The sequence below is a fragment of the Kitasatospora sp. NPDC096140 genome, assembly GCF_040303045.1.
Classification (GTDB): Bacteria; Actinomycetota; Actinomycetes; order Streptomycetales; family Streptomycetaceae; genus Kitasatospora.
The window spans coordinates 1-56,547 of sequence record NZ_JBEOUW010000026.1 but is presented as its reverse complement, the minus strand read 5'-3'; the positions used below and the strand labels follow the sequence as shown (position 1 = coordinate 56,547).

The 56,547-nt window shown below is 73.3% G+C and carries 53 protein-coding genes (1 of these 53 only partly in view); 34 read left to right on the top strand and 19 right to left on the bottom strand.

The features are described from left to right. A protein-coding gene (locus tag ABT048_RS25495) for an MFS transporter (RefSeq protein ID WP_350523807.1) crosses the window boundary here: on the top strand, positions 1-1,441 show its 3' portion. Its footprint begins 11 nt before the window's first position; the window shows 1,441 of its 1,452 coding nt (coding positions 12-1,452); its start codon lies off the left edge, out of view; its stop codon occupies positions 1,439-1,441. 66 nt (positions 1,442-1,507) lie between these two features. On the opposite strand, the gene ABT048_RS25490 is transcribed toward ABT048_RS25495, so the two are convergent. From ABT048_RS25490 to ABT048_RS25475, 4 genes are all read right to left on the bottom strand, one after another. Then, positions 1,508-3,880 (bottom strand): immune inhibitor A domain-containing protein, encoded by a 2,373-nt coding sequence (locus ABT048_RS25490; RefSeq protein ID WP_350523806.1) that lies wholly within the window; start codon positions 3,878-3,880, stop codon positions 1,508-1,510. Between the two features lie 165 nt (positions 3,881-4,045). Then, positions 4,046-4,423: a YrdB family protein gene (locus ABT048_RS25485; protein WP_350523805.1), complete on the bottom strand. Its 378-nt coding sequence runs from the start codon at positions 4,421-4,423 to the stop codon at positions 4,046-4,048. Between the two features lie 289 nt (positions 4,424-4,712). After that, positions 4,713-5,090: a YrdB family protein gene (locus ABT048_RS25480; RefSeq protein ID WP_350523804.1), complete on the bottom strand. Its 378-nt coding sequence runs from the start codon at positions 5,088-5,090 to the stop codon at positions 4,713-4,715. 104 nt (positions 5,091-5,194) lie between these two features. Beyond that, complete coding sequence (locus ABT048_RS25475) at positions 5,195-7,273, bottom strand: S9 family peptidase (protein WP_350523803.1); 2,079 nt, start codon at positions 7,271-7,273, stop codon at positions 5,195-5,197. Between the two features lie 97 nt (positions 7,274-7,370). Between ABT048_RS25475 and ABT048_RS25470 the strand changes: the two genes are divergently transcribed. Then, a complete protein-coding gene (locus tag ABT048_RS25470; RefSeq protein ID WP_350523802.1) occupies positions 7,371-8,543 on the top strand; it encodes an aminotransferase class V-fold PLP-dependent enzyme in 1,173 nt (390 codons plus the stop codon). Positions 8,544-8,612: 69 nt separating this feature from the next. Here ABT048_RS25470 and ABT048_RS25465 read toward each other — a convergent pair whose 3' ends face one another. Both ABT048_RS25465 and ABT048_RS25460 read right to left on the bottom strand, forming a co-directional pair. Then, positions 8,613-8,987 (bottom strand): ArsR/SmtB family transcription factor, encoded by a 375-nt coding sequence (locus tag ABT048_RS25465; RefSeq protein ID WP_350523801.1) that lies wholly within the window; start codon positions 8,985-8,987, stop codon positions 8,613-8,615. Positions 8,988-9,018: 31 nt separating this feature from the next. Then, positions 9,019-9,393, bottom strand: a complete 375-nt coding sequence (locus ABT048_RS25460; protein ID WP_350523800.1) for a hypothetical protein — start codon at positions 9,391-9,393, stop codon at positions 9,019-9,021. A 310-nt stretch (positions 9,394-9,703) separates the two neighbouring features. Here ABT048_RS25460 and ABT048_RS25455 point away from each other — a divergent pair, with 310 nt between their 5' ends. Continuing rightward, a complete protein-coding gene (locus tag ABT048_RS25455; RefSeq protein WP_350523880.1) occupies positions 9,704-12,559 on the top strand; it encodes a DEAD/DEAH box helicase in 2,856 nt (951 codons plus the stop codon). Positions 12,560-12,799: 240 nt separating this feature from the next. On the opposite strand, the gene ABT048_RS25450 is transcribed toward ABT048_RS25455, so the two are convergent. Further along, positions 12,800-13,150, bottom strand: a complete 351-nt coding sequence (locus tag ABT048_RS25450) for a winged helix-turn-helix domain-containing protein (RefSeq protein ID WP_350523799.1) — start codon at positions 13,148-13,150, stop codon at positions 12,800-12,802. After that, the gene (locus ABT048_RS25445; protein ID WP_350523798.1) at positions 13,147-13,938 is read right to left on the bottom strand and encodes a hypothetical protein; all 792 of its coding nucleotides are present in this window, start codon (positions 13,936-13,938) and stop codon (positions 13,147-13,149) included. Before ABT048_RS25445 ends, ABT048_RS25450 begins: the two co-directional genes overlap by 4 nt. Before the next feature lie 226 nt (positions 13,939-14,164). Here ABT048_RS25445 and ABT048_RS25440 point away from each other — a divergent pair, with 226 nt between their 5' ends. Together ABT048_RS25440 and ABT048_RS25435 are read left to right on the top strand one after the other, a co-directional pair. After that, positions 14,165-15,595: a radical SAM protein gene (locus tag ABT048_RS25440; RefSeq protein ID WP_350523797.1), complete on the top strand. Its 1,431-nt coding sequence runs from the start codon at positions 14,165-14,167 to the stop codon at positions 15,593-15,595. Then, the gene (locus ABT048_RS25435; RefSeq protein WP_350523796.1) at positions 15,592-16,614 is read left to right on the top strand and encodes an aminotransferase class I/II-fold pyridoxal phosphate-dependent enzyme; all 1,023 of its coding nucleotides are present in this window, start codon (positions 15,592-15,594) and stop codon (positions 16,612-16,614) included. Before ABT048_RS25440 ends, ABT048_RS25435 begins: the two co-directional genes overlap by 4 nt. Positions 16,615-16,631: 17 nt before the next feature. Here the strand turns inward: ABT048_RS25435 and ABT048_RS25430 are convergent, their stop codons facing one another. From ABT048_RS25430 to ABT048_RS25420, 3 genes are all read right to left on the bottom strand, one after another. Continuing rightward, positions 16,632-17,534 carry a 5'-3' exonuclease gene (locus ABT048_RS25430; protein ID WP_350523879.1) on the bottom strand — a complete coding sequence of 301 codons (903 nt, stop codon included), beginning with the start codon at positions 17,532-17,534 and terminating at the stop codon, positions 16,632-16,634. A gap of 59 nt (positions 17,535-17,593) precedes the next feature. Then, positions 17,594-18,670, bottom strand: coding sequence for a cation diffusion facilitator family transporter (locus tag ABT048_RS25425; protein WP_350523795.1), 1,077 nt, complete (start codon positions 18,668-18,670; stop codon positions 17,594-17,596). 194 nt (positions 18,671-18,864) lie between these two features. After that, positions 18,865-19,653 carry a gamma-glutamyl-gamma-aminobutyrate hydrolase family protein gene (locus ABT048_RS25420; protein WP_350523794.1) on the bottom strand — a complete coding sequence of 263 codons (789 nt, stop codon included), beginning with the start codon at positions 19,651-19,653 and terminating at the stop codon, positions 18,865-18,867. A 174-nt stretch (positions 19,654-19,827) separates the two neighbouring features. Here ABT048_RS25420 and ABT048_RS25415 point away from each other — a divergent pair, with 174 nt between their 5' ends. The 3 genes from ABT048_RS25415 (at position 19,828) to ABT048_RS25405 (ending at position 23,634) form a co-directional block, all read left to right on the top strand. Further along, entirely contained in the window at positions 19,828-21,363 is a 1,536-nt protein-coding gene (locus tag ABT048_RS25415; protein WP_350523793.1) for a glutamine synthetase family protein, read from the top strand. A gap of 81 nt (positions 21,364-21,444) precedes the next feature. Continuing rightward, positions 21,445-22,245, top strand: coding sequence for a 3-oxoacyl-ACP reductase (locus ABT048_RS25410; RefSeq protein ID WP_350523792.1), 801 nt, complete (start codon positions 21,445-21,447; stop codon positions 22,243-22,245). Positions 22,246-22,356: 111 nt separating this feature from the next. Next, the gene (locus ABT048_RS25405) at positions 22,357-23,634 is read left to right on the top strand and encodes a DUF2510 domain-containing protein (protein WP_350523791.1); all 1,278 of its coding nucleotides are present in this window, start codon (positions 22,357-22,359) and stop codon (positions 23,632-23,634) included. Positions 23,635-23,760: 126 nt separating this feature from the next. Here ABT048_RS25405 and ABT048_RS25400 read toward each other — a convergent pair whose 3' ends face one another. From ABT048_RS25400 to ABT048_RS25390, 3 genes are all read right to left on the bottom strand, one after another. Further along, positions 23,761-24,678: a lytic polysaccharide monooxygenase auxiliary activity family 9 protein gene (locus ABT048_RS25400; RefSeq protein WP_350523790.1), complete on the bottom strand. Its 918-nt coding sequence runs from the start codon at positions 24,676-24,678 to the stop codon at positions 23,761-23,763. A 245-nt stretch (positions 24,679-24,923) separates the two neighbouring features. Further along, a complete protein-coding gene (locus ABT048_RS25395; protein WP_350523789.1) occupies positions 24,924-25,352 on the bottom strand; it encodes a hypothetical protein in 429 nt (142 codons plus the stop codon). A 59-nt stretch (positions 25,353-25,411) separates the two neighbouring features. Beyond that, entirely contained in the window at positions 25,412-26,629 is a 1,218-nt protein-coding gene (locus ABT048_RS25390) for an alanine racemase (RefSeq protein ID WP_350523788.1), read from the bottom strand. A 91-nt stretch (positions 26,630-26,720) separates the two neighbouring features. On the opposite strand from ABT048_RS25390, the gene ABT048_RS25385 reads away from it, so the two are divergent. Further along, on the top strand, positions 26,721-27,503 hold the full coding sequence (locus tag ABT048_RS25385; protein ID WP_350523787.1) for an SseB family protein: 783 nt from the start codon (positions 26,721-26,723) through the stop codon (positions 27,501-27,503). A 54-nt stretch (positions 27,504-27,557) separates the two neighbouring features. Here the strand turns inward: ABT048_RS25385 and ABT048_RS25380 are convergent, their stop codons facing one another. After that, entirely contained in the window at positions 27,558-27,935 is a 378-nt protein-coding gene (locus ABT048_RS25380; protein WP_350523786.1) for a DUF1844 domain-containing protein, read from the bottom strand. Positions 27,936-28,411: 476 nt separating this feature from the next. Between ABT048_RS25380 and infC the strand changes: the two genes are divergently transcribed. From infC to ABT048_RS25320, 12 genes are all read left to right on the top strand, one after another. Then, positions 28,412-29,140 (top strand): translation initiation factor IF-3, encoded by a 729-nt coding sequence (infC, locus tag ABT048_RS25375; protein ID WP_350523878.1) that lies wholly within the window; start codon positions 28,412-28,414, stop codon positions 29,138-29,140. A 143-nt stretch (positions 29,141-29,283) separates the two neighbouring features. After that, entirely contained in the window at positions 29,284-29,478 is a 195-nt protein-coding gene (rpmI, locus tag ABT048_RS25370; RefSeq protein WP_045701618.1) for a 50S ribosomal protein L35, read from the top strand. Between the two features lie 109 nt (positions 29,479-29,587). Continuing rightward, positions 29,588-29,983, top strand: a complete 396-nt coding sequence (gene rplT / locus ABT048_RS25365; RefSeq protein WP_030055649.1) for a 50S ribosomal protein L20 — start codon at positions 29,588-29,590, stop codon at positions 29,981-29,983. Positions 29,984-30,096: 113 nt separating this feature from the next. Further along, on the top strand, positions 30,097-30,963 hold the full coding sequence (locus ABT048_RS25360) for a TrmH family RNA methyltransferase (protein ID WP_350523785.1): 867 nt from the start codon (positions 30,097-30,099) through the stop codon (positions 30,961-30,963). A gap of 165 nt (positions 30,964-31,128) precedes the next feature. Then, entirely contained in the window at positions 31,129-32,232 is a 1,104-nt protein-coding gene (locus ABT048_RS25355; RefSeq protein ID WP_350523784.1) for a sensor histidine kinase, read from the top strand. A 265-nt stretch (positions 32,233-32,497) separates the two neighbouring features. Then, entirely contained in the window at positions 32,498-33,619 is a 1,122-nt protein-coding gene (gene pheS / locus ABT048_RS25350) for a phenylalanine--tRNA ligase subunit alpha (protein ID WP_350523783.1), read from the top strand. Further along, positions 33,619-36,120, top strand: a complete 2,502-nt coding sequence (gene pheT, locus ABT048_RS25345; protein ID WP_350523782.1) for a phenylalanine--tRNA ligase subunit beta — start codon at positions 33,619-33,621, stop codon at positions 36,118-36,120. The genes pheS and pheT overlap by 1 nt, the downstream gene beginning before the upstream one ends. A 156-nt stretch (positions 36,121-36,276) precedes the next feature. Continuing rightward, the gene (locus ABT048_RS25340) at positions 36,277-36,714 is read left to right on the top strand and encodes a GntR family transcriptional regulator (protein WP_350523781.1); all 438 of its coding nucleotides are present in this window, start codon (positions 36,277-36,279) and stop codon (positions 36,712-36,714) included. After that, entirely contained in the window at positions 36,714-37,640 is a 927-nt protein-coding gene (locus ABT048_RS25335) for an ATP-binding cassette domain-containing protein (RefSeq protein ID WP_350523780.1), read from the top strand. The genes ABT048_RS25340 and ABT048_RS25335 overlap by 1 nt, the downstream gene beginning before the upstream one ends. Beyond that, positions 37,637-38,602, top strand: a complete 966-nt coding sequence (locus tag ABT048_RS25330) for an ABC-2 membrane transporter-related protein (protein WP_350523779.1) — start codon at positions 37,637-37,639, stop codon at positions 38,600-38,602. The genes ABT048_RS25335 and ABT048_RS25330 overlap by 4 nt, the downstream gene beginning before the upstream one ends. Before the next feature lie 121 nt (positions 38,603-38,723). Further along, positions 38,724-39,560: a chitosanase gene (locus ABT048_RS25325; RefSeq protein ID WP_350523778.1), complete on the top strand. Its 837-nt coding sequence runs from the start codon at positions 38,724-38,726 to the stop codon at positions 39,558-39,560. Between the two features lie 266 nt (positions 39,561-39,826). Beyond that, complete coding sequence (locus ABT048_RS25320) at positions 39,827-40,918, top strand: sugar ABC transporter substrate-binding protein (protein ID WP_350523777.1); 1,092 nt, start codon at positions 39,827-39,829, stop codon at positions 40,916-40,918. Between the two features lie 91 nt (positions 40,919-41,009). Here the strand turns inward: ABT048_RS25320 and ABT048_RS25315 are convergent, their stop codons facing one another. Beyond that, entirely contained in the window at positions 41,010-41,879 is an 870-nt protein-coding gene (locus tag ABT048_RS25315) for a 3-hydroxybutyryl-CoA dehydrogenase (RefSeq protein ID WP_350523776.1), read from the bottom strand. Positions 41,880-42,193: 314 nt separating this feature from the next. Here ABT048_RS25315 and ABT048_RS25310 point away from each other — a divergent pair, with 314 nt between their 5' ends. Beyond that, complete coding sequence (locus ABT048_RS25310) at positions 42,194-43,012, top strand: SDR family NAD(P)-dependent oxidoreductase (RefSeq protein WP_350523775.1); 819 nt, start codon at positions 42,194-42,196, stop codon at positions 43,010-43,012. A gap of 15 nt (positions 43,013-43,027) precedes the next feature. On the opposite strand, the gene ABT048_RS25305 is transcribed toward ABT048_RS25310, so the two are convergent. Continuing rightward, positions 43,028-43,939, bottom strand: a complete 912-nt coding sequence (locus ABT048_RS25305) for a polysaccharide deacetylase family protein (RefSeq protein ID WP_350523774.1) — start codon at positions 43,937-43,939, stop codon at positions 43,028-43,030. Positions 43,940-44,147: 208 nt separating this feature from the next. Here ABT048_RS25305 and ABT048_RS25300 point away from each other — a divergent pair, with 208 nt between their 5' ends. From ABT048_RS25300 to ABT048_RS25290, 3 genes are all read left to right on the top strand, one after another. Beyond that, on the top strand, positions 44,148-45,032 hold the full coding sequence (locus ABT048_RS25300; protein ID WP_350523773.1) for an SAM-dependent methyltransferase: 885 nt from the start codon (positions 44,148-44,150) through the stop codon (positions 45,030-45,032). Positions 45,033-45,157: 125 nt separating this feature from the next. Then, positions 45,158-45,715, top strand: a complete 558-nt coding sequence (locus ABT048_RS25295) for an HDIG domain-containing metalloprotein (protein ID WP_350523772.1) — start codon at positions 45,158-45,160, stop codon at positions 45,713-45,715. A gap of 37 nt (positions 45,716-45,752) precedes the next feature. After that, a complete protein-coding gene (locus ABT048_RS25290; protein WP_350523771.1) occupies positions 45,753-46,277 on the top strand; it encodes an FBP domain-containing protein in 525 nt (174 codons plus the stop codon). A gap of 36 nt (positions 46,278-46,313) precedes the next feature. Here the strand turns inward: ABT048_RS25290 and ABT048_RS25285 are convergent, their stop codons facing one another. Both ABT048_RS25285 and ABT048_RS25280 read right to left on the bottom strand, forming a co-directional pair. After that, positions 46,314-46,688, bottom strand: coding sequence for an RNA-binding S4 domain-containing protein (locus ABT048_RS25285; RefSeq protein ID WP_350523770.1), 375 nt, complete (start codon positions 46,686-46,688; stop codon positions 46,314-46,316). Between the two features lie 147 nt (positions 46,689-46,835). Continuing rightward, positions 46,836-47,240, bottom strand: coding sequence for a VOC family protein (locus ABT048_RS25280; protein ID WP_350523769.1), 405 nt, complete (start codon positions 47,238-47,240; stop codon positions 46,836-46,838). 96 nt (positions 47,241-47,336) lie between these two features. Between ABT048_RS25280 and ABT048_RS25275 the strand changes: the two genes are divergently transcribed. From ABT048_RS25275 to ABT048_RS25235, 9 genes are all read left to right on the top strand, one after another. Next, positions 47,337-48,548, top strand: a complete 1,212-nt coding sequence (locus tag ABT048_RS25275) for a methyltransferase (RefSeq protein ID WP_402800529.1) — start codon at positions 47,337-47,339, stop codon at positions 48,546-48,548. A 153-nt stretch (positions 48,549-48,701) separates the two neighbouring features. After that, positions 48,702-49,730 (top strand): N-acetyl-gamma-glutamyl-phosphate reductase, encoded by a 1,029-nt coding sequence (gene argC / locus ABT048_RS25270; protein WP_350523768.1) that lies wholly within the window; start codon positions 48,702-48,704, stop codon positions 49,728-49,730. A 14-nt stretch (positions 49,731-49,744) separates the two neighbouring features. Continuing rightward, positions 49,745-50,899: a bifunctional glutamate N-acetyltransferase/amino-acid acetyltransferase ArgJ gene (gene argJ, locus ABT048_RS25265; protein ID WP_350523876.1), complete on the top strand. Its 1,155-nt coding sequence runs from the start codon at positions 49,745-49,747 to the stop codon at positions 50,897-50,899. A 175-nt stretch (positions 50,900-51,074) separates the two neighbouring features. Beyond that, positions 51,075-51,950, top strand: a complete 876-nt coding sequence (gene argB, locus ABT048_RS25260) for an acetylglutamate kinase (RefSeq protein ID WP_350523875.1) — start codon at positions 51,075-51,077, stop codon at positions 51,948-51,950. Then, positions 51,947-53,152 (top strand): acetylornithine transaminase, encoded by a 1,206-nt coding sequence (locus ABT048_RS25255; protein ID WP_350523767.1) that lies wholly within the window; start codon positions 51,947-51,949, stop codon positions 53,150-53,152. The genes argB and ABT048_RS25255 overlap by 4 nt, the downstream gene beginning before the upstream one ends. Before the next feature lie 23 nt (positions 53,153-53,175). After that, entirely contained in the window at positions 53,176-53,724 is a 549-nt protein-coding gene (locus ABT048_RS25250; RefSeq protein ID WP_049652068.1) for an arginine repressor, read from the top strand. Between the two features lie 114 nt (positions 53,725-53,838). After that, positions 53,839-55,263 (top strand): argininosuccinate lyase, encoded by a 1,425-nt coding sequence (gene argH, locus ABT048_RS25245; protein ID WP_350523766.1) that lies wholly within the window; start codon positions 53,839-53,841, stop codon positions 55,261-55,263. Between the two features lie 108 nt (positions 55,264-55,371). Then, positions 55,372-55,629: a winged helix-turn-helix domain-containing protein gene (locus ABT048_RS25240; protein WP_350523765.1), complete on the top strand. Its 258-nt coding sequence runs from the start codon at positions 55,372-55,374 to the stop codon at positions 55,627-55,629. Between the two features lie 210 nt (positions 55,630-55,839). Beyond that, positions 55,840-56,340, top strand: a complete 501-nt coding sequence (locus ABT048_RS25235; RefSeq protein ID WP_350523764.1) for a GNAT family N-acetyltransferase — start codon at positions 55,840-55,842, stop codon at positions 56,338-56,340. Positions 56,341-56,547: the final 207 nt, after the last annotated feature.

Sequence of the window (56,547 nt, the reverse complement as noted above, 5' to 3'; positions counted from 1 at the left end):
CACGACCGTTGCTCAGCTGGACAGTTACCCAGCGGAGTCGCCGTCCGAGGGGACCTCCGGCGGATGGCGCGAACTGTTCTCCCGACGATACGCAGCCCCCGCCTCGATCCTCGCGGGCGGTGTCGCGCTGTACGCGATGAACCTCTACTTCACCGCGGCGCTGATGCCCTCGATCGTGGCCGACATCGGCGGCGGCCGTTACTACGCGTGGGTGGCCACCGGCTTCCTGATGGCCGCCGTCATCGCCTCGATGCTGGTCAGCCGGCTGCTGGACCGGCTGGGCGCCGCCCGGGCGTACGTCCTGGGCTTCCTGGTGTTCGGCGCGGGCGCGGTGCTCAACGCGCTCAGCCCCTCGATGCCGGCGCTGATCCTCGGCCGGGTGGTGCAGGGCCTCGGCGGCGGTCTGGTCGCCGGACTCGGCTACGCCGTGATCCGCAGCGCCCTGCCGGAGCGGCTGTGGACCAGGGCCGCCGGGCTGGTCTCCGCGATGTGGGGCGTCGGCACCCTGGTCGGGCCGTCGCTGGGCGGGCTGTTCGCCCAGCTCGGGGCGTGGCGCGGGGCGTACGTCCTGCTGCTGGTCGCCGCACTGGTGCTGGCCGTGCTGGCCCGCCGGGTGCTGCCCGGCCGCTCCGAGCGGTCCGGGGAGGGGGCGGGGAGCGGCCCGGTGCCGCTGCCCTCGCTGCTGCTGCTCACCCTGGCGGCGGCCGCGTTCAGCGTCAGCTCGACCGTCCCGAGCGGCGGCCCGACGGCGGTCTGCATCCTCGCCGGTCTGGCGCTGCTGGTGGGCTTCGTGGCGGTCGAGCGGCGCGGCGGCGCGGCGACGGTCCTGCCCGGGCAGACCTACCGGGCCGGGAACCCCCTGAAGTGGCTCTACCTGACCGTCGCGGTGCTGTGCGCCGGCGTGGTGGCGGAGAACTTCATCCCGCTGTTCGGCCAGGAGCTGGGCGGCCTCGGCCCGCTGGTGGCCGGTTTCCTCGGCGCCGCGGTGTCGGCGGGCTGGACGACGGCCCAGCTGTTCAGCGTCGGCATCGAGTCGGTGCACGGCCGGGCCCGGGCGATCCGGACCGCCCCGCTGGTGCTGGTCGCCGGTCTGCTGGCCTACGGGCTGCTGCAGACCGGGCACGCCTCCGGCCTGCGGGTGGTGCTGTGGGCGGTGGCGCTGTTCGTCGCCGGCACCGGGATCGGGCTGGCCTTCCCGCACCTGAGCGTGGCCGCGATGCGCAGCAGCAGCGACCCGGCCGAGGGCGGCAAGGCCGCCGCGGCGATCAACACCACCCAGCTGATCGCCTTCTCGGTGACGTCCGCGCTGGCGGGCACCCTGGTCAACCTGGGCGCGGACAGCCCGGTCGACTCGGCCCGGTACATGACCTTCGGGATCGCCGCGATCACCGTGTTCGGCGTGGCCACGGCCGCGCTCACCGCCCGCCGCCCCGGGCGGTGAGGGACGAGGACCGGCCCCGGATCCCCTTCGTCGGGGGGATCCGGGGCCGGCGCGCGTCCGTCCGTCTCAGGAGGCCGGGCCCACCCGGACGGTGGTGATCCGTCCGCCCTGGGACTCCCGGACGACCTCGATCCGCGTGTTGGTGTCCGGCACCTTCACGGTCAGCTGCGGCGTGGCCGGGTCGGCGTACACCCCGCTGTGGTCGTCGAACGCCGGGACGGCCGGCTCGGCCGGGATCCGCACCGCGACCCCGCCCTTGTGCAGGGTGAACGGCGTGGTCGGCTTGAGCGAGAAGGTGGCGTCGAAGGTCTGCGCCCGCCCGTTGACCAGCGTCCCGTCGGCGAAGCGGATCGCCGCCGGGTGGGCGTCGATCGGCAGGATGAGCCCGCCGCCGGGGTGGTCCTTGGTGTTGTTGTCACCGTAGGAGGTGTCCCAGAGCCACAGCAGGACGCCCTCCTGGTAGGGGTAGTTGTCGACCACGTTGGCCTTGCCGGTGACGCCGGTGTAGCCGAAGTTGTACGGGCCGGTCTTCAGGAACGCCCCGTAGCCGGTGTAGCGGCGGTTCTCGGCGAGGTAGGCGCGCGGGTGCTGCTTGACGGCGGTGCGGCCGGTGATGACCGTGAAGCCGCTGACCGTCCAGCCGCCGGTGCCGTTCTCGGCGCCGTCGGAGAACAGCTCGCTGCCGCCGGCGGTGAGCTTCACGGCGTCGACGAGCACGCCGCGGCCGTGGGTGTTGCCGTCCGAGGTGGCGTGGACGCGCAGCCGGACCTGCCGGCCGAGGTAGCCGTCCAGCGGGATGTGCAGCTTCCGGTAGCTGCCCGAACTGCCGCTGAGCCCCGGGGTGTTGGCGCTGGTGTTGCCGATCGGTGCGCCGTCCACGGTGCCGCCGAGGGCGGTCCAGTGCTTGCCCTGGTCGGTGGAGGCCTCGACGGTGAGGAAGTCGTAGTCCTGCTCGGTGTCGTACCAGACCGCCGCGTCGAGGGCGGCCGGTCCGGCGGCGGTGCGCAGGTCGACGTCCCGGGCGAGGGAGTTGTCGAGGTTGTCGCCGGTGTCGCTCCACCACTGCTTGCCGCCCTCGTACGGGTCGGCGAGGTCGGTGCTGGTGGTGCCGTCGGGCAGGTGGACGAGGACGGCCTGCGCCTGGTCGGTGTTGTAGCTGCTCACCCCGAGGGCGTGGCTGGAGCGGGTGGCGGCCTGCGCCTCGTCGTAGTTGAGCCAGCCGAACTGCAGCTTGCTCCAGGCGTCGAGGTCGCCCGGGTAGCCGCCGGTGGTGTTGGGGCCCTTGCCGAGGTAGGAGCCGGAGGACATCAGCGACCAGAAGTTGACGCTGTTGTCGCCGCCCGTGGTGCCGTACAGGTCGGGCAGGCCCAGATTGTGGCCGTACTCGTGGGCGAACAGGCCGACGCCGCTGTTCTCGCCGCCCTGGACGTAGTCGTAGACGTACAGGCCGGTGTCGCCGACGGGAGCGCCGCCGATCCTGTCGCCCTCCGGACCGGTCTGCCCGGTCGCGTCGGGGAAGGCCCAACTGCGGTGCGCCCACAGCGCGTCGGCGCCCTGGGCGCCGCCGCCCCAGGTCTCGTCCACGCCGGCGTGCACCACGATGACGTTGTCGAGGTAGCCGTCGGGCTGGTCGAACTCGCCGTCCTTGTCGTGGTCGTAGCGGTCGTAGACGTCGTACTGGGCGAGCTGGGCCTTGATGTCCGCCACGCTGCGGCCCTTGGCGACCTCGCCGTCGTACCAGGCCTTGACGGCGTCCCGGACGAACTCCTGGGCCTGGGTCCAGGCGCCGGAGCCCTGCGGGCCCTTGTTGCTGCCGTAGCGGGCCTCGTTGTACGGGACGGTGACCCAGTCGCTGACGGTGCCCTCGACGTCGTACCGGCCCGAGGACTGGGTGCGGTAGTAGTTGCGCATTGACACGGAGCCGGGCGTGTCGTCGAAGAACATCTTCTGGTAGTACGCGCGGTCGAAGTCCGGTGACCACAGGGTGTGGTTGTCGTCCTTGCCCGGCTTCGGGATCTGGTCGTGGCGCGGGCCGGGGGTGCCGCCGTAGCGCGGCTGGCCGTTCCACTGGGTCGTGTCGTCGACCTGGTCGCCGAACTGGGCGAGGATCACGAAGACCTTGTCGGTGCGCTGGTGCGCCAGTTGGACGTAGTCGTTGCCGATCCTCACCTTGGCCGGGGCCCGCTTGTCGGCGCTCTTGGCGACGGTGCCCTTGTTGAGCTGCTCAAGGGCCTTGCTGCGGAGCGCCTGGCGCTCGCGTTCCTGCGGGACGAGGGGCGCGGGCGGGGCCTCGGCGCCCTGCGGGGCGGCGTCGGCGGCCGCGGCGGCGGTCACGGTGAGGGGCGGCGGGGGAGCGGCCTGGGCGGGGGTGCCCAGCAGGGTGGCCGCTATCGCGCTCGTGGTGAGCGCGGCAGCGAGGGCCGCGGACAGTCTGCGCAACTGACCGGTCCTTTCCGGGGGATGGGGGTGTTCCGGGTGTCGGTCGGTGAAGCGCAGGTAATATTTCACATGTCACGGGTCACGTGGAAGGGGTCCGGGGCAAGCGGAAGGGGCGCCGCACCCGCAGGTGCGACGCCCCTTCTCCGTACGGCCCGTGCCGCCGGGTCAGCCGTTGCCGAAGTCCAGGGCCAGGCTGAAGACCACCAGCGCGGCGAACACCGCCGCCAGGGTGGTCAGTCCGGTGGCGTGCAGCGCGACGGCCGCCGCGCCCAGGAGCACCAGCTTGAGCACCAGCCGTGCGGCGAGCGGCAGTTCGACCTTCGCCCGGCGCTCGGCCAGGAACACGTCCCAGACCGCGCGGGCCGCGGCCGGCACGCCGAGGCCCAGCAGCAGCCGGAGGCCCAGGCCGTCGCCGGTCCGGAAGCCCCAGTAGCAGAGCGCCGCCAGGCTCGCGAGCTGCACCCCGAAGCCGAGTTCGGTGCCGGCCGTGGCCAGCGACCTGCGCAGTCGGCGCTCCGCCGGGCCGGGTCCGTCGATCGTCATCCGCGCGCTCTCCCCGCCGTGGTGCCCCGACGCGTGCCGCCGAGACCCCTCGACTCCTGCGCCGTCCGGGGGCCGGACGGCCGTCAAGCGGAGTGTTCCAGCCCGGTCGGCCGAACTCAACGGATCGCCCCGCGGCTGCCGGTCCGCTGCCTCCCACCTGCCGGTCCGTCAGCCGGCTTGCCGTCGAAGGCCCTTCTTGCCACGGCCCTTCTTGCCGCAGCCCTTCTTGCCGCAGCCCTTCCCGTCGGGGCCGCTGTCGTCGGGGCCGCTCCCGGCAACGGCCCCGCCGTCAGCGGACGGTGTACTCGACGGCCACGCTGACCACCACCAGCACGCCGTACACCAGTGCCAGGGTGGTCCGCCCGGTGGCGTACAGGGCGGCGGCCGCCGTGCCCAGCGTCACCAGCTTGAGCACGATCTCCGCGCCGACCGGCAGCGGGAACTTCGGCCCGCCCGCGGCCAGGAACAGGCCCCAGACGGTGGCCGCCAGCGCCGGCGCGCCGAGCCCCAGCAGCAGCCGGGTGCCCAGCGTGGAGCCGGTCCTGAACCCCCAGTAGCAGAGCGCCGCCAGCATGGCGAGCTCCAGCCCGAAGGCGATGCCGGCGTTGCCCGCGGTCAGCGGCGTCCACTGCCGCCGACCGACCGGGCCGGGTCTGTCGATCCTCATCCGTGCACTCTCCCCGTTCGCTGCGCCGCCCGGGCGGGGCGGCGGTCACGCGGAGTGTGACAGTCCGGCCCGGGCGGCGCAACGGATCGGCCGGGAGCGCCCGGTCAGCCCAGGGACGCCCGGAGGAAGGCGAGTTCGGCCAGGGTCAGCTGCTCGTTCGTCCCGTCCGGCGTCATGTGGGTGACGCCCGGCAGCGGCAGCACCGCGTGCGCGCGACCGGCCCTGGTGAGCGCCTGGGAGAGCAGCAGGGTGTGCGAGGGGTGGACGTTGTCGTCGGCCAGGCCGTGGATCAGCAGCAGCGGCCTGGTCAGCCCGGGCGCGTCGGTGAGCAGGCAGTCGTCGGCGTAGCCCTCGGGGTTGTCCTGCGGCAGGCCGAGGTAGCGCTCGGTGTACGCGGTGTCGTACTGCCGGAAGTCGGTGGGCGGGGCGCCCGCGCACGCGGCGTGGAAGACGTCCGGGCGGCGCAGCACGGCGAGTGCGGCGAAGTAGCCGCCGTAGGACCAGCCGCGCACGCCGACCCGGCCGAGGTCGAGGTCCGGGTGGTGCGCGGCGAGTGCGCGCAGGGCGTCGACCTGGTCGTCCAGGGCCGCCTGGGAGAAGCGGCGGAAGATCGCCCGGGTGAAGTCCGGGGAGACGAACGGGGTGCCGCGGTTGTCGGTGGTGACCACGGCGAAGCCCTGGTCGGCCCACCACTGGCGGAGCTGCCAGCGGCGCGGCTCGTTGGCCACCGCCTGGTGGCCGGGGCCGCCGTAGACGTCCAGCAGGACGGGCAGCCGGCGGCCGGGCACGTGGTCGCGCGGGTGGACGACGGCGGTCGGCAGGCCGCGTTCGGTGACCCGGGCGAGCCGGGGGCGGACCGGGTACGGCAGCGTGGCGCTCAGGTCGGCGAGCGGCAGCTCGCGGCCGTCGGGCAGGCCGTCGAGCAGGACGCGGCGGCGGATCCCGTCGGCGGAGGCCGAGGTGAGCAGCAGGGTGCCGGCGGCGGCGAGGGCGGAGTGCACGCCGGGGCCGGCGGTGAGGAGTTCGGGTGCGCCGCCGTCCGGGTCGATCAGGTGGACGTACTGGTCGGCGGGGTCGCCCTGGCCGGTCTCGCAGAGCAGTCGGCCGCGCAGCCGTCCGACCACCCGGCGGATCTGCAGACCGGTGGTGTCCAGCGGCTTGCCGTCCAGGGCGAGGCCGCGGGCCTGCGGGGTGTCGTGCACGGTGAGCATCCGGCCGTCGGGCAGCCGGTCGGGGGTGCCGGGGAGGTCGTCCACCCAGAACTCGTCGGTGGTGCGGGAGAGTTCGCGGGTCTCGCCGGTGGCGGGGTCGGCGCCGAGCAGCAGCACGTTCTGCTGCAGGCGGTCGGCGACGGTGAGCAGCACCTCGTGGTCGGAGGCCCAGGAGGCGGCGCAGAGGTAGGGGTGGGCGTCGGCGTCCCAGCGCAGCCGGACCCGCCCGCCGTCGAGGCCGAGGACCCAGAGCTGGACGTCCGCGTTGGGGCCGCCGGCCTGCGGGTAGGCGAAGTCCTCGGGCGCCTCGGCGGGGCGGGCCGGGTCGGCGAAGTGCCGCCGGGGGAGGGCGGATTCGTCCACCCGGGCGGCCAGCAGCGCGCCGCCGTCCGGGCGCCACCAGTGGCCCCGGGCGCGGCCGAGCTCCTCGGCGGCGGCGAACTCGGCGACGCCCCAGCGGGCGCCGTCGGCGGGGGAGAGCGGTTCGAGGCCGGGGGTGACGTACAGCGCGTCGTCGGCGACGTAGGCGACGCGCTGGCCGGTGGCGTCCGGCCGGGGGTCGAACGCGGGCCCGGCGACCGGGAGTTCGTCGCTGGTGCCGTCGGCGGTGTCGGTGCGGAAGAGCCGGCCGTCGAGGGTGAAGACGGCGACCGAGAGGTCGGCGGTGGCCGCGTACGTGCCGATCCCGGCGGCGACCAGCCGGGTGCGCTCGCGCAGCCGGCGCTCGACGACGGGCAGGTCGTCGCGGCGGCCGGTGCGGCCGGGCAGCAGTGCGGCCGGGTCCGCGACCGTGCGCTCCTCGCCGGTGGCGGTGTCCAGCAGGTGGAGGCGGTCGACCGGGTCCTCGGGACCGCTGGAGCGGAGCAGCAGCAGCTGGGTACCGTCCTCGGCGAGCGTGTACGCGCGCGGCGCGCCGAAGGTGAACCGGCCGGTACGGGCACTGAGGGCAAGGAAGGCGTCGGTGATGGTCACGGCCCGATCGTGGTCGCGCGGTGCGTGCCCCGACCAGTAGTCTGTCATGTGAAATGTCACACATCAGTCGCCCGGTGGGCGACCAGGGAGGGACGCCGTGATCGAGGACCTGTGGACCGCCGAACCCCCCGCCCCGCTGCCCGCCGCCGACGGCCTGTTCAGCGTGTCGGCGGGCACGGCGCACCTCAACCACGGCTCGTACGGCGCGGTCCCGGTGCCGGTGCAGCGGGCCCAGGAGGAACTGCGCACGGAGCACGAGCTGGACCCGGACGGCTTCTTCGCCGACCTGCCCGCCCGGATCGGCCGGGCCCGGACGGCGCTCGCGGCCGACCTCGCCACCGACCCGCGGCGCCTCGCCCTGGTCACCAACGTCACCGAGGCCGTGGCGATCGCCCTGGACAGCATCCCCTTCGCCCCCGGCGACCGGATCCTGGTCACCGACCACGGCTACGGCGCCGTCACCGAGGCCGTGGCCCGCAAGGCCGCCGAGACCGGCGCCGAACTCCACGTCGCGGAGCTGCCCCTGGACGCCCCGGACGAGGCGGCCGTCCGCGACGCGGTGCTGGCCGCCGTCGACGGCCGCACCACCGTCGCCGTCCTCGACCAGCTCACCTCGCCCAGCGCCCGCCTGGTGGCCGGCCCGGCGCTGCTCGCCGAACTCCGCGCGCTCGGCGTGGTCACGGTCGTGGACGGCGCCCACGCGCCCGGCATGCTGCCCGCCCCGGCCGACCCGAACGCCGACTTCTGGTTCGGCAACCTGCACAAGTGGGCCTTCGCCCCGCGCGCCACCGGCGTGCTCGCCGTCCGCCCCGAGTGGACGGCGCGGGTGCGCCCGCTGGCCCTCTCCTGGGAGCACGACAAGGGCTTCCCGGGCAGCGTCGAGTGGCGCGGCACCTGCGACTACACGCCCTGGCTCGCCGCCCCGGCCGGCTTCGAGCTGCTGCGCGCGCTCGGCCCGGAGGCGGTGGCCGGCCACAACACCGCGCTCGCCGCGTACGGGCAGCGGGTGCTGGTCGAGCGGGCCGGACTGCGCCCGCTGCCGGCCACCCCCGGGGTGTGGATGCGCACCGTCCGGCTGCCGGTCGGCCGGTGCGAGAGCGAGGCGGCGGCGAAGGCGCTGATGGCCGAGGTGTGGCGGCGGCTCGGCACCCGGATCGCCGTCCGCCCGTGGGACGGCGGCGGGCTGCTGCGGATCAGCGCGCAGCTGTACAACCGGCCGCAGGAGTACGAGCGGCTGGCGGACGGGCTCGCCGCGCTGCTCAAGGGGTAGCGGGCCGGCTCACGGTCGGCTCCGGGCCGGCTCCTGCCCGGCGGGCCGGCTCCTGACCGGCGGACCGGCTCAGTGCCCGGCGGACCGGCTCAGGGGCCGGTCCGCGCCCTCGCCCCCGTCGTCCCCCCGCAACTCCGCGAGCAGCAGGTTCCGGTCGGCGAGCATCCCGGTGAGGATCCGCCGGGCGGTCCGCAGCAGCTCGGCGACCTCCCCGCCGGCCAGCGCGTAGACCACCGTGCTGCCCTCCCGGGTGGCCGTGACGATGCCGGACCGGCGCAGCACCGCGAGTTGTTGGGAGAGGCTGGAGGGTTCGACGTCCAGCTCGGCGAGCAGGGCGCGGACGGGCGTCGGTCCGGCCTGCAGCAGTTCCAGCACCCGGATCCGGACGGGATGGCCGAGCATCCGGAAGAACTCGGCCTTCGCCTGGTAGAGCGCCACCGTCACGAGGCCCCCCTTCCTGGTGTCGGTCCGGGTGTCAGATCTCCAGCGAGACCTCGATCCGCTTGAGCTTGTGGCGGGCCATCGCCAGGTTGGAGCGGCTGCGGTTGAGCGCGAGGAACAGGAAGAGGCCGCGGCCGCTCGGCGTCGTGATCGGCCGGACCATGTGGTACTGGTTGGTCAGGCTGATCAGGATGTCCTCGATCTCGTTGTCGTGCAGGTTGAGCATCTCCATCGCCCGCATCTTGGCGCGGACCACGTCGGTGTTCCCGGCCGCGGCGACGTTGAGGTCCAGCTCCCCGCCGTCGCCGAGGCTGCCGAGCGCCATGCCGCTGCCGTAGTCGACCAGGGCGACGCCGATCGCGCCGTCGATCGACATGGCCTCCTTGAGGGACGTCTCCAGGTTCGCCATCGTCGTTGTCCTCCCGCGTGTTGGTGGCTGTGACGACGAAGGTACGGAGTGTGGACGGCGTTTCACCGCCGATGATCGAAGACGACCGAAGACGGCCGATCCGTGATCACTTGAAGACATTTGCAACTATGGATCTGAGAGAGAACTGATCCCGTGATGATCCCGCGGGCACTCCGGGCGTGCTCCCGGAGCCCGTCCCGTCGTGATCCCGCGGGCGATCGCACCGCGAAAAAACGGTGCTATCGATGTCGGTCCTCCCGGGTAACCTCTCGCTGAGATGCGAGATCACACCAACCACACCCGGACGGCGATGAACACCCCCGATCCAGAGCTCCAGGACGACCGGGAGCTCAGCCCTGCCGAGGCGTACGCGGCCAGCCGTCGCCGGGCCAAGGAGCAGGCCACCGCCCTGCACGGCTTCCAGCAGCTGTACGACTTCCCGCTGGACGAGTTCCAGCTGGAGGCCTGCGAGACGCTGGAGGCCGGCTCGGGCGTCCTGGTCGCCGCCCCGACCGGCTCCGGGAAGACCATCGTCGGCGAGTTCGCCGTGCACCTGGCCCTGGCCGCCGGGCGCAAGTGCTTCTACACCACGCCGATCAAGGCGCTGTCGAACCAGAAGTACGGGGACCTGGTCAAGCGCTACGGCGCCGCCAAGGTCGGCCTGCTCACCGGCGACAACACCGTCAACGGCGACGCCCCCGTGGTGGTCATGACCACCGAGGTGCTGCGCAACATGCTCTACGCGGGCTCCAGCACCCTCGACGGCCTCGGCTACGTCGTGATGGACGAGGTCCACTACCTCGCCGACCGCTTCCGCGGCGCCGTCTGGGAGGAGGTCATCATCCACCTCCCCGAGTCGGTCACCCTCGTCTCGCTCTCCGCGACCGTCTCCAACGCCGAGGAGTTCGGCGACTGGCTGGACACCGTGCGCGGCGGCACCAAGGTGATCGTCTCCGAGACCCGCCCGGTGCCGCTGTGGCAGCACGTGATGGCCGGCAACCGGATGTACGACCTGTTCGCCGACCCCGACCGCGACGGCCGGCCCAAGCACAACCTGAAGAACCCCGGCAAGGCCGTCAACCCGGAGCTGGTCCGGCTGGCCCGCTCCGAGCTCGACCGCAACCCCCGCGACCGCTTCGGGCGCGGCCGCGGCCGCTCGATGCCCAACGGCCGCCCCGGCCGGGTCTGGACGCCGGGCCGGGTGGACGTCATCGACCGGCTCGACGCCGAGGGCCTGCTGCCCGCGATCACCTTCATCTTCAGCCGGGCCGGCTGCGAGGCCGCCGTCCAGCAGTGCCTCAGCTCCGGGCTGCGGCTCAACAAGGACGCCGACCGCGCCCGGGTCCGCGCGATCGTCGAGGAGCGCTGCGCCGACATCCCCGACGAGGACCTGCACGTCCTCGGCTACTTCGAGTGGCTGGACGGGCTGGAGCGCGGCATCGCCGCCCACCACGCCGGGATGCTGCCCCGGTTCAAGGAGGTCGTCGAGGAGCTCTTCGTGAAGGGCCTGGTCAAGGCCGTCTTCGCGACCGAGACCCTGGCGCTCGGCATCAACATGCCCGCCCGCTCGGTGGTCATGGAGAAGCTGGTCAAGTGGAACGGCGAGACCCACGCCGACATCACCCCCGGCGAGTACACCCAGCTCACCGGCCGGGCCGGGCGGCGCGGCATCGACGTCGAGGGCCACGCCGTGGTGCTCTGGCAGCGCGGCCTGGACCCGGAGGCGCTGGCCGGCCTGGCCGGCACCCGCACCTACCCGCTGAAGTCCTCGTTCCGGCCCTCCTACAACATGGCCGTCAACCTGGTCTCCCAGTTCGGCCGGCACCGCTCGCGCGAGCTGCTGGAGACCTCCTTCGCCCAGTTCCAGGCGGACCGCTCGGTCGTCGGCATCGCCCGCCAGGTGCAGCGCAACGAGGAGGGGCTGGAGGGCTACCGCGAGTCCATGACCTGCCACCTCGGCGACTTCGACGAGTACATGGACCTGCGCCGCCGGCTCAAGGACCGCGAGAACGAGCTGGCCCGTGAGGGCAGCAGTCAGCGCCGTGCGGCCGCCGTCGAGTCCATCGAGCAGCTCAAGCCGGGCGACGTCATCCACGTCCCCACCGGCAAGTTCGCCGGCCTCGCCCTGGTCCTCGACCCGGGCCTGCCGCCGGTCGACCGCTCCGGCCGGGGCAGCCGGCGCCACCCCGACTTCCAGGACGGCCCGCGCCCGGTGGTGCTCACCGCCGAGCGCCAGGTCAAGCGGCTCGCCATGATCGACTTCCCGCACCCGGTCGCCGCGATCGAGCGCGTCCGCATCCCCAAGTCCTTCAACCCGCGCAGCCCGCAGTCCCGCCGCGACCTCGCCTCGGCCCTGCGCACCAAGGCCGGCCACCTGGAGCCCGAGCGGTTCCGCCGCGGCCGCGCGGCCGCCGCCGACGACCCGGAGATCACCCGGCTGCGGACCGAGCTGCGCCAGCACCCCGTCCACGGCTGCTCCGACCGCGAGGACCACGCCCGCTGGGCCGAGCGCTACCACCGGCTGCACCGCGACACCGAGTTGCTGGAACGCCGGATGCGCTCGCGCACCCACACCATCGCCCGCACCTTCGACCGGGTCTGCGCCCTGCTCACCGACCTCGGCTACCTGAGCGGCGACACCGTCACCGACGACGGCAAGCGGCTCGGCCGCCTCTACGGCGAACTCGACCTGCTCGCCTCCGAATGCATCCGCGAGGGCGTCTGGAGCGGCCTGGCCGCCGCCGAACTCGCCGCCTGCGCCTCGGCGTTGGTGTACGAGGCCCGCCAGTCCGACGACGCCGTCGCCCCCCGGGTGCCGGAGGGCGCGGCCAAGGAGGCGCTCGGCCAGATGGTCCGGATCTGGGGCCACCTGGACGCCCTGGAGGAGCAGCACCGGATCAACACCGCCGAGGGCGTCGGCCAGCGCGAACCCGACCTGGGCTTCGCCTGGGCCGCCTACCGCTGGGCGCTCGGCCACAGCCTGGACCAGGTGCTGCGCGACGCCGACATGCCGGCCGGCGACTTCGTCCGCTGGACGAAGCAGCTGATCGACGTCCTCGGTCAGATCCAGGACGCCGCCGGCTCGGACGCCGAACTGCGCAAGACCGCCCGCAAGGCCGTCGACGGCCTGCGCCGCGGCATCATCGCCTACTCCTCGGTGAGCTAGCCGGCCGACCGGCCCGAGGGCCCCGCCCGTTCGTCTCCACGAACGAGCGGGGCCCTTCGTACGCCCGGCCCTTCGCGGGCCTGGCCCTTCGCACACCCGGCCCTTCGCGGGCTTGGCCCGCTTGCCCGGCCCGGCCCGTGCGGGCTCCTGCGCGCATGTCCGGCGCCACCCCGCCGTGCCGGGCTCCCGCCGTCGCCGACGGGCGTGAGTGGGAAGTCGGCCGGGCCGACTTCCCCCTCCCTACTCCTGCCGCCCGCTCGCCGCGGCCGCGTCGAGGCGGCGGACGAGTTCGCGCAGGGCCCGGAGTTCGCGGTCGAGCGCCTCGGCGCCGCGCGGGGTCATGGCGACCCAGGTCCGGGGGCGGCGGCCGGCGTAGCCCTTGGTGACGGTGACGAGGCCGGAGTCCTCCAGGACCTTCAGATGGCGGGACAGGTTGCCGTCGGTGGCGCCGAGTTGCTCCTTGAGGAAACCGAAGTCCACCTGGTCGGCCTCGCGGGCGATGGTGAGGATCCCGAGCCGGACCCGTTGGTGGACGGTGTCGTCCAGCGACAGGGTCGGGTGCTGTTCCTCGGTTTCGTCGGCAACGCTCATGGGGTGACCGTACGGGATGCCGCAGTTCGTCGGCGCCCGGCGGTCCACTGCGCCAGGCCTGCGGCCAGCGGGATCGCCGCCAGCAGGAGGGCCTTCAGCTCCGGGCGGTCGGTCCAGCCGTCGGACCGGTCGAGCCACGGCAGCCAGCCGCTCTCCCACGGGGCCGAGAGGTAGGCGCTGAGCAGTGCGGTGTGGAGGAGGCCGGCGCCGGCCACCAGCGGGCTGCGTTCGGCCAGGCCGAGGACGAACAGGCCGACACCGAGGACGTACCAGGGCGAGGCGTAGGTGTTCACCAGGAGGCCGAGGTCGAAGCGCCGGCTGTCGACGAGGACCCGCGCGAGCACCACGGCGGCGGCCAGCGCGCCGACTCCGGCCGTGGCGCCCAGCCAGGTCGTGCGGCGCGGGACGATCCCGCGGGCCTCGCCGCGCCGCCGGTACCAGCGGGCCAGGGCGAACCAGGCCAGCGGGAGCAGTGCGAACCAGACGCCCCAGGCCAGGCAGCGGAGCACCGCCCCGGCGAACTCGTCCTTCTCGCAGGCGGCTCCGGGGGCGTGCGGCACGCACAGGCCGGTCAGTTGGGCGTAGGCGAAGGCCGGATAGGAGGTGATGTCCCGCCCGTTGGCGCCGAAGTTGAAGGCCTGCCCGGCGACCGGTATGGCCGCCAGCGCGAGCAGGCCCAGGCCGAGCAGCGGGACTCCCGCCCCGCTCAGTCGGCTCCTGGCCCTCGCCCGCAGCCCGTTCGTGGCGGCCAGCAACTCGGCCGGGCCGCCCTGCTGCAGTGTGGTCACGCTCCACCCCCTCGGTGCCGTCGGCCCCTCCGACGGCCCGTCAACTTTGCAATGCAAAGTACATTGCGGTCAAGAGTTCACGGGGATGCAGAGCCGGGGCGGCCGCGGGGTCGGTTGCGGCGAACGCGGCGGCCCCTCGTGCGGATCGTCCGGCCGGTGGGGAAGCCGTCCGGGATCATCGGATCGAGCAGCTCGCACGCGAGAGCCGGTCGTGCATGATGACCCGATGAAACGTAGCGACCGGCGCTTCCACGTCATCGTGCTGTCGAACTTCGCCAGGGGCTTCGACAAGTACGCCTTCGCCTACGGCAAGGCGGGCATCCCGGAGAGCACCCATCCCGACCGGTTCCACCTGCTGACCCGTGCGGAGTTGGGCATCGGCGTCGGCAAGGCACGACGCCTGCTGGAGCGGCTGGCCATCCCGGGCGACCGGCTGCTGGTGCTGGAGACCGCGGTGGACCCCGACGAGCTGGTGCCCAACGCGGCGACCGGCCTCGGCATGGAACTGCACGAGGCCCGCATCCTGCTGTCAGCCGTCCACGAACTCGACCACGCGGACAGCCCCAACGGCCCCAACGGCCCCAACGACCCCGCCGACCCGGCCGACCCGGCCACCCCCGCCGACCCGGCCACCGCGAGCGAAGCGGGCGACGGGCTCACGCTGCGCCCGACGACCGTCGAGGACGCGATGGCGGCCTCCCTGCGTCTGCACGGATCGGCAGATCGTCACTACGCCGACCTGAGACCGCGCTCGGTCTCGCTGCTGCCGGTCGCCTCCGCCTGCCAGGCCCGGTGCTCGTTCTGCTTCTCCGCGGCGTCGATCTCCAGTGACCAGGCGCCGGCCCGGGTCCCGTGGGACGCGGTCGCCCACTGGCTGGAGCGCGCCCGTGCGGCGGGCGCCGAGCGTGCGGTGATCACCGGCGGCGGGGAGCCCACGCTCATACCCTTCGACCAGCAGCTGCGGCTGGTGTCCGCCTGCTCGGCGGCCTTCCCGAAGGTCGTCCTGATCACCAACGCGCACACCCTGGCGAAGGGCGGGCACGCCGACCGGGCCGACCGGCTGGCAGCCCTGGGCGCTGCAGGCCTGAGCGTGCTGGCGGTCTCCCGGCACCACCAGGACGACGCCGTCAGCGAGCGGCTGATGGCGCTGCGCACGCCGGTGGGCTCGGTGATCGACACCTGGCGGGTGGAACGCGACCGCTGGCCGTCGCTGCTGACACGGCTCATCTGCGTGCTCCAGCGCGGCGGCGTGGCCGACGCGGCCGGCGTCGCCGACTACCTCTCGTGGGCCGCGGCCCTGGGTGTCGAGGAGGTCTGCTTCAAGGAGCTCTATGTCTCCACCAGCACCGAGTCGCTCTACTTCGACCGCGCCGCCAACGTCTGGAGCCGGGAGAACCAGGTGTCGCTGTCCGTCGTCACCGGGTTCGCCGAGCAGCACGGCTTCGAACTCGCGAGCCGCCTGCCCTGGGGTGCGCCGGTCTACCGCGGCAGCTGGGACGGCCGGCCGATGCGGATCGCCGCCTACACGGAGCCCAGCCTGCTCTGGGAGCGCACCAGCGGGGTCGCCCGCAGCTGGAACGTCCTGGCCGACGGGCGCTGCTACGCCTCCCTGGAGGACCGGGCCAGCGAGATCCTGCCGGAAGGGGCGATGGCGTGAGGTTCGACGAGTTCCAGGACTTCCGGCAGCGGCAGCTCGACGCGTCCCCGTCGCTGCTGGACGCCGCCGAGACCAACCTGTACCGGGCGCTCGCGCCGATGCGGCCGGAACCGCCGGACGACGCGCGTACGGTGCACCGGTGCGATCTCGCCCGTGCCTGGCTGCGGCGCTACGAGCTGCCGGAGGAGTGGTCCGGTCGCGCCATGGTCTGTCGAGGGGTCCGCCACGGGCTCGACGTGGTGTTCCGCCGGCTGCGCGCCGTGCGGGCGAGGGTGTGGCTGCCCGCGGACGTGTACCCGGTCTACTTCGAGCTGGCCCGCGCCGCGGGCCTGGCGCCCGCGTCCTACCCGACGCTGCCGGCACCGGTCCTGCCGGGGGCGCCGGCGGACGACCGGCCCGAGTACCTGCTGCTCGCCAACCCCAGCAAGCCGCTCGGCCGGTACCTGTCCGACGCCGAGTGCGCCGAGGTGATCGCCTGGCTGCGGGAGTCACCGCACCGGCGCCTGCTGATCGACGGCGTCTACGACCTGGGTGCGCCGTTCGCCGCCGGCACGCGGCGGTTGCTGGACACCGGTCGTGCGGTCCTGCTGCACTCGGTCACCAAGGGATGGCTCTGGCCGCGCACGTTCGGCGTGGTCCTGCTGGGTCCGGAGCAGGCCGAACTGGCCGACTCGTTCCGGGCGGACCCGCCGACGCCCGAGCAGCTGAGGCTCGCCGACCGCCTGCTGACCGTGCACGGCGACGTGCCCGGGCACGTCGCCGCCGAACTGGCCGTACGGGCCGAGCGGTTGTTCGACCGACTGCCGGCCGACGTGCTCGGGGCGGTCGCGCCGGGGAGCCGGACCTGCCCGGGCAACTACTTCTTCCCGGTCGACATCCCGGCGGAGACGCTCCGCCGCGCGTACGGCGTGCTCGCCCTGCCGGGCGGCGTCTTCGGCGAGACCGCTTGGTCCGGCTCCGTCCTGACCAGCCTCGCCGACGCCTTCGGCCCGACGCCGTCGGCGGTGCGGCCGGGGTGATGCCCCCGGTGGGTCCCTCAGCGCCGGGCCAGGGCCTCCAGGACGCGGTCCAGGGAGGTGCCGAGGCCCCAGCGGGTGGAGAGCTCTTCGAGGGTCATCGGGTCGAGGGGTTCGCGGGGGAGGACCGGGTCGAACGCGGGGAGGGGGGCGTCGTCGGCGACGCGGACGACCTTCGGGGCGACGTCGAGGTAGGCGGCGCCCTCGACGATGTTGCGGCGCCGGGCCGGGGTGAGCCTGGAGGCGAGGTCGAGGGCGGCGGCGCGGATGGCCGGGAGGTCGCCGTACTCGTTGATCAGCTGGGCGGCGGTCTTCTCGCCGATGCCCTTGACCCCGGGCAGGCCGTCCGACGGGTCACCGCGCAGGGCGGCCATGTCGGCGTACTGGGCGCCGCGCACGCCGTACTTCTCCAGCAGCAGCGCGTCGTCGGTGACCTGCAGGTTGCCCATGCCCTTGACCGGGTAGAGCACGGTGATCCCCCGGGCGTCGTCCACCAGCTGGAAGAGGTCGCGGTCGCCGGTGACGATCTGCACCGGGCCCTCGGCGCGGGCGGTGAGGGTGCCGATCACGTCGTCCGCCTCGTAGCCGGGGGAGCCGACCCGGGCGATGCCGAGCGCGTCCAGCACCTGCTCGATCACCGGGACCTGCGGGGCGAGCGTGTCGGGCACCTCCTCCTCGCCGTCCACGGCGGCCTCGGCGACCCGGTGGGTCTTGTACGAGGGGACGAGGTCCACCCGCCACTGCGGGCGCCAGTCGGCGTCCATGCAGGCCACCAGCCGGTCGGGGCGGTGGTCGTGGACCAGCCGGGCGATGAAGTCCAGCAGGCCGCGGACGGCGTTGACCGGCTCGCCCTGCGGCGAGCGCAGGGTGTCCGGTACGCCGAAGTAGGCCCGGAAGTACAGGCTGGCGGAGTCGAGCAGCATCAGTCGCGGTGCGGTCACGTCACAGATCATGCCGCACCGCGCTGACGGAGTCCCGGTTCTCAGTGCTCGTGCGGTCCGGCGCGGTGGACCGGGCCGTGGGCGTCGGCGCAGTGTTCGGCGGCCGTGTCGCCCGGTGCGGCGATCTGCAGCAGCGCGCCCGCCTCGTCCTCGCCGACGTGGTCGACCTGGAGGGTGCTGTGGGTGATGCCGTACTCGTCGGCCAGTCGGCGCTGGAGCCGGCGCCGGACGGCGTGGCAGTCGCCGCCGGGGGTGACCAGGATGTGCGCGGACAGCGCCGGCTGGCCGGAGGTGATCTCCCAGATGTGCAGGTCGTGGATCTCCTCGACCAGCGGTTCGGTGACCATCCGGTCGGCCACCGCGTCGGGGTCGATCCCGGCGGGGGCGGCCTCCAGGAAGATCCGCCCGGAGTCGCGGACGAGCCCGATGCCGGCCTTGAGCATCAGCGCGACGACGATCAGCGACGCGATCGCGTCGGCCCGCTCGAAGCCGGTGGTCAGGACGACCACACCGGCGATGGCGGTGGCGATGAACGCGTACAGGTCGGTCAGGACGTGCTGGAAGGCGCCTTCGACGTTCAGCGAGCTGCGGTTGGCCTTGGACATGCACCAGGTCGCCGCGAGGTTGACGACGATCCCGACCAGCGCGGTGACCAGCACCAGCGAGCCGGCGACGTCCGGCGGTTCGAGCAGCCGGGTGACGGCCTCGTAGCCCAGCCAGGCCGAGAGCACCAGCAGGGTGACGCCGTTGGCCTGCGCGGAGAGGATCTCGGCCCGCTTGAGGCCGTAGGTGTAGCCGCCGCGGGCCGGGCGGGCGGCGAGCCGCATCGCGACCAGGGCGAGCACGATCGAGGCGGCGTCGGTGAGCATGTGCGCCGCGTCGGAGATCAGCGCGAGGGACTGGGCGGCGAAGCCGACCACGACCTCGCCGGCCATGAAGACGACGATCAGGGCGAGCGCGCCGAGCAGCCAGCGGCGGTCCGCGTCGGCGGCGACACCGTGCGAGTGCCCGCTGTGGCCCCCGTGTCCGCCGTGCGCGTGTCCGCCGCCGTGCCCGTGCCCGTTCGACTGTGCGTGGTCATGCGCATGATCATCGTGCGAATGCTCGTGCCTGGCCATGGAAGTCCTCTCTGGGCGCACGAAGGCGAACGGGGGTGCGGCGCGACCGCCCCGCAACCGAAGTGAACCGCAGAATCGACAAAGATCCAAAGGCTGTACTGGTGACCGTTGTCGTTGCCGTTCGGCCGGCCGGACGCGGTGCACTCCGCACCCCTCCGACCAGCCGATGTCGCCTGCGCCCGCGCCCAGTTGAGCTACCCCAGCGCGACCGGGTCCAGGGCCGCCGAGCCCAGGACCGCGGCATCGGCGACGGCGGCGTCCAGGGCCGTGGCGTCCAGCGCGGCGGCGGTGGCCGCCCGTACCAGGGCCCGCATCAGCCGCAGGTCGTCCCCCTGCTCCGGATGCCACTGCACCCCGAGCGTGAACCCCGGCCCCTCCACCGCCTCGACCGTGCCGTCCGGCGCGTGGGCGCTCACCCGCAGGCCCGTGCCCACCCGGTCGACGGCCTGGTGGTGGAAGGTCGGCACCTCCAGCTCGCACTCCGGCAGCAGCCCGCCGAGCAGCGTGCCGGGCACCGGCCGCACCAGGTGCGTGCCGTACCGTCCCGGTGCCCCGCCGTGCACGTTCACCGGCAGCACGTCCGGCAGGTGCTGCACCAGCGTTCCCCCGCACACCACGTTCAGGACCTGCATCCCGCGGCAGACCCCGAGCAGCGGCATCCCCGCGGCCAGCGCCGCCCGCAGCAGGGCGACCTCCCAGGCGTCGCGCTCCGGCGAGTCCACCTCGGTCGCCGGATGGGCCGGCTCCCCGTAGTACGCCGGGTCGATGTCCGGCCCGCCCGCGATGACCAGCGCGTCCAGCCGGGCCAGCACCTCCGGCGCCCGCTCCGGGGCGTCCGGCGGCAGCAGGACGGCGATCCCGCCGGAGTCCCGGACGTACGCGGTGTACCGCTCGGGCACGAGGGCGACCCGGCGGCCCCGCCAGTCGCTCCAGCTCGCGTCCACGAGGTAGGTGCTGACGCCGATCAAAGGCCTGCGATTCATGGCGCGCATTCTCCTCCCGAACCACCTGATCCACCGTCAACCACGCATATCGGCGCGCCACACCAGTCCGCCCTCTTCCGCCCCGCGAGTCGCAGGCCGTACGGTTCGCTGTGACTGCTTGATCTCGAAGAGTGATCGAAGGAATGCAGGACGTCGAGGAAGGAGGGCTCCGCCATGTCCGGGAACGCCGCCCCCGAGAACGCCGCCCCCGAGAACGCCGCCCCCGAGAACGCCGGCCCCGGCAACACCGCACCCGGGAACTCCGAGCCCGCGAGTGCCACCCCGCCGAGCGCCGCCCCCGGGAACGCCGCGCCGGAGCGCTCCACGTCCGGGACCACCGCCGCGGCCGTGCCAGCCCGGCCGCCGCTGACCCTGGACGAGCTGCGCACCCTGGTGGACGCCGGCGAGGTGCACACAGTCGCGCTCGCCTTCACCGACATGCAGGGCCGACTGCAGGGCAAGCGCTTCGCCGCCCGGTTCTTCCTCGACGAAGTCGCCGAGCACGGCGCCGAGGCCTGCGACTACCTGCTGGCCGTCGACGTCGACCTGAACACCGTGGACGGCTACGCCTTCTCCTCCTGGGCCACCGGCTACGGCGACTTCGCGATGCGCCCCGACCTCGGCACCCTGCGGCTGACCCCCTGGCAGCCCGGCACCGCCCAGGTCACCGCCGACCTCGCCCGGCACGGCGGCCACCCGGTGGACGCCGCCCCGCGCCAACTGCTGCGCCGCCAGATCGCCCGGCTCGCCGAGTACGGCCTGGCCGCCGACATCGGCACCGAACTGGAGTTCCTGGTCTTCCGCGACACCTACGAGCAGGCCTGGCTCGGCGGCTACCGCGGCCTGACCCCGGCCAACCTCTACAACGTGGACTACTCGATGCTGGGCACCGCCCGGGTCGAGCCGCTGCTCTCCCGGATCCGCAACGAGATGGCCGGCGCCGGCCTGGTCGTGGAGTCCGCCAAGGGCGAGTGCAACCTCGGCCAGCACGAGATCGCCTTCCGCTACGCCGACGCCCTCACCACCTGCGACCAGCACAGCGTCTACAAGACCGGGGCCAAGGAGATCGCCGCCCAACTCGGCTGCGCGCTCACCTTCATGGCCAAGTACGACGAGCGCGAGGGCAACAGCTGCCACATCCACCTCTCGCTGCGCGACGCCGTCGGCGCCCCGGCCTTCGCCGACCGCGACGGCCGGATGACCGACACCATGCGGCACTTCCTGGCCGGCCAACTGAAGGTGCTGCGCGAGTTCAGCGTGCTCTACGCCCCGAACATCAACTCGTACAAGCGCTACCGCCCCGGCTCCTTCGCCCCGACCGCCGTCGCCTGGGGCCGGGACAACCGCACCTGCGCCTACCGGGTGGTCGGCCACGGCCCCGGCCTGCGGATGGAGAACCGGGTGCCCGGCGGCGACGTCAACCCGTATCTCGCCGTGGCCGGGATGATCGCGGCCGGTCTGTACGGGCTGCAGCGCAAGCTGGAGCTGCCCGCGCCCTGCCTGGGCAACGCCTACGCGGTCGAGGAGTACGCCCGGGTGCCCGGATCGCTGCGCGAGGCCGCCGACCTGTGGGCGCAGAGCGAACTGGCCCGGGAGGCCTTCGGCGACGACGTCGTCGACCACTACCTGAACATGGCCCGGGTCGAGCAGGCCGCCTACGACGGCGCCGTCACCGACTGGGAGCGCTACCGATCCTTCGAACGGATGTGACGCATGATCGACGGATGTGAGGCATGACCGACGGATGCGGGGCCAGGAACGTCGTCATCCAGAGCGAGGAGTGACAGCCCGATGAGCGAGAAGCACGCCGCGCGGGACGGGGCGGTCTGCCGTCGGCTGGTCGGCCGCACCGCCGTGGTCACCGGCGCGGGCAGCGGCATCGGCCTGGCCGCCGCCCGCCGGCTCGCCTCGGAGGGGGCGAAGGTGGTCTGCGCCGACCTCGACGAGGAGACCGGACGGGCCGCCGCCAAGGAGGTCGGCGGGTTGTTCGTGCACACCGACGTCACCGATCCGTACATGGTCGAGGCGCTCTTCGACGAGGCGTACGAGACCTACGGCAGCGTGGACGTGGCCTTCAACAACGCGGGCATCTCGCCGCCGGAGGACGACTCGATCCTGACCACCGGCCTGGACGCCTGGCGCCGGGTCCAGGAGGTCAACCTGACCTCGGTCTACCTGTGCTGCAAGGCGGCCCTGCCGTACATGCGCCGGCACGGACGGGGCTCGATCATCAACACCGCCAGCTTCGTGGCCCGGATGGGTGCGGCCACCTCGCAGATCTCCTACACCGCCTCCAAGGGCGGGGTGCTCGCGATGTCCCGCGAGCTGGGCGTGCAGTTCGCCCGCGAGGGGATCCGGGTCAACGCGCTCTCCCCGGGGCCGGTGGACACTCCGCTGCTGCGCGAGCTGTTCGCCGAGGACCCGGAGCGGGCGGCCCGCCGACTGGTGCACGTCCCGCTCGGCCGGTTCGCCCGGGCCGAGGAGATCGCGGCCGCGGTGGCCTTCCTGGCCAGCGACGACTCCTCGTTCATCACGGCGAGCGAGTTCCTGGTGGACGGCGGCATCTCCGGGGCCTACGTCACCCCGCTCTGAGCGCCGCCGCCGGGGACCGCCACGCCTTCTCACCGTAATCTCATCGAAAACCGCGGGAATTCCGTGCCGCGCTGATTTCGCGTTTATCCGGCTGCCTTTAGATTCTCTGCTGTGAGTGAGCAGATTCCCGCCGGGTGGTACCCGGACCCGAAGGCCGGCACCGGCGACCCGGCGACGCAGCGGTGGTGGGACGGCAAGGGCTGGACGGGCGCCACCCGGCCCGCAGCCTCGGACGTCCCGGAGACGGACGCCCCGGAGCCGGGCGCCGCGTCGGCGTCCGGTGCGGCGGCGGCCCCCGAGGCTCCGCACGCCCCGGAAGCCTCGGACGCCCCGCAGGCCCCGGAGGCCTCGGCGGCGGCCGGTGAGCCCGGGGCGGGGACGGCCGAGCAGCCCACCGTGCTGGAGGGCGAGGTCCTGGAGAGCGGCCCGACCGTCCGCTACCCGGAGCCGCCGCCCTTCGGTGCCGCCTTCGGCGCGGCCGTGCCGCCGCGCAAGGCCCGGCGCAAGCCGTCGAAGCTGGTCGTGGCGACCACCGTTGCCGCGCTGCTCGGCCTGGGCGCGGGCTCGGGGATCACCTACCTCGCCATGGACGGCCACGGCGACAAGTCCAAGCCGGTCGCCCAGCACACCCCCCGCGGCAACTTCGGCCCCTGGGGCGGTTACCCGGGCTCCGGCGGCGGCGACGGCAGCAGCCAGGACGGCCAGGGCAACGGCCAGGGCAATGGCAATGGCAAGGGCAACGGGAACGGCAAGGGCAACGGCAACGGTCAGGGGAACGGCAACGGCCGGGTCCGGCCCGGCGCCGACACCGCGATCGACATGGTGAACAGGCTCACCCTGCCGGTCCCGAGCGGCTGGCAGGCCGACACCACCGACAACGGCTACGCCATGATCACCGTCGGCCCGTACGACTGCCCCGACGGCAGCGGCAACGAGTGCACCCTCGGCGGGGCGAACACCGGACGGATCGACGGTGCGGGCACCGACGCCCAGACGGCGGCCAAGGCCGACATCGACAAGGCCGCCAAGGACTCGTACGTCGGCATCACCGGCCACCAGGAGCTCAAGTCCGAGGCCGTCAAGGTCAACGGCAAGGACGGCTACCTGGTCCGCTGGAAGGTGGACGTCGCCAAGGGCAACCCCGGCTACGTGCAGACCGTGGTCTTCCCGTCCGCCGACGGCAAGGCGCTGGTCTCGGTGCACTTCGGCTTCGACATCGCCGACAAGGCGCCGGACGTCGCCGTGATGGACACCATCGTCAAGGGCATCACGGACTACAAGGGCAAGCTGCCGAGCATCCCCGGGCTGCCCGGCTCGGGCTCCGGCCCCGGCGGCGCGGGCGGCGGCGCGGCCGGAGGCACCGGGGGCACCGGGGGCACCACCACCTGAGCCCCGCGCTCCTCACACGGCGGCGGCCCACCCGGGAGACAGACCTCCGGGTGGGCCGCCGCCGTCATGCGGTCACGGGCACCGGGCCGGACGGGGGTGTGACCGGCCCGGCGCCCGCGTCCGGCGTCAGGAGTCGCGTCGAACAGCCTCGACACGACGGCGCCGGAGCACCATGCCGGCCCAGCCGACGCCGATCGCGGCGGCACCGGCGAGCAGCAGCGGGCCGGTGGCCGAGGTACCGGCCACGGCGGCGGAGGTGGTCGGGACGATCTGGCCGGCCGGGGCGTTCGGGTCCCCGCCGTGGCCGTGGTGGGCGACCGTGGACCTGGGCGCGTCGGCCGCGATCTGGGCGTCGCTGGGCGCGGCCGGGGCCTGCGCGGCGAGCGCCGGGGCGGCAGCGGCGGCGGTCGAGCCGAAGTCGACGTCGGAGCAGCTGTAGAACGCCTCCGGGCTGTCGCTGCGCTGCCAGACCATGTACAGCAGCTGGCGGCCGGTGCGCTGCGGCAGGGTGCCGGAGTAGCTGTAGTACCCGTCGGTGGCGGTCCGGGTGACCTGCACCTGGGCCACCGGGGTCGGGTCGAGGTCCGACCACTTCAGCGGCTTGGTGGGGTCGTAGCTCGGCTTGGTGATGTAGACGGTCTGGGTGCCGACGTGCGGCGCGGTGGTGCGGAACTGGAAGGTGAACGCACCCGCCTTGACCGGGGTGGCCGGCCAGTCGGTGCGCGGCCAGTCCAGGGCCTGGTACTTGTCGCGGTTGGCCGAGCAGAGCTTGCCGTCCGGGATCAGCGCCTGGTGGTTGCCGGCCGCGTTGGCGATGTTGACCTCGTTCCAGTCGTACAGCGGCTGGGTGCCGCTCGCGGCCACGAGGTCCTTGCAGACCTGGGACACCGGGTGCTCCGGGCCCTCCGCGTAGCAGGCGGCGACCCGGCTGACGGGGTTGGTCATCGTGCCGTGGGCGCTGGCGGTGCCGGCGGTGGTCGCGGCCACCGCGAGGACCGCGGCGCCGACCACGCCGACGGACAGGGCACTTCGCTTGATGGACATGGGGTGGGGACTCCTTGACCGTCGTGCCGGGCGAGTTGTGGGGGAGAGCGGGCACGCCTGCCCGTTCGGGGGCCGGTCGGCCCGGATCGCGGCCCCCGGCCCGAGCGTAGGATTGGTCTGGACCAGAGCGCAATAGCCGCGCGTGGACCACTTGTTGACGGACTGTAGGCCCCGGAACAGCGCAAAGGCCCGATGGAAGGCTGTTGTTAGCCGTTCCATCGGGCCTGGTTAAGGCTGGGGAAAGGTCAGAAGTTCAGGTCGCCGTTGATCGTCTCGGTCGTGACGACCTTGCCATGGCCGACCTGCAGGACGGTGCCGTGGACCGTCATGTCCTTGAGCTCGTTGTGGTAGACGGTGACCTGCTCGGGCCGCTTGGGGATGAACTCGTCCAGGATCGCCTGGAGTTCCTCGGCCATCGCCGGGTTGTCGGCCAGCAGCCGGCGCAGCTTCGGCTGCCACTCGCCCTGGGCGCTCTGGATGGCGGACTCGCGGCTGTCCTCCGGCGCTGCGGCCACCTCGGCCCGGGTCTCGTCCAGATCCTCGGAGATCGACTCCGCCCTGCCGCCGAACATCGCGGCGACACGCGGCTTGACCCGGTCCCAGGCCGAGGTGACCATGAGGCCGGCCAGAGCGGTCGCGCCCCTCGTGGCGATGTCCGTGAACTCGGGGTCCATGCTGCTCCCTTGTCGTACCGTTCCGTCGGCACCACGGTAGGGCAGAGACGGACGAACCGTCAGAGAAATGTCTTCCCCTCACCCCGGTACGTCGGCACGGTCCGGACGACGCGTTCGCCCTCGATCAGGTGCAGCTCCGCGAAGCGCTCGCACAGCTCGCCCGCCTTGGCGTGCCGGAACCAGACGCGGTCGCCGATCAGCAGGTCGTCGGCGGCCGGGCCGAGCAGCGGGGTCTGGACCTCGCCGGCGCCCTCCATGGGGTCGTAGCGCAGGCCCGGCGGCAGGTACGGCACCGGCGAGCGGTCCGGGCCGGCCGCGCCGGAGGCCGGGTAGCCGCCGCCGAGCACCGTGACCACGCCGACGCCGGGGCGGCGCACCACCGGCTGGCCGAACAGGGCGGCCGGACGGCCCCGGAAGGAACGGTAGTTGTCGAACAGCTGCGGCTGGTAGAGCCCGGAGCCGGCCGCCACCTCGGTGACGGCGCGCTCGGCCACGGTGGACTCCACGCTGCCGGTGCCGCCGCCGTTGACGAACTCCAGCTCGGCGACCTGCCGCAGCCGGCGGACCACCGCCGCGCGGCGCTCGGCCAGTTCGGTCCGGGCCTTGGCCTGCATCAGCCGGATCAGGTGCGAGCGCACCGGCCGTCCGGGCACCCGGTCGCCCACCCCGGCGACGTGTCCCTCGTACGCCATCAGGCCGACCACCCGGAAGCCCCGGCGGCGCTGGACGAGTTCGGCGAAGGCGCCGAGGTCCTCGGGGGTGCGCAGCGGCGAGCGCCGGGCGCCGACCCGGACCCGGCCGCCGAGCAGGTGCAGGGCGGTGTCCAGTTCCAGGCAGACCCGGACCTCGGCGTCGCCGGCCCGGGCCTTGTCGATGAGGTCGAGCTGGTCCGGGTCGTCCAGGACGACGGTGATCTCCCGGGCGGCCGCCGGGTCGGCGGTGAGGGCGGCGAACCCGTCCCGGTCGGCGGAGGGGTAGGCGAGCAGGACGTCCCGGACGCCGGTGCGGGCGAGCCAGAGCGATTCGTCCAGGGTGAAACTCATCACCCCGGCGAAGCCGTCCACGGCCAGCACCCGCTCCAGCAGCGCCCGGCAGCGCACCGACTTGCTGGCGACCCGGATCGGCTTGCCGCCCGCCCGGCGCACCAGGTCGGCGGCGTTGGCGTCGAAGGCGGCGAGGTCGACGACGGCGACCGGCCCGTCCAGGTGGGCGGTGGCGCGGTCGTACCGGAGGCGGTCGGAGACCGGGGTGGGCGCGGGTGCGTCGAGGATCACCATGGGCGCAGGGTGCCACAGCGGCCTACCGGTGGGTAGGGGGCGCGTGCAGGGAAATCGGGCCGCTCGGGTGCGGTGGCATAGGGTCGGGCGGGTGGACCGCAAAGACTTCTCCAACCCGGCGTTCGTCGGCAAGAACATCCCGAACCCCGGCTTCGGTGACGACGACGGCACCGCCGACCCGGCGCTCGTCGAGGCCCTCGCCCGCTGGTCGCAGGACCGCGCCGCCGAGCCCGAGGTGCTGGCGGCGCTGACCCCCACCCGGCTGATGGTGCCAATCGTGGCGATCCTCGGCGAGGTCGAGGTGGACGAGCACGGGCACAAGCACGAGAAGACCAGCGACATGGCCGTCCCGGTGCTGGAGGCCCCGGACGGGCGCCGCGCGCTGCCCGCCTTCACGTCGCTGGAGTCGCTCGCCCGGTGGCGCGCCGACGCCCGCCCGGCGCCGACGGCCGCCCCGCAGGCCGCGATGGTGGCCTTCTCGGAGCGCGCCGACACCCTGCTGATCGACCCGGCCGGGCCGGTGGCCTTCCAGCTGAGCGGTGCGCGGCTGCGGGCGCTCGCGGAGAACCGTCCGTTCGTGCCGCCGGCGCTGGACCCGGAGGTGCGCGAGGCGGTGCGGGCGCTGCTGGCGGCCGAGCCGGACGTGGTCAGCGGGCTGCTGGCGGCCTCGGGGGGCTCGGACGGGGTGCTCGCGGTGGTCTTCGACCCGGCGCTGGACCAGCCGGGGCTGCAGGCGGCCGCGCAGCGGGTCGGTCGGGCGGTGGCCGCGGACCCGGTGCTGCGGGTGCGGCTGGACCGCGGGCTGGACCTCGCGGTGCTGCCGGCGAGCGCCGAGCTGCCGGGTGAGCCGCTGTTCCGGCGCCAGGAGCGGTAGGAAACGCCGAAGGACCACCTACTCACGTGAGCAGGTGGTCCTTCGCGCGTCACGTCAGGAGTAGACCGGCCCGGTGAACTTCTCGCCCGGGCCCGCGCCCGGCGCGTCCGGGACGATGGAGGCCTCGCGGAAGGCGAGCTGCAGCGAGCGCAGGCCGTCGCGCAGCGGGGCGGCGTGGAAGTTGCTGATCTCCGGGGCGCCGGCGGTGACCAGCCCGGCCAGTGCAGTGATCAGCTTGCGGGCCTCGTCCAGGTCCTTGTCCTTCTCGCCGCCCTCGGCCAGACCGCACTTGACGGCGGCCGCGCTCATCAGGTGCACGGCGACGGTGGTGATCACCTCGACGGCGGGGACCTCGGCGATGTCGCGGGTGAGGTCGTCGAAGCCGATCTTGTCGTCGTCCGTGTCGGGGGTCTGGGTGGGCTCGCTGCTCAAGGGGGGCTCGTTCCGTCGTGCCGTGTGGGTACACGTGGAGCGTACAAGGGCTCCGTGGCGCGCCGGGAAGGCACTGCGCCGGGGCGGAATGGCGTCGGGCCTCCCGGCCCTGTATGCTTCGAGACTGACCGGCCGGGATCCCGCATGGGCGCCTGGCCAGCAAGTGGAGGCTCCACTGAGGAGGCCCGAGAGGGCAACCGCGAAAGTCTCCCACCTGATCGGCCTCGCGGTCGACGGGTCCCGGTCCGCGACGGGCGCCTGGCGCCGAGTCGCCGCAGCGCCCCTCACCGGGCGCAGCCCCCGGTTGTGTGGAGCCCCGCTTGTACCGAGCGGGGCTTTTTTCGTGTCGCGGGTGCGACGGTGCCGGAAGGTGCCGGGCAGCGCAGCACGAATGAAGCCCCGCCCAGTGGTCGAGTCCACTACGTGCGACCGCCGTCCGACGGCCGCATCGCAGAAGGTGCAACCGAGGAGGCCCCATCAGCACCGAGCCCCGCATCAACGACCGGATTCGCGTTCCGGAGGTGCGACTCGTCGGTCCCAGCGGCGAGCAGGTCGGCATCGTGCCGCTTGCCAAGGCGCTGGAGCTTGCGCAGGAGTACGACCTCGACCTGGTCGAGGTCGCGGCGACCGCCCGGCCGCCGGTGTGCAAGCTCATGGACTACGGCAAGTTCAAGTACGAGTCGGCCATGAAGGCTCGTGAGGCGCGCAAGAACCAGGCGCACACGGTCATCAAGGAGATGAAGCTCCGGCCGAAGATCGACCCGCACGACTATGACACCAAGAAGGGTCACGTCGTCCGGTTCCTCAAGCAGGGCGACAAGGTCAAGATCACGATCATGTTCCGTGGTCGTGAGCAGTCCCGCCCCGAGCTGGGCTTCCGCCTGCTGCAGCGGCTCGCCGACGACGTCCAGGACCTGGGTTTCGTCGAGTCCTCGCCGAAGCAGGACGGCCGTAACATGATCATGGTTCTTGGCCCGCACAAGAAGAAGACCGAGGCGATGGCCGAGGCCCGCGCCCTCGCGGACGCCCGCAAGGCCGAGCGTCAGGGCCGCACCCCCGGTTCCGACGCCCCCGCGGACGAGGCCGTGGCCGAGGACACCGTTGTCGACGACGCCGTGACCGAGGCGCAGGACGCCCCGGCCGAGGCGCCGGCCGTCGAGGCCGACGCTCCGGTCGAGCAGCCGGCCGCGTCCCAGGGCGCCTGAGCCTTCACGGCTCAGGGCAGCCCGGGAGACCGGCCCCAAGGGTGACGGGGCAGCCCGCCCGGTCACCACAGATCCATCCAGTTCACGCCCGTGTGGCAGACGCTGCGCGGGCGTGAACGGGACCGACGAGGAGATACGGCGAAATGCCGAAGCAGAAGACGCACAGTGGCGCCAGCAAGCGCTTCAAGATCAGTGGCTCTGGCAAGGTGCTGCGCGAGCGCGCCGGTCGCCGCCACCTCCTGGAGCACAAGCCCTCGACGCTGACCCGCAAGCTGGCCGGGACGATCGAGCTGGCCCCCGCTGACGCCAAGAAGATCAAGAAGCTTCTCGGCAAGTGATCGCCCTCCCGCCCGGCGCGAGCCGTGTGCGGGGCAGCTGATCCTTCCCGACCCATTCGAATGACGGACCACGTGAAGTAGTCCGTGGTCCAACCCAAGGAGTAATGAAGTGGCACGCGTCAAGCGGGCAGTCAACGCCCACAAGAAGCGCCGGGTCATCCTGGAGCGCGCCAGCGGCTACCGTGGCCAGCGCTCGCGCCTGTACCGCAAGGCCAAGGAGCAGGTCACCCACTCGCTGGTCTACAACTTCAACGACCGCAAGAAGCGCAAGGGCGACTTCCGTCAGCTGTGGATCCAGCGCATCAACGCTGCGGCCCGTGCCAACGGCATCACCTACAACCGCTTCGTGCAGGGCCTGAAGGCCGCCAGCGTCGAGATCGACCGCAAGATGCTGGCCGACCTGGCCGTCAACGACCCGGGTGCGTTCGCCTCCCTGGTCGAGGTCGCCCAGAAGGCGCTGCCGGCCGACGTGAACGCCCCGAAGGCCGCCGCCGACGCCGCCTGATCTTCCGAGATCGGTTGAGCTCTGACCGGACCCGCAGGCTCTCCTGCGGGTCCGGTTCTGCATTTCCGCCCCTCAGCGCCCTCCGTCCGCCTGCGCCTCCAGAGATCGAGACCATGCCGAGCACCGACACCCCCCTGCTGACCTCCCTGCGCTCGCCGCGCGTCGTCGCCGCCCGCCGGCTGGCCAAGCGCAACCAGCGCACCAAGGAGCGCCGCTTCCTGGCCGAGGGCCCGCAGGCCGTCCGGGAGGCCGTCGCCTTCGGCAGACTGCCGGGCACGGGCGAGCACGCCGTGGTCGAGGTCTACGTGACCCCGGAGGCGGCCGAGCGGCACGCCGGCATCGTCGAGGCCACCCTGGCGGAGGGGCTGCCCGTGCTGACCGCCACCGACGAGGTGATCGCCGACATCTGCGACACCGTGACCCCGCAGGGCATCGTGGCGCTCTGCCGCTTCATCGACACCCCGTTCGACGACGTGCTCACGGCCCGCCCGAAGCTGGTCGCGATCCTCGCCCACGTGCGCGACCCCGGGAACGCCGGCACGGTGCTGCGCACCGCCGACGCGGCCGGCGCGGACGCCGTGGTGCTCACCGACGCCTCGGTGGACCTCTACAACCCGAAGGCCGTCCGCGCCTCCGTGGGCAGCCTCTTCCACCTGCCGGTGGCCGTCGGCGTGCCGGTCGAGGAGGCCGTCGGGAAGCTGCGCGAGGCCGGGATCCGGGTGCTCGCCGCGGACGGTGCGGGGGAGCGCGACCTGGACCAGGAGCTGGACGAGGGCACCCTGGGCGCGCCCGGCGCGTGGGTGTTCGGCAACGAGGCGTGGGGGCTCCCGGAGGAGACCCGCGCGCTCACCGACGAGGTCGTGCGCGTCCCGATCCACGGGCACGCCGAGAGCCTCAACCTGGCCACTGCCGCGGCCGTCTGCCTGTACGCCTCGGCCCGGGCGCAGCGCTCGCCCGGCGGCTGCCGTTCGAACGCCTGACGCACCCGGGGCGCACCGGATCACCCCGTGGCACGCGGGGTTCGCCGGGCGGATCCCGCCGGGCCCGGGCGATCCGCCCCGCAAGCCCTACTGCGGGGGCCTGCGAGGCGCTAGGGTCTGCCTCGGTGTGGGGATAGGCACGGTGGGTAATCGGGGAGGCAACCCATGGTCGGCAGCGGGCCCGAGCTCGACCCGGACGACCTGCCGGACGGCCTGGTGGTCGCCGACGCGCTGGGCCGGGTGGTCTGCTTCAACCGGGCCGCGGCCCGGCTCACCGGCGTGCTCCCGGAGGTCGCGCTCGGCTGCGCGCTGGAGGACGTCCTCCCGCTGGAGGACCTGGACGGCCGCCGCTGGTGGCAGCTGACCGACCCGTACGGCGGCCTGGCCATCCGCACCCGCCAGCCGGAGCGCAACCTGCTGCTGCCCGGCGGCCACGAGGTGCTGGTCTCCGCCCGGTACGTCCGCGCGGTGCCGTGCGGGCCGCTGGAGCGCCTGGTGATCGCCCTGCGCGGCACCGAGGCCCGGCGCCGCACCGAGCGCAGCCACGCCGAGCTGATCGCCACCGTGGCGCACGAGCTGCGCTCCCCGCTGACCAGCGTCAAGGGCTTCACGGCGACGCTGCTGGCCAAGTGGGAGCGGTTCACCGACGGGCAGAAGCGGCTGATGCTGGAGACCGTGGACGCCGACGCCGACCGGGTCACCCGGTTGATCGCCGAGCTGCTGGACATCTCCCGGATCGACGCCGGGCGGCTGGAGCTGCGCAAGCAGGTGGTCGACCTCTCCGCGGCGGTGCGCCGGCACGTCGAGCGCAAGGTCGCCACCGGGATCCCCGAGGAGCGCTTCGACGTCCGGGTCAGCCAGCCGCTGACCGTCCTGTGGGCCGACCCGGACAAGGTCGACCAGGTGCTCGCCAACCTGCTGGAAAATGCGGTGCGGCACGGCGAGGGAACTGTCACGATCGAGGTGGCACCGGCCAAGGAGGTCGTCGAGGCGCCCGTCTGGGAGCGCTCCGGCACCCCGCCCCGCATCGTGGAAGGCACAGCGGTCACCGTGAGCGACGAAGGAAGCGGCATCCCCGAGGAGTCGATGCCGCGCGTCTTCACCCGCTTCTGGCGCGGCTCCAAGCGCGGCGGCACGGGCCTGGGCCTCTACATCGTCAAGGGCATCGTGGAGGCCCACGGCGGCTCGATCCGTGTCGACCGCGCGCCCGGCGGCGGCGCCCGGTTCCGATTTATCCTGCCCGCCGGCGTTCCGGACTTCATGCTCTGAGAGAGCTCGGACGACCAGCAGAGCCCGCTCTGACCGGTCGCCGGAGTCCCGCCGGACGGGCATCGCGGCAGCGGCGCTACGCGCTGCGACTACACTCGACCTTTGGCGTCGAGCAACGCCCTGCGCGGCTGAGCCGCGGACACCCACTCCCGTGAGCCTCCGGTGAACGGAAACCGGCTGCCCGTGCCCCGGCCCCGCCGGGCGTGGCGCGAAGGCGAACCCACACACCTGAGCACGGACGAGCAGGAGCACGGGAAAGATAGAGATGTCGGCACCCAACAAGTCGTACGACCCGGTCGAGGTCGAGGCCCTCAAGCCCGAGGTGGTGGAGCAGGCGCGGGACGAGGCCGTCGCCGCCTTCGCCGCCGCCAGCACCCTGGACGAGCTGAAGCAGGCCAAGGTCGCCCACACCGGCGACCGGTCCCCGCTCTCGCTCGCCAACCGCGAGATCGGCGCCCTGCCCCCGCACGCCAAGGCCGCCGCCGGCAAGCTGATCGGCCAGGCCCGCGGCGCCGTCAACCAGGCCCTCGCCAGGCGGCAGGCCGAGCTGGAGGCGGAGCGCGACGCCCGCGTGCTGGTCGAGGAGGCGGTGGACGTCAGCCTGCCGTACGACCGCGCCCCGCGCGGCGCCCGGCACCCGCTGACCACCATGGCCGAGCGCATCGAGGACACCTTCGTCGCGATGGGCTACCAGGTCGCCGAGGGCCCCGAGGTCGAGGCCGAGTGGCTCAACTTCGACGCCCTCAACCTGGGCCCGGACCACCCGGCCCGCTCGATGCAGGACACCTTCTTCGTCCAGGCCCCGGACGGCTCCGCCGACTCCGGCGTGGTGCTGCGCACCCAGACCTCCCCGGTCCAGGCCCGCACCATGCTCGACCGCGAGCCCCCCGTCTACGTGGTCTGCCCCGGCCGGGTCTACCGGACCGACGAGCTGGACGCCACCCACACCCCGGTCTTCCGCCAGGTCGAGGGCCTCGCGGTGGACGAGGGCATCACCTTCGCCGACCTCAAGGGCACCATCGAGGTCCTGGTCGAGAAGCTGATCGGCGACCACCTGGAGCTGCGCTGGCGGCCCTCGTACTTCCCGTTCACCGAGCCGTCGGCCGAGGTCGACCTGCAGTGCTTCGTGTGCCTGGGTGCGAGCGTCGGCAACCCGGACCGGCCGTGCCGCACCTGCTCCTCCGAGGGCTGGATCGAGCTCGGCGGCTGCGGCGTGGTCAACCCGCGGGTGCTCGTCGCCTGCGGTGTCGACCCCGAGCGCTACAGCGGGTTCGCCTTCGGCCTGGGCCTGGAGCGGATCCTGATGAATCGTCACAACGTCGCCGACATGCGCGACATGGTCGAGGGTGACGTGCGCTTCACCCTCCCGTTCGGGATGGAGATCTGATGCGCGTCCCGCTTTCCTGGCTGCGCGAGTACGTCGACCTGCCGACCGGCGCGACCGGCCGTGACGTCGCGGAGCGCCTGGTCCGGGCCGGCCTGGAGGTCGAGACCGTCGAGCAGATCGGCGCCGACCTCAAGGGTCCGCTGGTGGTCGGCGAGGTGCTCTCCATCGAGGAGCTGACCGGCTTCAAGAAGCCGATCCGGCACTGCTTCGTCAACGTCGGCGACGCCAACGGCACCGGCGAGCCGCAGGAGATCGTCTGCGGCGCGACCAACTTCGCCGTCGGCGACAAGGTCGTGGTCGTGCTCCCGGGCGCCGTGCTGCCCGGCCCCTTCCCGATCGCGGCCCGCAAGACCTACGGCCAGACCTCGGCCGGCATGATCTGCTCCGCCCGCGAGCTGGGCATGGGCGACGACCACAACGGCATCATCGTGCTCCCGCCGGAGTACGAGCCCGGCACCGACGCCATCGAGCTGCTCCAGCTCGTCGACGAGGTGCTCGACATCGCCGTCACCCCGGACCGCGGCTACTGCCTGTCCATGCGCGGCGTGGCCCGCGAGGCCGCCGCCGCGTACGGGCTGCCGCTGGCCGACCCGGCGCTGCTCGACGTGCCGCCGGCCAACTCCTTCGGCTACCTGGTCAAGGTCAACGACCCGGCCGGCTGCGACCGCTTCGTGGCCCGCACGGTCGTCGGCGTCGACCCGAACGCCAAGTCCCCGATCTGGCTGCAGCGCCGCCTGCAGAAGTCGGGCATCCGCCCGATCTCGCTGACCGTCGACATCACCAACTACGTGATGCTCGAAGTCGGCCAGCCGCTGCACGCCTACGACAAGCAGCGCGTCAACGGCCCGATCACGGTCCGCCGGGCGGAGCAGGGCGAGAGCCTGACCACCCTCGACGGCGTCGAGCGCAAGCTCTCCGCCGAGGACCTGCTGATCTGCGACAACAGCGGCCCGATCGGCCTGGCCGGTGTCATGGGCGGCGCGTCGACCGAGATCCTCGACCCGGCCGCCGGCCCGGGCACCACCGAGGTGATCATCGAGGCGGCGCACTTCGACCCGGTCGCGATCGCCCGCACCGCCAAGCGCCACAAGCTGCCCTCCGAGGCGTCCAAGCGCTTCGAGCGCGGCGTCGACCCGGAGGCCGCCCGCGCCGCCGCGCAGCGCGCCGTCGACCTGCTGGTCCTGATCGCCGGCGGCACCGCCGAGGCCGGGGTCACCGACATCGCCGCCCCGCACCCGGTGCGCACCATCACCATCGCCGCCGACCTGCCCGACCGGGTGGCCGGCACGGAGTACGGCCGCGAGACCGTCACCCGGCGCCTGCAGGAGGTCGGCTGCTCGGTCTCCGGCGCCGACGTCCTGGAGGTCACCCCGCCGACCTGGCGCCCCGACCTCACCGACCCGTACGACCTCGCCGAGGAGGTCATCCGGCTGGAGGGCTACGACAACGTCCCCGCCCGGATGCCCGACGTGCCGCCGGGCAAGGGCCTGACCGAGGCCCAGCGGGTCAACCGCCGGATCGGCGTCGCACTGGCCGGGGCCGGCTACGTCGAGGTCAACAACTACCCGTTCCTCGGCGAGGCGGCCTGGGACGCGCTCGGCCTGGAGTCGGACGACCGCCGCCGCCGTACGGTCAAGCTGGTCAACCCGCTCAACGACGAGGAGCCGGCGCTGCGCACCACGCTGCTGCCGGGCCTGCTCGGTGCGCTGCGCCGCAACATCGGCCGCGGCAACACCGACCTGGCGGTCTTCGAGTCCGGCACGGTCTTCCTGCCCAAGGACGAGCTGTCCGTGGCCCCGCGCCCGGCCGTCGACCACCGGCCCAGCGACGAGGAGCTGGCCGAGCTGGACGCCGCGCTGCCGGACCAGCCGCGCCGGATCGCCGTCGCCCTCGCGGGCGAGCGGCTGCCGTCGGGCTGGTGGGGCAAGGGCGCCCAGGCCTCCTGGGCGGACGCCGTCGAGGCGGCCCGCACGGTGGCCCGCGCGGCCGGCGTCGAGCTGACCGTCCGCCAGGGTCAGCTGGCGCCCTGGCACCCGGGCCGCTGCGCCGAGCTGGTCGTCACCGGCACCGACCGGGTGGTCGGCCACGCCGGCGAGCTGCATCCGCGGGTGGTCAAGGCGCTCGGCCTGCCGGCCCGTTCCGCCGCGATGGAGATCGACGTCGACCTGCTCACCGCCGACGGCGCCGAGCGGGTCAGCGGCCCGACCGTCTCCGGCTTCCCGGTGGCCACCCAGGACGTCGCGCTGATCGTCGACACCGCGGTTCCGGCCGCCGACGTCGAGGCCGCGCTGCGCACCGGCGCCGGCGAACTGCTGGAGGCCATCCGGCTGTTCGACGTGTTCACCGGTGAGCAGGTGGGCGAGGGCAAGAAGTCGCTGGCGTACGCGCTGCGCTTCCGGGCCGTCGACCGCACGCTGACCGCGGACGAGGCCACCGCCGCCCGTGAGGCGGCCGTCGCCGAGGCCGTGGCCCGTACCGGAGCGGTGCTGCGCGGCGCCTGATGCCGTAGCGCCCGAGCAGAGGGGCCCCGCCCCCGGACCACCCGGTCCGGGGCGGGGCCCTTCGTGTTGCCCGGATTCGACCGCTTCGACCGCTTCGACCGCTTCGACCGCGCTCCGGCTTGACGCGGTGTCAGGCTGTCGTTTATCTCTTTACCTATGGAAGTAGATAAAGGCGATGACCGGCCCTCTCCCATCGAGTTCCGCCTGGACCCGGCCTCCGGCGTCCCGACCTACCTGCAGCTCGTGCAGCAGGTCGAACAGGCGCTGCGGATGGGCTGGTTGACCGAGGGGGACCGGCTGCCCCGGGTGCGCGAGGTGGTGGCCGGGCTGGCGATCAACCCGAACACCGTGCTCAAGGCGTACCGCGAGCTGGAGCACCGCGGTCTCGCGGCCGGCCGCCGGGGCCAGGGCACCTTCGTGCGGGGGCTGCCCGCCGGGGTGGTGCCGCTGCGCGAACGGGCCGCGCTGCGGCGGGGGTTGCTGGACTGGATGCGCTCGGCGCGGACCGCCGGGCTGGACGACGAGGGGATGGTCGCCGTGTTCGAGGACGCGCTGCGCGACCTGCGTGAGGGGCGCGACGGGGTGGTGGCGTGATGACGGGGGACACCGTGATCGACTGCGGCGGGATCGGCAAGCGCTACCGCCGCTCCTGGGCCCTGCGGGACTGCAATCTCGCCGTCCCCGCCGGGCACGTGGTGGCGCTGGTCGGCCCGAACGGCGCCGGCAAGACCACACTGCTCGGCCTCGCCGCCGGCCTGACCCTGCCGAGCGAGGGCGCGATGACCGTCCTCGGCGACCAACTCCCCGGCTCACCGAGGGCCCTGGACCGGATCGGCTTCGTCGCCCAGAACGCCGCGCTCTACCCGGGCCTGCCCGTACGGGACCTGCTCGCGATGGGCCGCCACCTCAACCGCCGCTGGGACGACGCCCGGGCACGCACCCACCTGGAGGGCCTCGGCATCCCGCTGGACCGCAGGTACGGCCGGCTCTCCGGCGGCCAGCAGGCCCAGGTCTCGCTCGCCCTGGCGCTCGCCAAGCGCCCCGAACTCCTGCTCCTGGACGAGCCGTTGGCCGCACTCGACCCGCTCGCCCGGCACGACTTCATGGCCGTGCTGCTGACCGCGGTGGCCGAGGACGGCCTCTCGGTGGTGTTCTCCTCGCACGCCGTCAACGAGCTGCAGCAGAGCTGCGACTACCTGGTGGTGCTCGGCGGCGGCCGGGTCCAGGTGGCGGGGGAGGTCGACGACCTCCTGGGCGGCCACCGGATGCTCACCGGCCCGACCGCCGAGGCGGACCGGATCGCCGAGCAGCTGCCGGTGGTCCGCGACCGCCGCGCCGACGCGCAGTCCCACCTGCTGGTGCGCACCGGCGGCGTGGACGCCCCGGTCTCCGCCGGCTGGCGCCAACAGCGCGTCGGCCTGGAGGAGTTGGTGCTCGCCTACCTGCGCGAGCCGACCGCCTCCGCCCTTCCCGGCCCGCGCGGGGCCGTCCGTCCGAGCGAGAAGGCCCTGCTGTCGTGAGTTCCCTGACCCTCGCCCCGCCCCGCTCCGCCGTCCTGCGGGCCGCCGGGCTGCGCCACCGGCCGGCGCTGCGGACCCTGCTGGGTGTCCTCGCCGGGCTGCTCCTCGTGCTGGCCGTCACCGGGTACTACGTCCATGCCGGACTCGACCGGTCCGGTGCGGCCGGGTGCGACATGGCGCTGCGTAGCTGCAACGAGCGCTGGAAGGTGTTCCTGCACGGGTACGGCCCCGCGCTGACGGTCGGTGGGAACCTCGTCTACTTCCTGGGTGGCGCCCTCGGGGCGTTCGTGGGAGCTCCGCTGCTGGCCCGCGAGTTCGAGCACGGCACGGTTCGGTTCGCCTGGACCCAGGGGGCGGGGCGCACCCGGTGGACGGCCGGCGGGCTGGTGCTCGTCGGCGGCGTGCTGGCCGTGGCGACGGCCCTGACGGCCGCGGTGCTCAACTGGTGGATCGCGCCGCTGGCGACGCATGCGGGCCGGTTCACCCCGCTGGCGTTCAGCAGTGCTCCGCCCGCGCTGGTCGGCCGGGTGCTGCTGGTCTTCACGCTGTCCGCGCTCGCCGGGGCGGTGCTGCGGCGGACGGTCGTGGCGGTGGGGATTGGCGTGGGGGCCTCGGTGGTGACCAACCTGGTGGCCGAGTCGCTGCGGTTCCACTACCGGACGCCACTTGAGGACACCGTGCACACGCTCGCCCAGGGCTCGCTCGACCATCGCTGGGAGGGCGGCCTCTGGGCCACCGACCCGGCGGGGAGCCGGCTCGACCTCAACCGGTTGTACGACCTGGGCGGCGACTACTACGGGGCGGAGAAGCTGTTGGGCGAGGGCGGCTACTCGCTGCACGAGTCCTACCAGCCGGACGGCCGCTACTGGTCCTTCCAGTTCGTCGAGTTCGGCTGGACGGCCCTGCTCGCCGTCGTCCTGGGCGCGGCGGCGGTCTGGTGGGTCCGGCGCCGGGCGGTCTGACCTGCGGGGCCGTGGAGGGCTTGAAGAGTTTCCGTCAAAACCCTTGCGGAGTACGGGCGGACAGCGTTTCCTACTCCTCGTTAGGAAAGTTTCCTAACCCATCGAGGAATCGGAGCGTCCCATGCGCCCTCAGCCCCGTCGTGCCCTCCGCATAGCCCTCGCCGCCGCCCTGGTGGCCGCGCCCCTCACCGTCGCGGCCACCTCGGCGGCCCAGGCCGCCCCGGCCCCGGCCGTCCAGCTCAAGGGCGTCGGGCTGGACGACCCGCACAAGAAGGACATCGCCATGCAGCTGGTGTCCAGCGCGGAGAACTCGTCGCTGGACTGGAAGGCCCAGTACAAGTACATCGAGGACATCAAGGACGGGCGGGGCTACACCGCCGGCATCATCGGCTTCTGCTCCGGCACCGGTGACATGCTGGAGCTGGTCGAGCACTACACCGACCTCAAGCCCGGCAACGTCCTGGCGAAGTACCTGCCCGCGCTGAAGAAGGTCAACGGCACCGACTCGCACGCCGGCCTCGGCTCCGCCTTCGAGCGCGACTGGGCCACCGCCGCCAAGGACACCGTCTTCCAGCAGGCCCAGAACGACGAGCGCGACCGGGTCTACTTCAACCCCGCCGTCAAGCAGGCCAAGGCCGACGGCCTGCGCGGGCTCGGCCAGTTCGCCTACTACGACGCCATCGTCATGCACGGCCCGGGCAACAGCTCGGACAGCTTCGGCGGCATCCGCGCCGCCGCCATGAAGAAGGCCAAGACCCCCGCCCAGGGCGGCGACGAGGCCGCCTACATCAAGGCCTTCCTGGACGCCCGCAAGGTCGTCATGAAGAAGGAGGAGGCCCACTCCGACACCAGCCGGGTGGACACCGAGCAGACGGTCTTCCTCAACGCCAAGAACTTCGACCTCAACCCGCCGCTGAAGTGGAAGGTCTACGGCGACAGCTACGCCATCAACAGTTGAGCCGTCACCGTCCCGACGGCGGGCGGCCCCTCTCCTCGGGGTCGCCCGCCGTCGGCTTTCTGCTTCGCGCTTCCTTCGGGAGTCGACGCCGCTCCGGAGCCGTCCGGCAGCCTTCCTGCGGCGATGCGCACGGATCATTCGCTTCATAACGAATCGGACGGGAGGGTGGCGAAGTCTCCTTCACTTATTGACGCATCGGTCCGGTGACGCTTGACTCCCTGGCACTGCCGCGACGTCGCGGCGCAGTACAGGAGGCACCACCGATCATGAACAGACCCATGCGTCTCGCGGCCGCGGGCACGGCCGCCGTGTCGCTCGCACTCACCCTCGCGGCCTGCGGTCAGACCGTCGCGTCGCAGCAGCCGGGGGCCGGCGGGAGCGAACGGAGCATCGGTCTGCTTCTGCCGGAGAACACCTCCTCCACCCGCTACGAGGCCTTCGACAGGCCGCTGATCCAGCAGACGGTCACCAGCCTCTGCCCGAGGTGCACGATCGACTACGCCAACGCGGACGGGAACGAGAGCACCCAGAAGCGCCAGTTCGACGACATGCTGGCCAAGGGCGTCAAGGTCATCCTGCTCGACCCGGTCAACGCCAAGACCACCGCGCCATGGGTCGAGGCCGCCACTGCCAAGGGCGTGAAGGTCGTCGCCTACGACCGGCTGGCCGCCGGCAAGGTCGCCGCCTACGTGTCCTTCGACAACGGGCGCACCGGTGAACTCCAGGGTCAGACCCTGTTGGACGCGCTCGGCCCGAAGGCCGCCTCGGCCAATGTCGTGATGATCAACGGTGCCGAGTCCGACCCCAACGCGGCCCAGTTCAAGGCGGGCGCGCACCGCGCGCTGGACGGCAAGGTCAAGAAGATCGCCTACGAGCAGTCCGGCGAGTGGAAGCCGGAGGTGGCCACGGCGAAGATGAACGAGGCCATCCAGAGCCTGGGCAAGGACGGCATCCAGGCCGTCTACGCGGCCAACGACGGCATGGCCGCGGCGGTCATCGAGTCCCTGAAGGCGGCGGGCATCAAGAACGTGCCCGTGGGCGGTCAGGACGCGTCCATGGACGCGGTGCACCGGGTGCTCACCGGCGAGCAGGCCTACACCATCTACAAGCCGTACAAGCCCGAGGCGGACGCGGCCGGCAGGATCGCCGTCCAGCTGGTCGAGGGCCTGGACATCAGCTCGACGGCGACCTCGATCACCGACAGCGGCGGGCTGCACATCCCGTCCCTGCTGCTCACCCCGATCGTGGTGACCAAGGCGAAGGTGCAGGCCACGGTGGTCGGCGGCGGCCTCTACAAGGCGGCCGACATCTGCACGCCGCAGTACGCGGACGCCTGCGCGGCGGCCGGCGTCAAGTAGTGCGAGGACCGGTGCCCCGCCCCGCGGGGCGGGGCACCGGCCGCGTCGCCGCCGGCCGGAGCCGCCTTCGTGCGGAGGTGTCCTTCGCGGGTCAGGCGCTCGCGGTGTAGTCGTAGAAGCCGCGGCCGGACTTGCGGCCGAGCAGGCCCGCGTCGACCATCCGGGAGAGCAGCGGGGGAGCGGCGTACAGCGGCTCCTTGTACTCGTCGTACATCGACTCGGCGATCGACACGATGGTGTCCAGGCCGATCAGGTCGCACAGCCGCAGCGGGCCCATCGGGTGGGCGCAGCCGGCCTCCATGCCCTTGTCGATGTCGGAGGCGGTGGCCACGCCCGACTCGAACATCCGCACCGCGGACAGCAGGTACGGCACCAGCAGCGCGTTGACCACGAAGCCGGCCCGGTCGCGGGCGCGGATCGGCTCCTTGGCGAGCACCTGGGAGGCGAAGGCCTCGACGCGCTCGGTGGTCGCCGCGGAGGTGGTCAGGGTCGGGATGACCTCGACCAGCTTCTGCACCGGCGCCGGGTTGAAGAAGTGCAGGCCGATCACCTGCTCCGGGCGGGAGGTGGCGGCGGCCAGCTTCACGATCGGGATCGAGGAGGTGTTGGAGGCGAGGATCGCGTCCCGGCGCACGATGACCTGGTCCAGGGTCTGGAAGATCCGGACCTTGATGTCCTCGCGCTCGGCCACGGCCTCGACCACCAGGTCGCGGTCGGCGAAGTCGGCCAGGTCGACGGTGAAGGACAGCCGGGCCATCGCCTCGTCCCGCTGCTCGGGGGTCAGCTTGCCGCGCTTGACCGCCGTGTCCAGGGAGTTGGTCAGCCGCGTACGGCCGAGCTCCAGCGCCTCACCGGTGGCCTCCGACACCAGGACGTCCAGCCCGGCCCGGGCGAAGACCTCGGCGATGCCCGACCCCATCAGACCGCAGCCGACTACTCCGACGCGCGCGATGTCACTCACTCAGTTGCCCTTCGGTGGTGCTGGGGGTCGCCCAGCGACTGGTGGCCCAGCGAGCTGCTGGTCAGCGGGTCGGTGTACCGGAATGGGTGCACCGGTCACCGCCCCGACGACGTTACTACTCCGTACCGGCCAGTAGGTCACCCCCTCCCTGGCGGAGTGCCACCGCGGGTGGGTCCTCCGAACGGGTGAGGCGGCGGTCCCGGCCCGTGCGCCCGGGGCCGCCGCCGCCCGGTGGCCGACAGAATGCCGCAGACGGGGGCCGGGGACGGACAGCGGAACAGCGGACAGGGCCGGGGGCGGGAAGGGAGCACACGGTGTCGACGGGATCGCTCGCAGGACAGGTCGCCCTGGTCACCGGCGCCGGCCGGGGCATCGGCCGGGAGATCGCCATCGGCCTGGCCGCCGAGGGGATGGCGGTCGGCCTGGTCGGCCGCACGCACGAGACGCTGACCGACACCCTCAAGGAGTGCGTCAAGCGCGGCTCCCGGGGCGTCGCCGTCACCGCCGACGTCACCCGCCCCGGATCGGTGCGCGAGGCGGTCCGGCTGGTCGAGCGCGACCTCGGCCCGATCGACCTGCTGGTCAACAACGCCGGCCTGGTCGACCGCGCCGAGGTGCCGATCTGGGAGACCGACGTCAACCAGTGGTGGCAGGTGATCGAGACCAACCTGCGCGGCCCCTACAACCTGCTGCGCTGCGTGCTGCCCGGCATGGTCGACCGGCGCAGCGGCCGGGTGGTCAACCTCAACTCCGGCTTCGCGCTGCGCCCGGACGGCAACTACACCGCGTACGCGACGTCCAAGGGCGCGCTGCTCCAGCTCTCCGACAACATGGCGGACTCGCTCGCGCAGCACGACGTCGTGGTTCTGGACATCAGCCCGGGCGCGGTGGCCACCGACATGACCGCCGGGATGCCGATGTTCCAGGACATGAAGACCTGGGGCTCCATCCCGTACATGGTCGCGGTCACCGTGGACGCCGCCCGCGGCCGCTTCGACGGGCTGCACGGGCGGTTCATCCACGCCGGGCGGGACGACCTGGAGGAGATGGTCGGCCGGGCCGACGCGATCCGCGCCTCGGACGCCCGCACCCTGCGGCTGCGCCCGTACAAGGACGACGATCCGATGGTCTGACGGGCCCCGGGGCCCTCAGGCGCAGAGCTGGCTGGCGGTCACCGGCTTGAGCCCGGCCTTGGCGAGGCCGTCCAGGATGGCCGGCAGCGCGTCCACCGTGCACTGGTGGCCCATGTGCAGCGCGACGACGGAGCCGCCGCGCACCGAGTTCAGCACCCGGCGCTGCAGCTCGGCGGCCGAGGGGTCGTTGTAGTCGCGCGGGTCGACGTCGAAGGACAGCACGTGCTCGTAGCCGACGGCCCTGGCCTGCTCGCGCACCATCGGGGTGGCGTACTGCGCGGCGGACGGGCGGAACCAGCGGCCGATCGAGCCGGTGAGCCGCTGCAGCCGGTCGGCGCACTGGGCGATCTCGGCGCGGGCCTGGTCGGGCGTCATGGCGGAGATGTTGAGGTGGTTCTGGGTGTGGTTGCCCAGCTCGTGGCCGCCGTCCAGGATCCGCCGGGCCATCTGCGGCTGCTGGTCGAGCCAGCTGCCGACGACCATCACGGTCAGCTTGGCGCCGCGCTGCTCGGCGATCTCCAGCAGCGCGGTGGCCAGCTTCGGGTCCCCGCTGCCGTGGCAGGTGAGCGCCACGTTCTTGCCGGTGCGCGGCCCGTACACGACCTCGACGGGGGTTCCGGGCGCGAGCGGCGGCAGCGGGGGCGGGGTCGGCGGGGCGGTGGCCTGGGCGGCGGCCGCCGGGGTGGCCTCGGCGGTGGGCTGGGGCTCCGCCGGGGTGGCCGGGGCGGGGGAGGCCGGGCCCTCGCCGCCGTTCCACGCCGGGTCGGTGACGTGCTGCGGGTCGACGGTGCCCGGGTGTGCGGCCAACGCCCCGGGGTCGGCCCGGCGGGGTACGTCGGTGCCGCAGGCGGTGAGGAGGCCACCGGCGGCGGAGAGGGCGGCCAGCTTGGCGGCGGTGCGCAGTACGGTGCGGCGGTCGGCAGTCATCGGCAGCCAGCATAGAGAGCACGGCCGGGGCGGGCGATCCGGTATGACCGGTCCCCATCGTCTTGACGTGCACACATTCTGTCTACGGGCGTTGCGTAAACCTGAACTACCGCTGTTTCCACGGTGTGTCGTTGGATACGATCACCGCGCACCGCGTGTTGACGGGCGGTCGCACAATTCCGGCATTGCGCATTGGGGGCGGAACAGGATGCACGACGACACCACGGCCACCGGCCAGGCGGGCGGCACCGACTGGGGCTGGGCCAGGGCGGACGACTGGCAGCCGCCGAGCGAGCTGGACACCGGCGTCCCGCACACCGCCCGGATGTACGACTACTACCTCGGCGGCAAGGACAACTTCGAGGCCGACCGCAAGGCCGCCCAGGCCGCGATAGCCGCCTACCCGGCGCTGCCGCTGCTGGCCCGCACCAACCGGCAGTTCCTCGGCCGCGCGGTGGAGTTCGCGGCCGGCCGCGGCATCCGCCAGTTCGTCGACATCGGCACCGGCATCCCGGCCGTCGGCTCCACCAGCGAGGCCGCCCAGCGGGTCGCCCCGGACGCCCGCGTGGTGTACGTGGACAACGACCCGATCGTCGCCACCCACGCCCGCGCCCTGCTCGCGAGCCACCCCGCCGGGCACACCTCGGTGATCGAGGCCGACCTGCGCGACCCGGCCGCGATCCTCGCCCACCCCGGGCTGGCCGCCGCCGTCGACCTCTCCCGGCCGGTCGCGCTGATGCTGGTCGCCGTGCTGCACTTCATCCGCGACGAGGACGGCGCGCAGCAGATCGTGCGCACCCTGCGCGACGCGCTCGCGCCCGGCAGCGCCCTGATCCTCTCGCACGGCAGCCCCGACTTCGCCTCCCGCGAGAGCGCAGCCGAGGGCACCCGGATCTACCGGAGCGCCAGCGCCCCGCTCGTGCTGCGCCCCCGGGCCGGTGTCGAACCCTTCTTCGGCGACTTCGAGTTCGCCGGCCCCGGGCTCGTCCAGCTCCCGCTCTGGCGCCCCACCGCCGGCCACGTCCCCACCACCGAACTGCCCGAGGGCTGGCAGGACGTCTCCGCGTACGCGGGCGTCGCCTTCAAGCCGTAGCCCCCGCCGGCCGACCCGTACGGGACCGAGCCCGGTCCCGGCGCCTCCCTCCTGCGCCGGGACCGGGTCACCGCAGCCTACGCACCCGCACTGACAACCCCTCACCCGCCCCGGTAGCCTGCGGCGTGACCACCGCCCTGCCGCCGCTGCCCGCCGACGTCGCCGACCTGCTACGGGCCCTCGCGGCGCCGCCCCGACTGGTCGCCCACCTCGCGCTGGTGCACGAGGTCGCCGAGGAGATCGCCGACTTCTGCGCCCGCGAGGGCCTGGAGTTCGACCGCGAGGCCGTCCGGTACGGCGCCGCCACCCACGACATCGGCAAGACCGTCCACCCCGAGGAGCTCTCCGCGCCCGGCTCCGCGCACGAGGCCGCCGGCCACGCCCTGTTGATCGCCCGCGGCGTCCCCGAGCGGCTCGCCCGCTTCGCCCGCAGCCACGCGCGGTGGGGCGAGCCCGGCACCACCGTCGAGGAACTGCTGGTCAGCCTGGCCGACAAGGCCTGGAAGAACAAGCGCGTCCCCGACCTGGAGGACCGCCTGGTCGACCGGCTCGCCGCCGCCGGCGGCCGGGAACGCTGGGAGGCCTTCCTCGCCCTGGACGACCTGCTCACCCGGATCGGCGAGGACGCCCCGCGGCGGCTCGCCGTCCAGGCCGGGCACCCCGTACGAACCGGGAGAAATTGACGCGACAGCGCCCGCGGCGCGGTGTTAGCTTCCGGGCATGGAACCCCTGAGCGAGAACGAGATCCGCGCGTCCTTCGTCAACTGCTCCAAGGGCGAGGCCCGTCGGCTCAACCTGCCCCGGGGCCTGGCCGAACTGCCCTGGGAGAACCTGGACTTCCTCGGCTGGCGGGACCAGGGCGCCCCCGACCGCGCCTACCTGGTGGCCCGGCACGGCGGCGAACTCGTCGGCGTGACGCTGCGGGTGCCGACGGTCCGGCGCAGCCTGACCAAGACCAACGTCTGCTCGCTGTGCATCACCGCGCACGCCGGCACCGGCGTCGCGCTGCTCGCCGCCCGCCGGGCCGGCGCGGCCGGGCGCGAGGGCAACACGGTCGGGACGTACATCTGCGCCGACCTCGCCTGCTCGCTGTACGTGCGCGGGTTGAAGAAGTCCGCCCTGGTCACCAGGCCCGACGAGTCACTGCCGCTGGAGGACCAGATCGCCCGGACGGTGGGCAACCTCGACGCCTTCGTCGCCAAGGTGCTCACCGACACGTCCGTCGGGTCCGCCGTGTCCGCGTAGCGCCCCGTGTCCGCGTAGGGCGCCCAAGCCCCGGGCTCACTGCCCGCGCAGCTGGTCCAGCTCGCGGCGCTCCCGCTTGGTCGGGCGCCCGGCCCCGCGGTCCCGCTGCCCGGCCGCCGCGACGAACTCGCGCGGCGGCCGCGGCGGGCTGTTGTCGACCAGGCACTCCGCGGCGACCTCGGCACCGACCCGCTTGCGGATCAGCTTGCGCACCACCACGACCCGCTCGTGGTTCTCCTCGCGGACCCGGACCTCGTCCCCGGCCTTCAGCGCCTGGGCCGGCTTGGCCCGCTCCCCGTTCACCCGGACGTGCCCGGCCCGGCAGGCGGCCGCCGCCAGCGCTCGCGTCTTGACCAGCCGGACCGACCAGATCCAGCTGTCCACCCGCACGCTTCCCTCGTGTTCAGCCATCCTCGGAGCCTACCCAAGCGGTCCGGATCCTTCCCGGGCCCGCGCGGCCGGGGGCGTGCAGGCGGGGCCCGCGCGGCCGGGGGGCACGCCCCGACGTCCGTGCGGCGGATGGGCGTCCGCGCCGCCGTCCGCGCCGCCGTCCGCGGGCTACGCCGCGCGCGGCGCCTCCTGGACCGCCCAGCCGTTCCCGTCCGGGTCGTTGAAGAACACGAAGTTGTTCCAGGCCTCGCCGTGCCCGTTCACCCGGGCCCCCGCCACGAAGTGCTGGACGGGGCTGACCTCCACGCCCCGCGCCCGCAGTTCGGCGTGCGCCTTCTCGATGTCCGCGACCACCAGTTGGAGGCCCTTGACGGACCCGGGCGGGGAGTCGATCACCCCCTTGCCCACCACGATCGAGCAGGGCGAGCCCGGGGGAGTCAGCTGGACCACCCGGACCCCGTCCCGCAGGCGGGTGTCGTGGTCCACCGTGAAGCCGGCCTGCTCCTCGTAGAAGAGCTTCGCGCGGTCCACGTCGGACACCGGGACCACCACGACTTCGAGCTTCCAGTCCATCGCCCTCACCCCTCTCGGTCGGGCTCTTCCAGTATCCGTCCGGCGGCCGTCATCCAAAACTGTTCCCCGGTGCCCGTCCGATAGCCTGAGAACACGATGAATCCGCAGACCACGCCCGCCGCGACCCCGCCGGCCACCCTGCTGGCCACCCCGTGGGGCGCCCTCGACCTCACCCGCTTCCCCGAGGACCCGCGCGAGCGGCTCCGGGCCTGGGACGCCGCCGACGAGTACCTGCTGCGCCACCTCGCGGGCGAGGCGGCGAGCGCGGCCGGTGCCGCGACCGAGCTGGCCGACCGCCGGATCGCCGTCCTCGGCGACCGCTGGGGCGCGCTGACCACCGCGCTCGCCGGATTCCGGCCGGTCCAGATCTCCGACTCCCACCTCGGCCGGCAGGCCACCCTGGCCAACCTGGCCCGGGCCGGCGCCGACGTCGACGAGGACCGGCTGCTCACCACCCGGGACACCCCGCCGGAGCGGATCGACGTGCTGCTGGTGCGCGTCCCCAAGAGCCTGGCGCTGCTGGAGGACCAACTGCACCGGCTCGCCCCCGCGATCCACCCCGGCACCGTGGTGATCGGCGCCGGCATGGTCACCGAGATCCACACCTCCACGCTCCAGCTCTTCGAGCGGATCCTCGGCCCGACCCGCACCTCGCTCGCCGTCCGCAAGGCCCGGCTGATCCTCTGCACCCCGGACCCGGCGCTGGACCCCGGCCCGAACCCGTGGCCGCACCGCTACGCGCTGCCGTCGGACATCGGCCCCGCCGCCGGCCGTACGGTGGTCAACCACGCCGGCACCTTCTGCGCCGAGCGCCTCGACATCGGCACCCGCTTCTTCCTCGCCCACCTGCCCACCCCCGCCCCGGGCGCCCGGGTGGTGGACCTCGGCTGCGGCAACGGCGTGGTCGGCACGGCCGCGGCCCTCGCCGGGCCGGGCGCGCAACTGCTCTTCGTGGACGAGTCGCACCAGGCGGTGGCCTCCGCCGAGGAGACCTTCCGCACCAACCTGGGCCCGGACGCCCCGGCCGAGTTCCTCACGGCCGACGCGCTCGCGACGGACGCGGTCGCCCCCGGCTCGGTGGACCTGGTGCTCAACAACCCGCCGTTCCACTCCCACCAGGCCACCACCGACGCCACCGCGTGGCGGATGTTCACCGGCGCCAAGCGGGCGCTGCGGCCCGGCGGTGAGCTCTGGGTGGTCGGCAACCGCCACCTCGGCTACCACGTCAAGCTGCGCCGCCTCTTCGGCAACTGCCGGCTCGTGGCCGGCAACCCCAAGTTCGTGGTGCTGCGGGCGGTCAAGCGCTGATCCAGCGCCGTCGAGCGCCGATCCGTCGCCGTCAAACGTTGAGCCGTCCCGCCCCGCCCCGCCCCGACCGTGTCCGGGCGGGGCTCCGGCACATACTCCTTGCATGAATTTTCCGTCACGCGTATATTCATGCCAAGACTAAGGAGGAACGCCATGGCATTGCGAGTCGCCGTCGCCGGCGCGAGCGGGTACGCGGGCGGCGAGGTGCTGCGCCTGCTGCTGGGCCACCCGGAGGTGGAGATCGGGGCGCTCACCGGCGGCTCGAACGCGGGCACCAGGCTGGGCGCGCTGCAGCCGCACCTGATCCCGCTCGCCGACCGCGTCCTCGAACCCACCACCCCCGAGGTGCTGGCCGATCACGACGTGGTGTTCCTGGCGCTGCCGCACGGCCAGTCCGCCGCCGTCGCCGAGGCCCTCGGCCAGAACGTCCTGGTGGTGGACTGCGGCGCCGACTTCCGGCTCAAGGCCGCCGCCGACTGGGAGCAGTTCTACGGCTCCGCGCACGCCGGCACCTGGCCCTACGGCCTGCCCGAACTCCCCGGCCACCGCGCCGCGTTGAAGGGCAGCAACCGGATCGCCGTGCCCGGCTGCTACCCGACGGCCGTCTCGCTCGCGCTGTTCCCCGCGTACGCGGCCGGGCTGGCCGAGCCGGAGGCCGTGGTGGTCGCCGCCTCCGGCACCTCCGGCGCGGGCAAGGCCGCCAAGCCGCACCTGCTGGGCAGCGAGGTGATGGGCAGCGTCAGCCCGTACGGCGTCGGCGGCGTGCACCGGCACACCCCCGAGATGGCCCAGAACCTCACCCCGCTCGCGGGCGAGCCGGTCACCGTCTCCTTCACCCCCACCCTCGTCCCGATGCCGCGCGGCATCCTCGCCACCTGCTCCGCCAAGGCGAAGCCCGGCGTGACCGCCGAGAGCCTGCGCGCGGCCTACACCGAGGCGTTCGCGGACGAGGCCTTCGTCCACCTGCTGCCCGAGGGGCAGTGGCCGCAGACCAGCAGCGTCTACGGCGCCAACACCGCCCTGGTCCAGGTCGCCCTGGACGCCACCGCCGGGCGGATCATCGCGATCAGCGCGATCGACAACCTGGTCAAGGGCACCGCGGGCGGCGCGGTGCAGAGCATGAACATCGCCCTCGGCCTTCCCGAGGAGCTGGGCCTTCCCGTGAACGGAGTCGCACCGTGAGCACTGCCACCAACGTGGGCGTGACGGCGGCCAAGGGCTTCCGCGCCGCCGGTGTGACGGCCGGCATCAAGGCCTCCGGCACCCCCGACCTCGCCCTGGTGGTCAACGACGGCCCGTCGCTCGCCGCGGCCGGCGTCTTCACCGCGAACCGGGTCAAGGCCGCGCCGGTGCTCTGGTCCGAGCAGGTCCTCAAGGGCGGCGTGGTGTCCGCCGTCGTCCTCAACTCTGGTGGCGCCAACGCCTGTACCGGCCCGCTCGGCTTCCAGGACACCCACGCCACCGCGGAGAAGGTCGCCGAGGAGCTGAAGCTCAACGCGGGCGAGGTCGCCGTCGCGTCCACCGGCCTGATCGGCGTCCGGCTGCCGATGGACATCCTGCTGCCGGGCGTGACCCAGGCCGTCGGCGAGCTCAGCGAGACCGGCGGCGAGGCCGCCGCGATCGCCATCAAGACCACCGACACCGTGCACAAGACCGCCCAGGTCACCAGCCCGGCCGGTTGGACGGTCGGCGGCATGGCCAAGGGCGCGGGCATGCTCGCGCCGAGCCTCGCCACCATGCTGGTCGTGCTCACCACCGACGCCGCCGTCGACAGTGCCGGCCTGGACGCCGCCCTGCGCGGCGCCACCCGCACCACCTTCGACCGGATCGACTCCGACGGCTGCATGTCCACCAACGACACCGTGCTGCTGCTCGCCTCCGGCGCCTCCGGTGTCACCCCGGACGGGGCCGAGTTCGCCGAGGCCGTCCGCACGGTCAGCGCCGACCTGGCCCGCCAGCTGATCGGCGACGCCGAGGGCGCCGGCAAGGACATCCGGATCGACGTCACCGGCGCCGCCACCGAGGACGAGGCGGTCGAGGTCGCCCGGACGATCAGCCGCAACAACCTGCTCAAGTGCGCCATCCACGGCGAGGACCCCAACTGGGGCCGGGTGCTGGCCGCGATCGGCACCACCTCCGCCGCGTTCGACCCGAACGAGCTGGACGTCGCCATCAACGGCGTCTGGGTCTGCAAGGACGGCGGCGTCGGCGAGGACCGCGACCTGGTGGACATGACGGGCCGCGAGGTCGTCATCACGGCGGACCTCAACGCCGGCCCCGCGAGCGCCTCGGTGTGGACCAACGACCTCACCGCTGACTACGTTCACGAGAACAGCGCCTACTCGACCTGATCCACGTCACTTCGTCCGCGACATCCTGACCCGCGGCACCACCGAGCCGCGGCAGCACCGAGCCGCGACGTCCTCCCCCGGCCTCCGGCCCGGGGGACCCCATCGACGAGGGAATCCCGTGCAGATCGCACCCAAGGGCGAACAGGCCCGCAACAACACCGCGTTGCCCAAGGCCATGACGCTGATCGAGGCGCTGCCGTGGCTGGAGCGCTTCCACGGCAAGACCGTCGTGATCAAGTTCGGCGGCAACGCCATGGTCGACGACGAGCTGAAGGCCGCGTTCGCCCAGGACGTCGTCTTCCTGCGCTACGCCGGACTCCACCCCGTCGTGGTGCACGGCGGCGGCCCGCAGATCAGCGCCCAGTTGGACAGGCTCGGCCTGGAGTCCAGCTTCACCAACGGCCTGCGGGTCACCACCCCCGAGACCATGGACGTGGTCCGGATGGTCCTGGCCGGCCAGGTGCAGCGCGAGCTGGTCGGCCTGCTGAACGAGCACGGCCCGTTCGCCGTCGGCATGACCGGCGAGGACGCGCACACCATGACGGCGGTCAAGCGCTACGCCGTGGTGGACGGCGAGCAGGTGGACATCGGCCTGGTCGGCGACATCGTCAACATCGAGGCCGGCGCGGTGAAGGCGCTGATCGCCGACGGCCGGATCCCGGTCGTCTCCTCGATCGCCCGGGGCGCCGACGGCCACGTCTACAACATCAACGCCGACACCGCCGCCGCCGCCCTGGCGGTCGCGCTCGGCGCCGAGATGCTCGTCATCCTCACCGACGTCGAGGGCCTCTACAAGGACTGGCCGAACTCCGACGACGTGATCAGCCAGCTCAACGCGAGCGAGCTGGACGGACTGCTGCCCGGCCTGGCCAGCGGCATGCTCCCCAAGATGGAGGGCTGCCTGCGCGCCGTCCGCTCCGGCGTCGGCACCGCCCGCGTCCTGGACGGCCGGGTGCCGCACAGCCTGCTGCTGGAGATCTTCACCGACGAGGGCATCGGCACGATGGTCGTGCCGGACGACGAACCGACCGTGACCGGGGGACTGGCATGACGCACAACGAGCAGCTCGCCGAGCGGTGGCAGCACAGCTTCACCGACAACTACGGCACCCCGCGGATCCCGCTGGTGCGCGGCGAGGGCAGCAAGCTCTGGGACGCCGACGGCAAGGAGTACACCGACCTGCTCGGCGGCATCGCCGTCAACGCCCTCGGCACCGCCCACCCGGCCGTCGTCGAGGCGGTCGGCAGGCAGATCGCCACCCTGGGCCACGTCTCCAACCTCTTCATGGCCGAGCCCACCATCGCCCTCGCCGAGCGCCTGCTGGAGCTGGACGGCCGGGCGGGCGGCCGGGTGTTCTTCTGCAACTCCGGGGCCGAGGCCAACGAGGCCGCGTTCAAGATCAGCCGGCGCACCGGCCGCACCCACCTGGTCGCCCTCCAGGGCGCCTTCCACGGCCGGACCATGGGCGCCCTCGCGCTCACCGGCCAGCCCGCCAAGCAGGACCCGTTCCGCCCGCTGCCCGGCGACGTCACCCACGTCCCGTTCGGTGACGTCGAGGCGCTGCGCGCGGCCGTCACCACCGAGACCGCCGCGGTCTTCCTGGAGCCGATCCAGGGCGAGAACGGCGCCGTCCCGCTCCCGGACGGCTACCTGAAGGCGGCGCGCGAGATCACCCGGGCCACCGGCACCCTGCTGGTCCTGGACGAGATCCAGACCGGCGTGGGCCGCACCGGCCACTGGTACGCGCACCAGGCCTTCGAGGGCGTCGAGCCGGACGTCGTCACCCTGGCCAAGGCGCTCGGCGGGGGGCTGCCGATGGGCGCCGTCCTCGCCTTCGGGCCGGCCGCCGAGCTGCTCACCCCGGGCCAGCACGGCACCACCTTCGGCGGCAATCCGGTGGCCGCCGCGGCCGGGCTCGCGGTGCTGGACACCATCGAGTCCGAGGGCCTGCTGGAGCACGTCCGCAAGCTCGGCGAACGGCTGCGGCACGGCGTCGAGGCGATCGGCGACCCGCTGGTCTCGCACGTGCGCGGCGCCGGCCTGCTGCTCGGCATCGTGCTCACCGCTCCGGTCTCGGCGCAGGTCCAGGCCGTCGCGCAGCAGGCCGGCTTCCTCGTCAACGCGGCCGTCCCGGACGCCGTACGGCTGGCTCCGCCGCTCGTCCTGACCGAGCAGGAGGCGGACGCCTTCCTCGCGGCCCTGCCGGGCATCCTCCGGACGGTGCGCGAGAACGCCCCGGCCGATGCGAGTTGACCGTCGTCCGGGAGAATAATCACATGACCGCTTCCCATTCCGGCCCGTCCGCCGCCGGCCCGACGCCGCAGGTCCCGCAGACCCGCACCGCGCGCCACCGGCGGATCGTGGACCTGCTCACCCGCCAGCCCGTGCGTTCGCAGAGCCAGCTCGCCAAGCTGCTCGCCGACGACGGACTCGTGGTCACCCAGGCCACCCTCTCCCGGGACCTGGACGAGCTGGGCGCGGTCAAGATCCGCAACCGGGACGGCGCGCTGATCTACGCCGTCCCGGCCGAGGGCGGCGACCGCACGCCGCGCGCACCGATGGGGGAGTCGGCCAGCGAGGGCCGGATGGCCCGGCTGGCCGGCGAGCTGATGGTCTCCGCGACGGCCTCCGGCAACCTGGTCGTGCTGCGCACCCCGCCGGGCGCCGCCCAGTTCCTCGCCTCGGCGATCGACCAGGCCGAGGTGTTCGAGATCATCGGCACCATCGCCGGCGACGACACGGTGCTGCTGATCAGCCGCGACCCGGCCGGCGGCCAGGCGCTCGCCGACCACCTCATGCAACTCGCCCAGGCGAAGGCGCAGTAGCGCCCGGAAACCCCACGACCCCGGCCGACGGATCCATGCGGCCGGGGTTTTGTGTTCCATACGCCATCGTGCATACTTATGCTGTCCGCTGTACATGCATGAAGGAGCCACGCGATGACCGCCCAGCAGTCCTCCGACGTCCGCCTCTGGGGCGCGCGCTTCGCCGACGGCCCGTCCGAGGCGCTGGCCAGGCTGTCCGCCTCGGTCCACTTCGACTGGCGGCTCGCGCCGTACGACATCGCCGGCTCCAAGGCCCACGCCCGGGTCCTGCACAAGGCCGGGCTGCTGTCCGACGACGAGCTGTCCGCCATGCTGGCCGGCCTCGACCGGCTGCTCGCCGACGTCGAGGCGGGCACCTTCACGGGCACCGTCGCCGACGAGGACGTCCACACCGCCCTGGAGCGCGGCCTGCTGGAGCGCCTCGGCGCCGAGCTCGGCGGCAAGCTGCGGGCCGGGCGCTCGCGCAACGACCAGATCGCCACCCTGTTCCGGATGTACCTGCGGGACCACGCCAAGACCATCGGTGGCCTGCTGCTCGACCTCCAGGAGGCCCTGGTCGGCCTCGCCGAGGCGCACCCGGACACCGCCATGCCGGGCCGCACCCACCTCCAGCACGCCCAGCCGGTGCTCTTCGCCCACCACGTCCTCGCGCACGTGCAGGCCCTCGGCCGGGACGCCGAGCGGCTGCGCCAGTGGGACGCCCGCACCGCCGTCTCGCCGTACGGCTCCGGGGCGCTGGCCGGCTCCTCGCTCGGCCTCGACCCGCAGGCCGTCGCCGCCGACCTCGGCTTCGAGGGCGGCTCGGTCGGCAACTCGATCGACGGCACGGCCTCGCGCGACTTCGTCGCCGAGTTCGCCTTCGTGACCGCGATGATCGGGATCAACCTCTCCCGGATCGCGGAGGAGGTGATCATCTGGAACACCAAGGAGTTCGGCTTCATCACGCTGCACGACGCCTTCTCCACCGGCTCCTCGATCATGCCGCAGAAGAAGAACCCGGACATCGCCGAGCTCGCCCGCGGCAAGTCCGGCCGCCTGATCGGCAACCTGACCGGCCTGCTGGCCACCCTCAAGGCGCTGCCGCTCGCCTACAACCGGGACCTCCAGGAGGACAAGGAGCCGGTCTTCGACTCCTGCGACACGCTGGAGGTGCTGCTGCCCGCGTTCACCGGGATGATGGCCACCCTCACCGTGCACCGGGAGCGGCTGGAGGAGCTCGCCCCGGCCGGTTTCTCGCTCGCCACCGACATCGCCGAGTGGCTGGTCAAGCAGGGCGTGCCGTTCCGGGTCGCGCACGAGGTGGCCGGCGCCTGCGTCAAGGTCTGCGAGGCCGAGGGCATCGAGCTGTCCGACCTGACGGACGAGCAGTTCGCCGCGATCTCCGAGCACCTGACGCCGCAGGTGCGCTCGGTGCTCAGCGTGCACGGCGCCATCGCCTCCCGCGACGGGCGCGGCGGCACCGCCCCCTCCGCGGTCGCGGTCCAGCTCGCCGAGGTGAAGGCGGACCTGGCGCGGCAGCAGGAGTGGGCCCGGGGCTGACCGGCCGCCGTCGGGAGGAGGGGCGCGGCGGTCCGACCGGCGCGCCCCTCCGGCGTCCGCGCCACGGCCCGGGCGTAACCGGCCCCGCCCCGGTGCGTCATGCACGGTGTGTGCACCACCCTTCCCCCCGTCCCCTCCGCCGAGGACGTCTACCTCGCCGAACGCCGCCGCCGCGTGGTCCGCGAGACCGTGGCCGCCCTGCCCGGCCGCTGTCCGCAACTGATCGCCGCCCTCGCCGAGGACCCGCCGCCGACCTACCGCGAGCTCTCCGAGCGCCTCGGCATGCCCCGCGGCTCCATCGGTCCCACGCGCTCCCGCTGCCTCGCCTGCCTGCGCACGTTGCTCCGAGCGGAGCGTTATCCGTGAGGCGCCCCGGGGCCCTCCGGGCATCCGCGCCGCCCCCCGGAAGCGGGCGTGACCCTCGCCACGTCCGGCCCCGCGAAGGTTGAGGGGAGCTGACACCCGGGTAGAGCGCTGGCGAACGCAGCTCTTGACGGTGCCGCGATCACTCGGATACTGAGCGTGAGCGCGCCACCCTCTGCGCGCAGGGCACGACGACTGGGGAGGCCCCTCCACATGGGCATGAGCGTGATCATCTCGGCCGCGGCGGCCGAGGACGCGGAGCAGATCCTCAAGCTCCAGTACCTCGGGTACCAGCCCGAGGCCGAGCTGTACGGCGACTGGGCGATCGAGCCCCTGACACAGAGCCTGGAGAGCCTGCGCGCCGAACTGACCGAGCAGCACTTCCTGGTCGCCCGGCTGGGCGGCGAGGTGGTCGGCACCGTCCGCGGCCGGATCGACGCCGACGGCGTCGGCCGGATAGGGCGTCTGGTCGTCCACCCGCGGATGCAGCGCCACGGCCTGGGCGGCCGCCTGCTGGACGCGCTGGAGCGCCGGCTCGCCGAGGACGGCCCGGTGTCCGCCTACCGCCTGTTCACCGGCCACCGCAGCCTCGGCAACCTGCGCCTGTACGCCCGCCAGGGCTACCGTCAGACCCGGGTCGAACAGGTCAACAGCCGGCTGAGCTTCGTCCACCTGGAGAAGGCCGTCGGCACCCCGCTCGCCGCGACGGCCTGACCCCGCCGCACCGCGCCCCCCGCTCGGCGCCGCCACCATCCGGACGGTCCGGTGGCGGCGCCGAGTCATGTCTTCCCTGGTCACGGCGGGGGGGGGGGGGGAATGCCGGCTCGCCCCCCCCCAAAACATTATCGGAGACCCCCACACAGAGATTAAAGGAAAAACAAAAACTCAGCCACAACCAAAACCCCCCCCCCCCCCGCCCGC

Excerpts from the sequence above, each read along its gene's own strand:
- argC (WP_350523768.1), top strand. The coding sequence starts at position 48,702 with ATGGCATTGCGAGTCGCCGTCGCCGGCGCGAGCGGGTACGCGGGCGGC.
- ABT048_RS25285 (WP_350523770.1), bottom strand. The coding sequence starts at position 46,688 with ATGGCTGAACACGAGGGAAGCGTGCGGGTGGACAGCTGGATCTGGTCG.
- ABT048_RS25325 (WP_350523778.1), top strand. The coding sequence starts at position 38,724 with ATGCGCCCTCAGCCCCGTCGTGCCCTCCGCATAGCCCTCGCCGCCGCC.
- ABT048_RS25420 (WP_350523794.1), bottom strand. The coding sequence starts at position 19,653 with ATGAATCGCAGGCCTTTGATCGGCGTCAGCACCTACCTCGTGGACGCG.
- ABT048_RS25280 (WP_350523769.1), bottom strand. The coding sequence starts at position 47,240 with ATGGACTGGAAGCTCGAAGTCGTGGTGGTCCCGGTGTCCGACGTGGAC.
- ABT048_RS25335 (WP_350523780.1), top strand. The coding sequence starts at position 36,714 with ATGACGGGGGACACCGTGATCGACTGCGGCGGGATCGGCAAGCGCTAC.
- ABT048_RS25255 (WP_350523767.1), top strand. The coding sequence starts at position 51,947 with ATGACGCACAACGAGCAGCTCGCCGAGCGGTGGCAGCACAGCTTCACC.
- rpmI (WP_045701618.1), top strand. The coding sequence starts at position 29,284 with ATGCCGAAGCAGAAGACGCACAGTGGCGCCAGCAAGCGCTTCAAGATC.
- ABT048_RS25455 (WP_350523880.1), top strand. The coding sequence starts at position 9,704 with ATGAACACCCCCGATCCAGAGCTCCAGGACGACCGGGAGCTCAGCCCT.
- ABT048_RS25360 (WP_350523785.1), top strand. The coding sequence starts at position 30,097 with ATGCCGAGCACCGACACCCCCCTGCTGACCTCCCTGCGCTCGCCGCGC.
- ABT048_RS25485 (WP_350523805.1), bottom strand. The coding sequence starts at position 4,423 with ATGACGATCGACGGACCCGGCCCGGCGGAGCGCCGACTGCGCAGGTCG.
- ABT048_RS25290 (WP_350523771.1), top strand. The coding sequence starts at position 45,753 with ATGGAACCCCTGAGCGAGAACGAGATCCGCGCGTCCTTCGTCAACTGC.
- ABT048_RS25340 (WP_350523781.1), top strand. The coding sequence starts at position 36,277 with ATGGAAGTAGATAAAGGCGATGACCGGCCCTCTCCCATCGAGTTCCGC.
- pheS (WP_350523783.1), top strand. The coding sequence starts at position 32,498 with ATGTCGGCACCCAACAAGTCGTACGACCCGGTCGAGGTCGAGGCCCTC.
- ABT048_RS25410 (WP_350523792.1), top strand. The coding sequence starts at position 21,445 with ATGAGCGAGAAGCACGCCGCGCGGGACGGGGCGGTCTGCCGTCGGCTG.
- pheT (WP_350523782.1), top strand. The coding sequence starts at position 33,619 with ATGCGCGTCCCGCTTTCCTGGCTGCGCGAGTACGTCGACCTGCCGACC.
- ABT048_RS25450 (WP_350523799.1), bottom strand. The coding sequence starts at position 13,150 with ATGAGCGTTGCCGACGAAACCGAGGAACAGCACCCGACCCTGTCGCTG.
- ABT048_RS25355 (WP_350523784.1), top strand. The coding sequence starts at position 31,129 with ATGGTCGGCAGCGGGCCCGAGCTCGACCCGGACGACCTGCCGGACGGC.
- ABT048_RS25400 (WP_350523790.1), bottom strand. The coding sequence starts at position 24,678 with ATGTCCATCAAGCGAAGTGCCCTGTCCGTCGGCGTGGTCGGCGCCGCG.
- ABT048_RS25430 (WP_350523879.1), bottom strand. The coding sequence starts at position 17,534 with ATGCTGCTCGACTCCGCCAGCCTGTACTTCCGGGCCTACTTCGGCGTA.
- ABT048_RS25305 (WP_350523774.1), bottom strand. The coding sequence starts at position 43,939 with ATGACTGCCGACCGCCGCACCGTACTGCGCACCGCCGCCAAGCTGGCC.
- ABT048_RS25415 (WP_350523793.1), top strand. The coding sequence starts at position 19,828 with ATGTCCGGGAACGCCGCCCCCGAGAACGCCGCCCCCGAGAACGCCGCC.
- ABT048_RS25460 (WP_350523800.1), bottom strand. The coding sequence starts at position 9,393 with ATGGCGAACCTGGAGACGTCCCTCAAGGAGGCCATGTCGATCGACGGC.
- ABT048_RS25480 (WP_350523804.1), bottom strand. The coding sequence starts at position 5,090 with ATGAGGATCGACAGACCCGGCCCGGTCGGTCGGCGGCAGTGGACGCCG.
- ABT048_RS25235 (WP_350523764.1), top strand. The coding sequence starts at position 55,840 with ATGGGCATGAGCGTGATCATCTCGGCCGCGGCGGCCGAGGACGCGGAG.
- ABT048_RS25390 (WP_350523788.1), bottom strand. The coding sequence starts at position 26,629 with ATGGTGATCCTCGACGCACCCGCGCCCACCCCGGTCTCCGACCGCCTC.
- ABT048_RS25320 (WP_350523777.1), top strand. The coding sequence starts at position 39,827 with ATGAACAGACCCATGCGTCTCGCGGCCGCGGGCACGGCCGCCGTGTCG.
- ABT048_RS25300 (WP_350523773.1), top strand. The coding sequence starts at position 44,148 with ATGCACGACGACACCACGGCCACCGGCCAGGCGGGCGGCACCGACTGG.
- ABT048_RS25425 (WP_350523795.1), bottom strand. The coding sequence starts at position 18,670 with ATGGCCAGGCACGAGCATTCGCACGATGATCATGCGCATGACCACGCA.
- ABT048_RS25275 (WP_402800529.1), top strand. The coding sequence starts at position 47,337 with ATGAATCCGCAGACCACGCCCGCCGCGACCCCGCCGGCCACCCTGCTG.
- argB (WP_350523875.1), top strand. The coding sequence starts at position 51,075 with ATGACGCTGATCGAGGCGCTGCCGTGGCTGGAGCGCTTCCACGGCAAG.
- ABT048_RS25250 (WP_049652068.1), top strand. The coding sequence starts at position 53,176 with ATGACCGCTTCCCATTCCGGCCCGTCCGCCGCCGGCCCGACGCCGCAG.
- argH (WP_350523766.1), top strand. The coding sequence starts at position 53,839 with ATGACCGCCCAGCAGTCCTCCGACGTCCGCCTCTGGGGCGCGCGCTTC.
- ABT048_RS25440 (WP_350523797.1), top strand. The coding sequence starts at position 14,165 with ATGAAACGTAGCGACCGGCGCTTCCACGTCATCGTGCTGTCGAACTTC.
- ABT048_RS25395 (WP_350523789.1), bottom strand. The coding sequence starts at position 25,352 with ATGGACCCCGAGTTCACGGACATCGCCACGAGGGGCGCGACCGCTCTG.